This window comes from Uliginosibacterium sangjuense (assembly GCF_059132465.1).
In genome coordinates this window covers 4,180,053-4,236,827 of the sequence record NZ_CP101132.1, presented here as the reverse complement: position 1 = coordinate 4,236,827, position 56,775 = coordinate 4,180,053, and the positions used below count along the sequence as shown (strand labels likewise).

Sequence of the window (56,775 nt, the reverse complement as noted above, 5' to 3'; positions counted from 1 at the left end):
GCCCCTGGGGGTGGCCTCCCTGGCCGCCATGGTCGTGCTGGGCCTGCTGGCCGAGCAGCATGAGCGCCAGGGGGTCGGCCAGTCCTTGACGCGGGCGGCCGCGCGCATGGCGGCGGGACTCGAAGCGAACCTCGCGGAACGCAGTGCCAACGTGGCCTTGCTGGCCAGCTTGCCCTTGGTGCAACAAGGGCAGGACGCGGTCGCCATGCGTCAGACCTTCGACGTGTTGCAGGCCCGGCAGGAGGCGTTTGCCTGGATCGGCCGCCTCGACAACGAGGGCCGGATCCTGGCCGCCAGCGGCGGCCTGCTGCAGGGCCAGTCGGGCGCGCAGCGTCCGATCTTCATCGAGGGCCGCAAGGGGCCCTTCATCGGCGACGTGCATGAGGCCCTGCTGCTGGCCAAGCTGCTGCCGGCCCCCTCGGATGGCGAGCCGCTGCGCTTCATCGACATCGCCCGCCCGGTGTTCCGCCCCGATGGACAGCAGGACGGCGTGCTCGCCACCCACCTGTCGTGGTCCTGGGTACGCAGCCTGTTTGCCCAGATGTTGCAGGACTTCGACCGTGTGCGCGGCATCGAGCTGCTGGTCCTCAGCCGGAGCGATGTGATCCTGGCCGGTCCCGCCGGCAGCGAAGGACACCTGCTGGAGCTCGACGGCTTGTTCAAGCCCTCGGCGGCCAACCTGGCGCGCTGGTCGCAGGCGAGCTGGCGGGATGGCCATGACTACGTGTTCGCCTATGCCGACAGCCTGCCCGACTCCCTTGTCGGCCAGCTCGGCTGGCGCGTGCTGGTGCGCCAGCCGAGCGAACTGGCGCTCGCCTCGGTGCGCCAATTGCGCATGCAGATGGCGGCGCTGGCCCTGCTGCTGACCGCCGGCATTGGCGCCCTGGCCTGGGTACAGGCACGGCGCGTGACCCGCCCGCTGGATGCGATCGCCCGTGCCGCCGAACGCATCGCGCGCGGCGAGGAAGAGGACATTCCGCGCGGGGCCGGGCTGCGCGAGGTCGACAGTCTGGCGGCGTCGCTGCAGCACATGGTCAACACCCTGACCCATCGCGAGCAGGCCCTGGACCGTATGCAAACCCTCGCCCACCGCGACACCCTCACCGGGCTGCATAACCGGCGCGCGCTGGAGCTGCACATGAGCCTTGAAGCGGAGCGCGCGGCGCGCAGCGGCGAGTGCTTCGCCGTCCTGGCGCTGGACCTGGATGGGTTCAAGCCGGTCAATGACGAGTACGGCCATGCTACGGGCGATGCCTTGCTGCGGGAGGTGGCCCAGCGCCTGGAGGACGTGGTGCGGGCCAGCGAGATGCTGGCGCGGGTGGGGGGAGACGAATTCGTGATCCTGCTGTGCGGGCCGCTGGCGCGCCTGCAGGGCGACGCCCAGGCCGTGGCCGGGCGCATCCTGAAATGCTTCGATGTGCCCTTCGCGCCGCTCGGGCATGTCGTCAGCGTGGGCTGCAGCATCGGCATCGCCTTCGGTGCGCAGCCCGCCGACACGCCGCAGAGCCTGCTGCCACGCGCCGACCAGGCGCTCTACTCGGCCAAGCGCCAGGGGCGGGGGCGGATCGCCTGGAGTGCTCAGGACGGGGCGATCGAGGCCTCCACCCGCACGCCCTAGCGCCGTGCCCGCGCCCAGACCAAGGTCGGCGAATGGCGCCGTGCCAGCGCCAGTCCGATCAAGCCTGTTGCCAAGATGAGCAGTGTGCCGGGCAGGGGCACACCGTTGGGCGTGACCTGGCCTTGGCCATTAAGTACAGCGTACTCGCGGCTGGTGAGAGAACCGTTGGTGAAGCTGAAACCCAGGTATGGATCGGCGGCCAGGGTCAGGCTGGGGGTGAAGCTGATGAACAGACCGATGAAGTCGCCCCCGGCGGCGTCTGGGCCGGTGCCGGTGAACTGGGGCCTCACCCACAATAGCTGATAGGGGTTGAGATTGATGGAGTAGCCTCCTGGGGTATAGCCGTCGAGCAGGTAGTTCAGTCCGCTTACGCTGAGACTGCCGCTGACCGGCCCCAGGTTGTCGCTGAAGGTGTAGCTGCCATCGCTGAAGGTGTCGTTGAAGCTGAGCGTGAACGACACGGCGGAACCCAGAGGTATGGCGCTGGCGAGGCCGGAACCAAACATGTAGCTGCCGACCGTGCCGCTGTAGTTCAGGGTCACGGGGGCAGCGTGGGCGAGCGTCGCGCAAGCAGCCACGCACAGCGAGATGAAATGGCGTGCGATGTGAAGCAAAAGGGGGGCGGGTGGGGTACGCATAAAGGCTCCTTTTTGATGTGTGGCGCGCGGGAAGGCGATGTGCGTCATCAAGCCCTTACAGCAAACTCCTTGCCAATCCGCTCAATGCCTTGTGCAGAGCCGAGGCTTGGCCGCCGTGTCATCAGTAGTGGAAACACAGTCGACACTGTCTGGGGTGAGCCTTGATCGACTGAGCTTATGCGTTACCACGCGCAGGCAGCCCCAATGAAAAAGCCCCGCACCAGGCGGGGCTCATCGTGTCGCAGGGGCCGACTCAGCGCCAGCCGGCGCGGTCGTAGATCATCTGGGCACGGGCTGCGCCCTTCGAGGTCTCGCCGATCTTCAGGGTGTCGGCCTTGAAGCTGCCCAGGCGCTCCAGCGCCGGGTTCTTGACCTTCACGCTGGGCACCGTGGGCCACTCGTTGTTGCCGTCGGCGAAGTAGATCTGCGCTTCGTCGGAGGCCAGGTACTCCAGGAACTTGACCGCGGCTTCCTTGTGCGGCGCGTTCTTGAGCATGCCGCCACCGGAGATGTTGATGTGGGTGCCGTGGCCGCCCTGGTCAGGGAACACAATGCCCAGGGCGTCGACCACCTTGCGGTCTTCCAGCTTTTCCGAGCGCATCAGGCGTGCCACGTAGTAGCTATTGGAGAGGGCCACGCCGCACTCGCCGGCAGCCACTGCCTTCAACTGGTCGGTGTCCCCACCCTTGGGGGCACGCGCCAGATTAGCCACGATGCCCTTGGCCCAGGCTTCGGTCTTGGCCTCACCTTCGTGCGCCAGGATCGCCGCGCCCAGCGACAGGTTGTAGGGGTGCATGCCAGAGCGCACGCAGATCTGGCCCTTGAGCTTGGGGTCGGCAAGCTGGGCGTAGCTCAGCACGTCTTCCTTCTTGACCGTGAGCTTGTTGTAGGCGATCACGCGGGCCCGCGTCGAGAAGGCGAACCACTCGCCGGTGCGCAGGTTGGCCGGGATGCGCGCGTCCAGCACCGGCGATTTCACCTCGGCGAACAGGCCCAACTCGTCGGCCTTGGCCAGGCGCGCGGCGTCGACGGTGATGAACACGTCGGCCGGGCTGTTGGCGCCCTCGTTGCGGATGCGCTCCAGCAACTGGTCTTCCTGGCCCTCGATGCGATTGATCTTGATGCCGGTGGCCTTCTCGAAGTTCGCGTACAGCGCGTCGTCGGTCTGGTAGTGGCGCGCGGTGTAGAGGTTCAGCTCCTTGTCGGCGGCGCCGGCCAGGCTGGGCAGGGCGGCGGCGATCAGGGTCAGGAACAGGCTGCGTTTCATGGAGTCACTCCGGCTTTTTGTAAGGGGCGATGGGGCGCATCCTAAAGAGAATTTCCAGCAAATACAAGTCATTCGCATTTGCGGAAACGAGCTCCGCCGGGCCTGTCAGCCGATGCGCCGCTCGGCCTCGCTGGCGCCGGCGCGGATCGGCGCCAGCGGGGGCAGGCCATGGCGTGCCCGCGCCTGGGTGCAGCGCGGATCGGGCTGGCCGTCCGCCTGCCAGGCGCCGAACTCGCGACAGGGGCTGGGGCGTTGCGGGTAGATGCGGCAGCCCACTTCCTGCCCGAGCTGACCTGCGAGGGCGACACAGCGGGTGGCGACGGGGTGAGTGCCCTGCATTGCGCGGTAGAGGGGATTGATCTGCACCGTGAGGCTTGCCGGGACGGTGCCGCCCGGGGCGTCGTCGGCCTCGCCCCAGTAGAAGGACACGCGGTAGCTGCTGCAGCACGCGCCGCAGCGGATACAGGGGTTGTGTTCGGTCTGGCTCATGCGGAGGAGAAATGATTGTCGGGGCGCCCTTTCAAGCCGCGAGGCCGGCTGCGTAGCCGCTGGCCCAGGCCCATTGGAAGTTGTAGCCGCCCAGCCAGCCGGTCACGTCCATCACTTCACCGATGAAGAACAGGCCGGGATGGGCGCGCGCCATCATGCTCTTCTGGTCCAGCGCGCGGGTGTCGATGCCGCCGCGTGTGACCTCGGCCTTGCGGTAGCCCTCGGAGCCTGAGGGTTTCAGCGTCCACCCGTGCAGTTCGGCGGCCAGCGCGCGCAGGGCCTTGTCGCTGCAATCGGCCAGCGGGCGACCGGCCAGGCCGTGGCGCGTGACCCAGGCATCGGCGAGGCGGCGCGGCAGCCAGTGCGCGAGCTGGGTGGCGACGTGCTGCTTGTTGCCCGGCTTGGCGGTGATCAAGGCCTCATCCGCCCTTAGTTCCGGCAGCAGGTCGATGTTTAGGGCGTCGCCCGGCTGCCAGAAACTGGAGATCTGCAGGATTGCCGGACCCGACAAGCCGCGATGGGTGAACAGCAGGTCTTCGCGGAACTGGCCGTCGTTGCAGCGGATGTCGACCTCCAGTGCGAGACCGGCCAGATCGGCGAAGGGCGCCCAGTCCTCGCCGGCGAAGGTCAAGGGCACCAGGGCCGGACGCGGAGTGACGACAGGGATGTCGAGCTGGCGCGCCAGGCGGTGGCCGAAGTCGCTGGCGCCGATCTTGGGGATGGACAGGCCGCCGCTGGCGATGACCACCGACTGCGCCTGCAGCGGGCCGGCGGCGCTGGGCACCACCCAGGCTTCGCCCTCACGGCGTGGCAGCTCAACGCGGCAGCCCATGCGCCAGTGCACCTGGCCGGCCTCGCACTCGGCCACCAGCATGTCGATGATCTGCTGCGCCGAGTCGTCGCAGAACAGTTGGCCCTTGTGCTTCTCATGCCAGGCGATGCCGTGGCGTTCGACCAGCTTGAGGAAGTCCTGCGGCGTGTAGCGAGCCAGCGCCGAGCGGCAGAAGTGCGGGTTGTCGGACAGGAAATTGGCCGGCCCGGCGCCCAGGTTGGTGAAGTTGCAGCGGCCGCCGCCCGAGATGCGGATCTTCTCGGCCAGCTTGTCGGCATGGTCGAGCAGCAACACGCGGCGGCCACGCTGGCCGGCCGTGGCGGCGCACATCATGCCGGCCGCGCCGGCACCGATGACGATGACATCGTATTGATCCACTGGATGATTCCTGGGGCGAGGGGCGCCTGGGGCGGGCGCGGATTCATTGCGGAGCGCAGTTTACTGGCCACCCGCCGCGAAAGCGAAAATTCCTGCCTCAGTCCTCAGTCCTCAGTCCTCAGTCCTCAGCCGCGGCAACACCAGCTCGAAGCAACTGCCGCCGCCGGCGCGCGCCACACAACGCACCGTGCCGCCGTGCAGGGTGGCGATACGGCGCACCAGGGCAAGGCCGTAGCCGCTGCCTTCGCCGCGTTCGGCGCTGCCGGCCAGGCGGTAGAAGGGCTCGAAAATCCGCTCGCGCTCCTCTTCCGGCACGCCGGGGCCACGATCCAGCACACACAGTCTGAGCTGCGTGTCGCCGAGGCGCTGCACCTCCACCTCTGGCGGGCTGTCCGGCGCGTACCGTCGCGCGTTGTCGAGCAGATTGCGCAGCAGGTGGCGCAGCAGGCGCATATCGCCCTGCACGCAGACGGCTTCGCCACCCGCGCTGGCACCGACGCGGCTGGCCTCCTCCGCCGCCAGCCCGAGCAGGTCGACCGGGCCGAGGTTCAGGCGCGGCGCATCGTCGGCCAGGCGGCTGGCCAGCAGCAGGTCGCCGATCAGCGCATCCAGCTCGGCGATGTCGCGTGCCACCTGGGCGTGCAGATCGGGGCGGTTGTCGCCCAGCAGGTCCAACGCCACGCGGATGCGCGCCAGCGGCGAACGCAGTTCGTGCGAGGCCGCGGCGAGCATGGCGCGCTGGCTGGTCACCATGGCTTCCACGCGCTCCGCCGCTTGATTGAAGCGGATCGCCAGCTCGGCCACCTCGTCGCAGCCGTCGATCTCGGCACGCGCGGACAGCTTGCCTTCGCCCCAGGCCTCGGCCTGGCGTTGCAGGCGTTCGATGCGGCGTGTCAGGCGCCGCGCCACCGGCCAGGCGGCCACCCCGACCAGGAGGGCGAAGCCGGTCAGCCAGAACAGCACCTCGCGCTTGGTGCGCCAGGTGAACTTGATCAGCACGATGCGCCCGTCTGGCAGCGTGAACTCGCGCGCCCAGGGCCCCTGGTGGGTGAGGTCCAGGTCGTCCGGCATGGCCAGGTCGGAGGCGGCGATGCGCTGACCCTGCGGGTCATACACCGCGATGTCGCCCGGCACGATGTGGTCGATCTGTTTGAGGTTGCGTTCAAGCTGCGCAATGCTGTCGCTGGGCGGCAGCAGGCGCGCCAACAGCTCGGTCAGCTCGGCCTGGGTCTGGGCGTTGGCGACGTTGCGGCTCATGCCGATGGTCGACTCGCTGTCGAAGCGCGCATTGACGAAATGGCCGACCAGGGAGAAGACGCCGCCGAGCACCACGAAGACCAGCAGCATGATGGCGACCAAGCCGAAGTAGATCTGCTTGTACAGCCGGTTGTGCACGAGTGCGCGGCGCTGGCGGTGCGCTTCATGCCATTCGCGGTGGCGCGTCTGCCAGTCGCAGCGCGGGTTGTTGCCGGCCCGGGCGTCGGCGCGCGCAGACCACTCTTGTTTCCAGCGCGACCACGGGCTCATGCGGTGTCGTCCTGGCGCTGCGAGAAGACGTAGCCGGCACCGCGCACGGTGACGATACGCCGGGGCTCCCGTGGGTCGTCCTCGATGGCGGCGCGGATGCGCGAGATGTGCACGTCGATCGAGCGGTCGAAAGCCTCCAGCGCGTCGCCGCGCGCCAGCTCCAGCAGCGCGTCGCGGCTCAGCACGCGGCCGGCATGCGTGGCCAGCGCCCACAGCAGGGCGAACTGGTGCGCGGTCAGCTCGCAAGGGCGGCCATCCAGACGCGCCTCCAGCGCGCCCTTGTCGACTTCGAGGCGGCCGAAGCGCAGGACCGGCAAGGTCTGCGCCACGCCGCCGCCTTGCGCACGCCGCAGCAGGGCGCGCAGGCGCGCCAGCAGCTCGCGCGGGCTGAAGGGCTTGGGCAGGTAGTCGTCGGCGCCCAGCTCCAGGCCCACCACGCGGTCCACTTCTTCACCGCGCGCGGTCAGCATGATGATCGGCAGGGCGCTGCGTTCGCGCAGGCGGCGGCACAGCTCGAAACCGTCGCCGTCGGGCAGCATCGCGTCGAGGATCAGGGCGTCGTAGCTTGTGTCGCGCAGCAGGCGCTCGCCTTCGGTCAGCGTGTGGGCAGCTCCGAGCACCAGGCCGCGCGTGCCCAGGTATTCAGCCAGCATGCGTGTGAGCGGCTGGTCATCGTCGATCATCAACAGGCGTTCGGCCATCGTGTTTCCGCGTTCAGGTCCCCGGCGGATGCTCGGCCACGATGCGGCCGTCGGCATACATCAGCAGTGCGCTGTCGCGGCCGTGGCCGTCGCAGCGCGGGCACAGGGCCACGATCTGCAGCAGCTCGGCGGGCCACTCGGTGGCGCGCTGCAGGCGCCGCGTCTGGCCGCAGCAAGGGCAGCGCAGGTGGAGCAGGGGCAGTGCCCACGATACCGCATCCGCGCCCGTCGGCGCATACAGGGTGGGCTCAGCCATGCTGCGGCATCCAGCGGGACAGCAGTTCGCGGCGCTGGGCCGGGCTCAGTTGCTCGCCCAGCTTGAGCAGGGCGCTGACGAGCTTGCGCGAGGCTTCGTCAGCGCGTGTGATGCTGGCCGCGCGCAGGGACTCCAGCAGGATCGGATCGACCCGGTCGGCGCTGAGTGCGTCCACCAGCGACTGGCGCGCCGCGTAGTGCGCAGCCAGCAGGGGCTGCAGCTCGTCGGCGGTGCTCACGATGGTGTCCTGCGCCGCCGCACGGTGATCGGCCGGCATCGCGAACTGGTCCAGCGTGCGCTCGGCGATCCTTTCGGCACGCGCATGGAAGCGTGCCGGGTCGCGCAGGGCGGCCGCACTGCAGTCGAAACCTTCGCCGGCCCAGGCCTTCCAGGCGAAGAAGCCGGCCACGCCCAGCACGGCCAGCAAGGCCAGTGCCTTGCCTGTGCGGCGTGGCTTGCAGCCGTGTCCGTGCCGGCAGCCACCGGGCCTGCCTTGTGGGCTCTCGTTGTCCGCCGGGGTGGCCGGCGCGGGGGTGCTGTCCTCGCTCATGCTGCGCTCCTGCAGGGATGCCGGGATTGGCAGCCTGCATCGTGGCGGGCGCGGCTTGCGGGTGTTTCTCTGGAATGTAAAGAAGAATGAAGCGGCGGGCGAGGTGCCCTTCAGGCCGGCAGATCGGCGAGGTCGGGCCAGGTGTCGGTGGGCAAGCGCACCTGCTTTTCGAGGAAAACCAGGCGCAGCTCGTCCGTCAGGGCCTGGCTGCGCGCGACCACGTAGCCGTGACGTTCGTACAGGCGCAGGTTGTGCGTGCTGCGGCTGCCGGTGAACAGCTCGAAGCGCCGCACCTGGCGGCAGGCCAGCTCGATCGAGCGCAGCAGTTGCGAGCCGATGCCCTGGTGCTGGAAGGCCGGGTGCACGATCAGCCGCCCGATGGCGCAGGTGTCGCCTTCAAGGCGGCCACGCACCGAGCCCACGATGCGTTCGCCCGACACGGCCTTGAGCACCACGCTGCGCGCGAACTCGCTGCGCAGGCCTTCGAGCGTCTGGGTCAGCGGGGCCAGCGTCCAGTCGTTGTAGACGCGGGCCTCCGACTGATAGGCGAGCTTCTGCAAGGCCAGGATTTCGGCGGCATCGGACAACTCGGCGCGACTAATGACGGACATGCTGATTCCCGGACGGTAGGCATGCGGCAAGCCTGGAGTAATAGCATTGATCGGAGGGGCGATTCTGTCAGGGATCAAAATGCCCGGTGCGTGCGCCGCAGCAATCGTGTGCAACCGAGCGCGGGCTCTGTGCCATGCTGATGGACGAAGCCGGCTGCCTGTACTCCCGCCGCGGGCGGGAACGAAGTCGCGGCCGTGCAGTCTCCCACCCACATGCCATACCGCAGGAGCCTTACACGATGAACCGTTTGCGCAGCTTGTCACTCGCCGCTTTGCTGGGCAGCTCGATGCTGGGCCTGGCGCCCGCAGCGCAGGCCCAGACGATGGAGGTCGTCAGCCGCCCACGCCAGCCCTACATTGAGCTGTCCGCCCAGGCCAGCCGCACCGTCGCCAACGATCTGGCGCGTGCCACCGCCTATGTGGAGATGAGCGAACCCAATGCCGCCGAGCTGGCGCGCAAGGTCAACGCCCGCGTCGCCGAGGCGCTGGCCATTGCTAAGTCGTATGCCGCCGTTAAGGTGCGCAGCGGCAGCAGCTTCACCTACCCGATCTATGCCAAGAACAACCGCACGGTCGAGAGCTGGCGCATGCGTAGCGAGATCGTGCTGGAGTCGCGCGACATTCCGGCTCTGTCCGAGCTGGCTGGCAAGCTGCAGGGCCAGGTCGCGCTAAGCCAGTTGAGCGTGGATGTGGCGCCCGAGACCGTGCGGCGCGCCGAGGACGAGGCCATGGTCGACGCGATCCGCGCTTTCGAGGCCCGCGCTGCGGTGGCCGCCAAGGCGATGGGCAAGCGTTACCGCATCGCCTACCTCAATGTCGGTGGCGTGGATGCGCGCCCGATGCCGATGATGAAAGCCGCGCGCGCCGCTCCGATGGCCATGGAGGCCGCGCCGCTGCCGGTGGAGGCCGGCGAGAGCCAGGTGAATGTGACTGTCAGTGGAGCGGTCGAGCTGCTTGACTGAGCAAAGTACCTGCGTGGCGGCGGGTAATAGTGGCGTAACGCGCGGTGCCTACAGTCGGCGTCTTTTACTTGGGCCGACCCCACGCCATGAAACTATTTCCCGCCTCACGCTTCGTCTGCGCCGTGGTGACGACATCCTTGCTGCTCGTCGCCTGTGGCGGCGATGACGACAACACGAGCAGCGCGACCTCGCAAACCGGTGCCAACCCCAGTCAGGCGGCCATACCTTACACGGTGTCGGCGGTCAGTTTCGATCTGGAAACCGACAACATGCCGGAAGCGAGCGGCGACGTCGATGACCCCGCGATCTGGGTCCATCCCGGCGACCGCAGTCGCAGCCTCGTGGTGGCGGCGGTGAAGGACGGCGGGCTGCGCGTCTACGATCTGTTGGGCAAGCCGGTACAGACCATCCTGGCCGACAAGCTGGTGCACGATCTGTCCGGCAAGAGCCGCTTCAACAACGTCGACATCGTCTACGGCTTCAAGCTGCAGGATGGCAGCAGCGTGGACCTCGCGGTGGCGACCGATCGCGGGCAGGACTTGCTGCGCGTCTGGAAGATTGATCCCAGCAGTCTCACGCAGCCGCTCGTCGACGTCACTTCTGCGACACCGTTGCGTCTCTTCCCGACCGTACCCAAGGTGGGGAGCGAGAAGGACGCGAGCAAGGACGCGACGATTGCCGTGTCGAAGCAGAACACCGGCTACGGCATCGCGCACTGGAGCGATCGCGCGACCGGCAAGCACTACGTCCTGGTGAACCAGCGCAAGCAGGCGCGGGTGATGCAGTTCGAACTCGTCGCCGAGGCCGGCGGCACGGTCAACGTGGCGGCGGTGAGCGGGCGTGACTGGCGCTTTGCCTACACCTGGCGCGGGCAGGATCTGCGCGAGGAGAGCGACGACGATGCGACGCGTGACTGGAGTCCGCAGTTCGAGGGCATGGTGGTCGACCAGCGCAATGGCATCGCCTACGCCGGGCAGGAAGACGTAGGTATCTGGCGCATCGACCTCAAAACCGGGCAGGCCGATGCGGCGCCGTTCTATGAAACGCGTGGCAGCGGTCGCGACAGTTACACCGCACCGGCGACGGTCAGCGCGCCAGCGGCGGTGATCAAGCACAGCTTCTTCAATCCGGACAGCAAGATTTCGCGTGACCTCGAAGGCCTGACCATCTACTACGGACCGAACGGCACGGGCTACCTGATCGTCTCCAGTCAGGGAGGGGCGCATGGTTCCGATGCAACCGTGGTCGATGCGCCGTATGACGACAGCTTCGTCGTCTTCAAGCTGAATGGCGCGGCGACGCCCGCCCTGAGCAGCGGATTCCGCATCAGCCAGGGACTATATGGGCAGCAGGATGGCGTGCAGGAATGCGATGGCGCCGAAGCGCTCGCGCTGCAACTGCCGGGCTATCCCTATGGGGTGTTCGTGAGCCAGGATGGCTACAACGATGATCTCGACAAGCTCAGCGACAGCACCCACCAGACCAACCTGAAGTTCACCAGTTGGGAACGCATTGCGCGCGCGCTGGGGCTGGAGATGTACACCAACTTCGATCCGCGGCAGCTCTGATCCGAGTCTGGTACGGTTTGTCGTCTGACCAAAAGCACAACCCCGGCTTCAGCCGGGGTTGTGCTGCACAGACCAATCATCCTCGATCAGGGTTTCGGATTGCTGGTACTCCAGGTGGCGAAGGTACTCAGTGTGGCTTGTGCCGTGCTGTTGTACTGCGCATAGCCGGTGAGGCGCTCGGACGACACCGAGGCGGTGGAGCCGAAGATCAGGCCGTACACGCTGCTCGCGCTGCCATGGCGGTCGGCGAAATCGCCAAACAGCATGCGGGCGCGGGCGCCCAGCGTCGAAGCGGCTGGGTCATAGACGCCCAGATCATAGAAGCGCGCCCAGGCGTTCTTCGTGCTGCTGTCGGACAGTACGCCATTGCTCCAGCTCTTGCCCGTGATCTGCGATGCCTTGAAGAAGTCGGCTGCCGCGTGGACGGCGGTACGGGTGGCGGCATCCGGATTGGGCAATGACATCAGGAAGTTGACGATCTTGGCGCTCTCCTGCGAGGTCAGCGAGGCCATTTCGTAGGCACGCGCGGAGGTCGGCAGACCCGTCAGCACGTCATGCTGTTGTCCCCACACCGTGCGCTTGCCATTGACGACGACCTGATGGTCGAGCAGCCAGGTGATTCCCCGGCCGGCAGCGGTCGCGGCCTTGTTGCGCAGCGTGGTGTCGATGAAGGCGAAGTCACTGTTGGCGCTGGTACCGATCTCGCGCAGCAGCTTGATCAGGTTCAGCATCGCGTCATCGTTGAGGGTGACCGCGTCGTGGTAGGCGCTACCCGAGACCGGATAGTTCTGCGGCCAGCCATAGTTCGGGTACTGCGCGTTGAGGATGGCGTTCAGGCCCTTCACGATCGACGCCTGGAAGCTTGCGCGGTCGGTGCTTTGTGCGGCTTGCACCTTGGCCAGATAACGGATCTCGGTCACTGTGGCGCCATTGTCGAAGGTACCGACGTAGTTCCAGTTCGTGCTGCCTGATCCGTTCGGATCGATGTTGGCACCGATCCAGGATTGACCACGCGCACGCACGGTCCCGGTACGGGCCATGTTCTTGCCCCAGGCCCCCGAGGGCACCTGGAAACTGACGATCTCGCGTGCAATCGCCAGTGCGGTGCTGGAGGCGTAGTAGGACGCGCTCTCGGCCAGAGGCATCGTGTCCGGGCCCTTGGAGTCCGAGCCGCGAGCGGCTGGCACCGATGACAGTCCATTGCGTTCGGCCTTCAGCGCGGCCTTGTCGGCGTTGCGTGCCGCATTCGAGTTGCTCAGATAGGTCGTGAATGCACTCTTCAGCGCACCCGCTTCGGCATCGATGCGAGCCTGTGTCAGTGGCTTGGCTTGTACGTTCTGACGGAGATAGTCCGTGCAACTGGTGACGCAGGCACCATCATTGCCGCCACTGGAACTGCTGGATGAGGAACTGGACGAGGAACTGCTGCTGGAACTCGAGGACGATGAGCTGCTGCTCGACGATGAGGATGAGCTCGATGAGGAACTGGACGAGCTGCTGCTGGAAGAGCTCGTGCCGGTCGGGATCGAACATTCATTCACGCCACCGGCGATCTTGCCGCCGAAGGTGGCCTCGTTGCAGACGAAACTGCCGCTCAACACTTTGTAGATGAACTGGTCAGCGCGTCCGAAGGCGACATTCGTCGAGGCGGCCACGCTGCATGTTGCCCCCTCTTTGCAGATAGTCACATAGCCGCTGGGCCGGTTGGCGGCATGTGCGCCGCCCGCGACTGCGAGCAGGAGCATGCCGGTCCAGATGTTCTGGTAACGCATAGAGTGTCTCCAAGTCTGGGTGCGGAGGCTGCCAGATCGTGGAAAGACCGCCGGAACCCTGTTTTATGTGTGATCTGGTGGGGACGACATATATACGGGCGCGCTGTGGCTGATCGCATGTTGCGCATGCGATGGCTGTTCGCCAGCGCGCGGTTTCACGCCGCTCCATCCGGTTCAAGTGCGCGCCCATGCCTCGTCGGTGCAGGACAACGAACTTGCACCAGGATGTTAGTTCGATCGGCGAAGAATGCTAGCGACTATGTCTCACCGTCTGACAACTGGTGTGGTTGGGCGTGGAGAAGGGGGATCAGGCCGCCGTGCAGCAAGCTTTTCCAGTCGCCGAGCCGCAGAGGCCTCAGTCTGGCGGCGTACCATCGCGCGGCCATAGCAGCCACAGCCGCCCTTGCTGGCGCATGCGGCCGGCTTGCGCGCCGGCCTCGGCGCCGAAGCCCCAGAAGAAGTCGGCCCGCACGCGGCCACGGATCGCCCCGCCGGTGTCCTGCGCCATCACGAGGCGCTGGATCGGCTTGCCGTCGGGCATGGCGAAGCTGATGAAGACCGGTGCGCCGAGCGGAATGGTCCGGGTGTCGATGGCGATCGCGCGGCCGGCGGCCAGCGGCACGCCCAGCGAGCCCTTGGGCCCCTCGCCGGTGGTGGCCTCCTCGCGGAAGAACACATAGCTCGGGTTGGCGTTGAGCAGTTCCGACAGGCGCTGCGGATTGGCCCGCGCCCAGGCCTGGATGCCTTGCATGCTGGCCTGTTCCAGCTTGATCTCGCCGCGGTCGATCAGGTAACGCCCGATCGACTTGTAGGGGTGGCCGTTCTGGTCGGCATAGGCCAGGCGCACGCGCGTGCCGTCCGACAGCTCGGCCTGGCCCGAGCCCTGTACCTGCATGAAGAACAGCTCGATGGGGTCGGCCGCCCAGGCCAGCACCTTGGCCGGGAAGCGCTCGCCCTGCGCCTCGATCTGCGCGCGCGACCAGTAGGGCAGGACCTTGCGCCCGTCGAGGCGGCCGCGCAGGCGCATCGTCTTGGTTTCCGGATAGACCTCGCCGAGGTCCAGGTTCAGCATGTCCTCCGGCACGCCATGGATCGGCGTCGCAAAGCGCGCGCTCTTCCAGCGGCTGGCGCGGATCAGCGGCTCGTAGTAGCCGGTGATCAGCCCTTCCTCGCTGGCGTTCTCATTGACCACCCGCCAAGGCTGCAACTGCGTCTCCATGAACGCGCGGATCTCGCGCGTCGCGGGCTTGCTGCCCAGCGCACGCGCGGCCTCGCAGACCGGGCCCCAGGCCGCCACCATCGCGGGCTGGCGGATCGCCGCGCAACTGGCCAGCAGGCCGGGCCAGGCGGCGGCCAGCTCATCCTTCTCCCAGCCGGGCAGCAGGCTCCAGTCGGCGGCGATGAAGGCGGGGGCCGGCGGGGTGTCGGGCGCCTTGGCAGGCTCGGTGGGCGGGCACTGCGGGGCCGGCGCCACCGGTGGGCACAGCAGTGGCGGGCTGGTGGGGGCCACCGGCTCGGGCGGCGTGGGCGGGGTGGCGCAGGCGGCGAGCAGGGCGGTCAGGAGTGTTGGCAGGAGTGTTGGCAGGTGAGTGGCCAGGAGGGCGCTGAGGCGTGACTTCATCGGGGCGTCGGGCAAGGCATGGTCGGCTGGAGTGCGCGACTATACTAGCCTCCCTGTCTTCCTCCCGAGCATGTCCCATGTGGCTGATCTTCCTTGAGGCCGGCATTGCGCTGTGCCTGTTGCTGCTGATCGTGTGGTCGACCTGGCCCAAGCAGAAGAAACCGATCCCCCTGCGCCATCCGCCCGAGGCCGCCAAGCAGGACAAGACCGCCCCACAAGACCCGGAGCAAGAGCATGAGCAGCGCTGATCTCGAACGATTCCTGCAACGTGCCGAACACCTGATGGCGCGCTTCGAGGCGAGCCTGCCGCCGGCGCCGCCCGCACCCGACTGGAGTGCCCTGGCCCATCGCTGGCGCACCCACCAGGGGCGTGGCTGGCTGGAGGCCTTGCATGGCCTGCAGCCGATCCGCCTGGCGGACCTGCAGGACATCGACAGTCAGAAAGAACGCGTGGATGCCAACACGCGCCAGTTCGTCGCCGGGCGCAGCGCCAACAACGTGCTGCTGACCGGCGCGCGCGGCACCGGCAAGAGTTCGCTGGTACGCGCGGTGCTGACCGAGTATGCCGATCAGGGGCTGCGCGTGATCGAGGTCGACAAGACCGATCTGGTCGATTTGCCACACATCGTCGACCTGATCCGGGCGCGCCCGGAGCGCTTCATCCTGTTCTGCGACGACCTGTCCTTCGAGGACGGCGAGCCCGGCTACAAGGCGCTCAAGAGCGTGCTCGATGGCAGCTTCGCGGCGGTCCCGGCGAATGTGCTGATCTATGCCACCAGCAATCGTCGCCACCTGATGCCGGAGTACTTTTCAGAGAACCTGCAGACGACGCATGGCGATGGCGAGCTGCATCCGGGCGAGGCGGTGGAAGAGAAAGTTTCGCTGTCTGACCGCTTTGGCCTGTGGGTCAGTTTCTACAGCTTCAACCAGGAGGAATACCTGCAGATCGCACGCCACTGGTTGGAGCAGTTCGGTGTCGACTGCAGCGAGTGGGCGCCGATCCGCCAGGAGGCGCTGCAGTGGTCGCTGATGCGCGCCTCGCGCAGTGGCCGCGTGGCCTGGCAGTTCGCCCGTGACTACGCGGGGCGCTTCACTGCCGACTGAAGAAGTCCCAGGCCATCTCGGTGGCCTTGAAGGGGCTGGTCGAGGCCTGGCCGCCGCGCGGCTTGACGCCACCGGGCCATGAGTGCCCCCCGGTTTCGCTGACGCACAGGCGCACTTCCGCGCCGTCACGGCAGCCGCTGTAGGCCTCGCAGTAAGCGCCGGGCAGGTCCAGCACGCGGCGTGGCGTGGGCTGGCAGGCGTTGAGCCCGACCCACTTGGCGATGCTCGCCGGCACCGAGACGAAATCCGCCACCTGGGGTGAGTCACGTCCGCTGCCGCCGTTGAACAGGACCATCTGGTCGTCGCGCGCGTGGATGTGCAGCACGGATACCCCGCGCCCCGGCGCGCACTGGCGCGTGTTGTCGGTGCCCGCCACGGCGGCGATGGCGCGGAATGTCTCCGGCATCTCGCAGGCCAGGCGGTAGGCCATCATCGCGCCGTTCGACATGCCATCGGCAAAGATGCGGCTGCGGTCGATATTGAGCTGGCCTTGCACATGCTGGATCAGTGCGCGCACGAAGCCGACGTCATCGCTCTGCCGGTCACGCGCGGCGGCACAGCAATTGCCCGCGTTCCAGGTGGCCAGCCGCCCGCCGGGGAGGCGGCTGTAGCCGTTGGGGAACACGGCGATGAAGCCGGCCGCCTCCGCCTGGCTGATGTGGCCGTAGTAGCGGTCTTCCGCCTGGATGCGCATCGTGCCGCCCCCGCCGTGGAAGGACAGCACCAGGGGCGTCGGGCGGGTGGGCGAATAGCTGCGCGGCACGTGCACGATGAACTGGCGTGTCTGGCCCGCGTGCTGCAGGCTCAGCGTGTGGCTGCCGGGCTGGGCCAGCGGGGCGGAGTGGGCGGCGCTGCTCGACAGCAGGGCCCATAGGGCGAGGACGTGGAGAACGAGGGGCATGGATGGCTTCCCGGCAGGGCGACGCGCCTAATGTGCGATGTCGTCCTGGCGCCGGGCAAGCCCTTGTCATGAAGGCTTACATTTGCGCGGCGCTTGAAACAAAACAGGCGGGGCGCCCGATGACGCCCCGCCTGTCTGACCTGCACGAGGCAGGTGGAACCGGTATGCCGGCTTACTTCTTCTTCTTGGTCTTGGAAGCGGCAACCTTGGCCTTGAAACCGGCACCGGCGGAGAAGCGCGGCACGGTGCTGGCCGGGATCTTGATCTTTTCGCCCGTCTTCGGGTTCTTGCCTTCGCGGGCGGCGCGCGCGGCTGCCTTGAAGGTACCGAAACCGACCAGGGTCACCTGGTCGCCAGAGGCCACAGCCTCTTCAATGGTGGCGATGGTGGCTTCCAGAACGTCGGCCACGGAGGTCTTGGTTTGTTCGGTCTTGGCGGCAATCGCGGAGATCAGATCGGATTTGTTCATGTGTGGTTCCTCGTGTCGATGAATCGGCTTCGTGCCGAAACCGCAGTATAGGGGCAGGTTTGCGTGCTTGTGTGCGCCTGCAGGCCGATATCTTCTATTTTTCCTGGCCCAGCGGCCAGCCGGATCAAAAAAAAGCCCCCGCGGCGCCTGCAGCAGGGGCTTTCCCGGATTGGCCGGATGCTTCTTTACAGCTTGCCGACACCCGCGCCGGCAGTCACCTTGGCCTTGACGGCCGTGGCTGCATCCAGCGTGTAGGTGTAGACCGAGGAGGGTTGCCAGTACTTGGTGCCGGCCGTCTTCTCGTTGACGATCGCTTGGCCGCTGTAGGTGGCGAAGCCTGCCCCGGCATAGACGTCGGTGACCACGCCGTTGAACAGGTTGCCATTGTCGTAGAAGGTCGTCACGCAGTCGGTGTTGGCCCAGGGCTTGCTGGCCACGGTCGTGCACTTGGTGTAGTTGCTGGTCGAGCTCGACGCCCCGGCGAGGTGGGTGGCTGCGGGCTGGGTATCGTTGGAGGGGCTGGCCAAGAGGTCAACCACGTTGTTCTCCACGTACAGCTTGCTGGCCGTACCGGCGGTCCAGGCCACCATCCAGCCATAGTCCGGTCCGCTGCCGTCGGCATTGCTCAACTGGCCGCTGAAGTAGTTGTTGTAGACATGGATGCGGCCGAAGCGGGCGCGCGGCTGGCGTTGCTTGTTGTTCTCGTAGTAGTTGTGATGGATCGTCACGCCGTAGGCCAGGGGGCTTTCCACCAGGCTGGCCGAGTCGGTGCCGCCGATGAGGCCGGTCTTGTCGTGCTCCTTGTAGTGGTTGTACGACAGGGTCACGTAGTGCGAGCCCAGGTTCACGTCGATCAGGCCGTCATGGTGCTGGATCTTCTGCTCCGGCAACTGGGCGTTGCCGCCGAAGTCCCAGGTCGGCACCGGCGGATACTTCTTGTCGGTGTTTGTGCCATCGGACAGGGTGACGTGGTCGATCCACACATGGGTCGCGCCGGTCACCGAGATCAGGTCGTAGTTCGAGTTCCAGCGACCACCCACGCACTTGGTCGGCGCGCTGGTGGCGCAACCATTGGCCGCCGGCGTGGCGCTCACGCTGGGGAAGCTGTCGGTCGGGTCCCAGGCCGGCCAGTAGTCGAAGGAATCCTCAAACGCGATGTTGCGGATCACGATGTTGTCGGCGCCGGTGGGCAGGGCCAGGTTGCCGCGCACGATCTTGGCGGTGCTGCCCAGGCCGATGAGCGAGGTGTTGGAACCCACGCTGATGCGCACGATCTTGCCCTGATTGCCGGAGGCGCAACTGCGTGCGACTTCCAGCGGGCCGCTCAATGCGGGCGGCTTGTTGCTGACCAGGGTGGTATTCCACACATTAGGGGCATAGGCGGCCTTGTAGGCGGTCCAGAACGCGCTGGCCGTGGTGATGCTGGCATACGCGCCCGAATTGGCGGCCTGCAGCGTGGCGAGGCAGTTGTTGCGGGCGAGGTACTGGTCTTCCGTGATCGCCGTGTTGCTGGCATCGACGTTGAGGTCGACGGTACCGTTGATGTAGATGATCTTCTTCGTCTTGTCGGCGCCCGCCGCGCTGGTGAAGCTGCCATCGGCGGCGATCACCGCATCGGGGTACAGGGCCTGGATCAATTGGCTGCGGTTGCTCACCGTATAGGTGTGCGCGGCATCGGCGCCGTCGCCACCCGTGGTGCCGGTGCCTCCCAGGTTGTTGGTGCCAGTCGCGGCCCAGCCGTCCGCGCCCAGCGAGGACACGGATTTGCCGCCGCTGCTGGACGAGGAGGAAGAAGAGGTGGACGCAACGGTGTCGTCGTTGCCACTGCCGCCGCAGGCGGTGAGGATGCCGGCCACGGTCAGTGCAGCCAGCAGGGATAGGTTATGAGCTTTCATGCTTGTCTCCGGAGTACAGGTGCCGGCTTCACCCAGCGGTGGCCGGCGAGGCTGCAATGTAGTCCCGTTGCAGGGCGTTTCGGCGCCCGAAGTGGGCTGCCGTCATGCGCACGGACTGTGCACTCCGAGTGCACGATCAACCGGGTCAAGGTGAGAGACAAGGCGCGAAAATGCTTTTTTGCGGGGGCTGAGTCGCTTGCTGCAGTGGGTTTGTTATCGCTAACATTAAATTCTGCAAAATCATGTCAATGGCAAACCGCTCGCGCTAGCGTGCACCGCGTTCGTTGCCACAAGCATTTCCTGCCAACTGGCGTGAGCTTGTATCGTCGGCAGGCATTGCGTGGCGCGGAATTCGATTCGCATAACAAGGCAGGAGACAGCAATGAAGAAGGTGTTTGGTGTGGGGCGCCCCCTGGCGCTCCTCGGGTGTGCCGTACTCGCGGCATGTGGCGGTAGCGGCAACGACGACACCCCGGCGACGCCTGCCAGCGTAGCCGACAGTGCGCCCTGTGCGGCCAGCGTGGCCGTGGCACAAGGGACCAGTACAGCGCCGGGAGGCCTGTGTGTGCCGACCCTGGCCTATGACGACAGCAGCATCTCGCTGGTGTGGCAAAAGCCGGCCAGCTATGCCGACGTAGTGGATTACCGCGTCTTCCAGGACGGCAAGCTGCTCGGCCTGGCAAGCGCCAACAACACGGCGAACTCCCCGGCCAAGCCCTACATCGATCAGTTCTACAAGGACGATACGGCCGGCTTCCACGTCAAGCTGCAGTTCCACAACTTCCTGGTCAAAGGCCTGGTGCCCGGTACCCAGTACCGCTTCACCGTGCGTGCCGTGATGAAGGATGGCAGCGAGTCGGCCGACAGCAATGTCGTCCTGCAGACCACCGCGCCGGGCTTCGCCAAGGTCGTCGATGTGTCGACCAAGACCACCGTGGGCGACATCACCGACGCCACCGCGATCAGCGCCAACACGGCGGCGATCCAGCAGGCCATCGACGACTGCGCGGCCGGCTCCACCTCGGCCTATGGCTGCAAGGTGTTGTTCCCGAGCGGCAAGATCATTGTGACCGGGGCGCTCTTTCTCAAGAGCAACATGACGCTGGAGATCGCCGAGGGCGGCACGCTCAAGGGCTCGCCTTATACGGCTGACTACCCGCTCAGCAAGGGTTACCAGCTCTACAGCTACGAGACCAACGTCACCGACGATCGCCGTCCGCCTTCGCTGCTGAACCTGCTCAACCCGAAGCACATGAACGGCACGCGCGCCGAGCGCACCGGTTACGACGAGACGCGCGGTGTATTTACCAACGTGCGCGTGGTCGGCAAGGGCCTGCTCGACTGCAATGGCTGGAACCGCCTGGCGAGCGATGTGATCGACGAGAGCGGGACCAGCCTGCCGCAGTACGCGGCGGGGAGTGGCGGCACGATTGCCGGTTTTGCCACCGGCATCCTGGCCAAGAGTCAGATGGAGGCGGCCCTGGCCGAGTACGGCATCAGCAGTGCCAACGAGGCGGCCAAGAAGAGCGACATCAGCAATCTCTACAGCAACCGCCGCTCCAGCGTCACCACCTTCCGGGGCGTCAAGAACATGTACTTCGGCGGGCTCACCATCCGCAATCCGGCTTATCACGGCGTCATGTTCATCGAATCCGACAACGTGGTGTTCGCCAATACGGTCAACCAGACCTTCGACGTCAACAATGGCGACGGCGTGGAGTTCGGCAACACCAATGGCGGCTGGGTGTACAACAACTTCTTCGACACCGGCGATGACAACGTGAACTTCGCTGCCGGCCAGGGCAAGGACTACGAGACGGCAGTGCCCTCGGCCAACGTGTGGGTGTTCAACAACTACATGCGTGAAGGGCATGGCGTGCTGGCCCTGGGCAGCCATACCGGCGCCTGGATCCAGGACATCCTGGCCGAGGACAACGTGGCCTACCTCACCGACAACGGCCTGCGCATGAAGAGCACGCCGGCCACCGGGGGCGGCGCGCGGCGCATCACCTTCCGCGACAACGCGATGCGCAGTGTCGGTGCGCGCACCGTGGTCAGCACCGCGGGCGGCAAGAGCTTCACCGACGGTGGCGGCAATGGCAACGCCTTCATCTTCACTCTGAGCTACAGCGCCGGTTCCAACGTGTTCCCCAACGCCAGCGCATCGGCGCAGTTCCGCGACATCCTGGTCAAGAACGTGACGCTCGACAACGTCGACGCCACCAAGGGCGGCGTGTCGATCCAGGTGGATGCCTATGCCGGGACCGACACCACCCTGGGCTACCCGGAGACCTTCCATGAGAACCTCGTGTTCGACACGGTGAAGATCAAGGACGCCAAGGCGACCAGCATCTCGCGCCTCAAGGGCAGCACCTTCAAGGACGTCACGGTGACGGTCGGTGGCGCGACGCCGGCCACCACGTGGTGGGTCTTCAAGGACAGCAATCCGGGCAACAGCTACACCAAGGTGTCCCCCGTGCCAGCCAACTGAGCGTCGGGCCGGACCGGAAAACGCCGCCTGCGGGCGGCGTTTTTCTTGTGCCCTGCCACAATGGAGAAGGGCCCGGCGGGGCCGCGTATCATCGCGCGCAGACAAAGCGGCCGCGCGGACGGCCGGCACAGGAGCGAGGAGGGGTGATGGCACGTTGGGGGCACAGCGTCTCGGTGAAGGATGTGGCGCGCGCGGCAGGGGTGTCGACCCAGACGGTGTCGCGCGTGGTCAACCAGTCCTCGGCCGTGGCGCCAGAGACGCGCCAGCGTGTCGAAGAGGCCATCGCCCGTCTCGGCTACCGGCGCAACGAACTGGCGCGCAACCTGATCCAGGGGCGCACGCGCACCCTGGGCCTGGTGTTTACCGGGCGCGACCACCTGGGCGGCAGCAACATCAACAGCGGCATCACGGCGGAGGCCGAGGCGCTCGGCTACGCCCTGCTGCTGCGTGAGCGCCATGCCGATGACAACCTGTCGCAGGAAGACTTCCTGCACAAGCTGCTGGAGCGTCGCGTGGATGGCGTGCTGTGGATGCTGTCGGAGACACGCGAGCGCTTCGCGCCCCTGCTGCAACGCCTGATGCACGAGCATGGCGTGCCGGTCGTGGCCCTGGTGCGCTCCAGTTCGGTGGGCGTGCCTTGGTCGGCCTTCGACAACTACGGCGCGGGCCTGCTTGCCACGCGCCACCTGATCGAGCAGGGTCGCCGGCGCATCGGCCACATCGCCGGCCCCGATGCCTCGTGGGATGCCCAGGAGCGGCGGCGTGGCTGGCACGATGCGCTGACGCAAGCCGGACAGCCGGCCGACGAGACCCTGCTGCATGTGGGCACCTGGCAGCCGGCGGCCGGCGAGGCGGGGCTGCATGCACTGCGGGAAAGGGTGGCCGGCCTGGATGCGGTATTCGCCGCCAACGACCGCATGGCGCAAGGCGTGCTGCTCACCGCGCACCGCCTCGGTCTGCGCATCCCGCAAGACCTCGCGGTCGTGGGCGTGGATGACGTGCGGGGTGCCGACTGGCTGCATCCGCCACTGACCACGGTGCGCCAGAACCAGGCCGAAATGGGGCGGCAGGCCGTGCGCATGCTGTCCCGCCTGGTCGAAGCACGCTTTGCCGGAGAAGCGCTGCCGCGCTTGCCCGACTACCTGCACCCGCCCGAGCTGGTGGTGCGTGAGAGCAGTTGAGGCGCGGGCCTACAGTGCCGGCAGGCGACGCCGGCGCCGCCGCCGCAGATAGCGGCCCAGGTGGTAGCGCGCTTCGGTAAGCGCCAGCGCGCCGAACATCAGCAGGGCAAAGCCGATGATGGCCTGTTGCACCCACGGCAGGCGGTACCAGCGCGTAGGCGCCTCGTCGGCGCCCGCCAGGCTGTGGGCGATCGCCAGGGGCTGCGGGTCCGTCGCGGGCGCTGCGGCCATCGGCGCCGACACTCCCAGCGCAGCGAGTTGCTGGCGCTGCAGGCTGACCAGCTCGGTCAGTTGCAGCACCGCCGCTTCAAGCGCACGCAGGCGGCCATCCCTATCTTCCAGTTGGCGTGACTGGCTGGCCAGGCTGTCCTCCAGCATCAACAGGCGTTCCTCCCGGCCTGGCGTCTCGCTGCGGCCGGGCCCGATCTGCAGGCGTGGCGGCTCGCCCGCGGCCGTGACCGGCGGGCGCGCCTCGGTGGGGGGCGGGGCGCTCGGTGGAAGCGGTTTCTCCTGGGCCGGCTCGCTGTCATCCGGCAGGCGCAGCAGCACACCGGCGCGCAGGCGGTGCGGGTCGCCCTGTTCGAAGTGCTGCGGGTTGAGCGCCAGGATCGCCGCCATCTGGCGTGCCACGCTGACGCCGGGCGGCGCACTGCGCTGTGCGATGCTGCCCAGGCTGTCGCCGGGCTGGCTCAGGTAGCTGCCGCCGCGCGACGGCGCGGGGCGGGCTGCAGCGGGCGGGGCCGTCGTCGGGGCCGGTCCCGTTGCGGGGACGGGTGCCGGACTGGCGGGGGGCAGGGCGGGGCCATCCAGCGCATAGCCGCGCACCAGCTCACCACCGGGCCAGCGCAATTCCAGCAGCACGACGGTCTGGCCGGGCGGCATGTCGCTGGTGGATTTCAGCAGGATGCGCCCCTCCTGCCCGCCGGTGCGTTCGAGGGTGGCGCCGATGCTGGCGACGAAGGGCGTGCGCGCATGGCCGGCGCGTGCATACAGCTCGGCCGGCGCGATGCGCACCGACAGTCCGCCCAGTTCTTCGCCGTCACCGTTGACCGGGACCTCGGCGAGCAGGCCGAGGCCGGCCTGCTGGTAGACGCGCAAGGGGCCCACCTCCAGGCCGAACGCGGCCGTCAGCGGGGCGAGCGAGAGCAGGGCAAGCAACAGATGGCGAGCGGGCGTGCGATGAGCCATGGGGGCGTGGCCGGGTTGGCAGAGGCGCATAGCTTACGCTGCACGCCCGGCCCCTGTGGCGGGGGGATTTCCCGCTGCCGTGGACTATTCCCTGCTGGCCGTCCTGGCCTGCGCCTTGCGGCGCTTGCGTTCGGCCCGTCGCTCGCGGCGGCGTTTTTCTTCGATGCGTTCCTGCACCAGGGTGTAGACCAGGGCGCTGAAGCTCAACAGGGCCAGCACCACCACGCCAAGCTGCACGGCGGGCTGGCGGTACCAGGCGCGGGCAGGCGGAGGGCGGCGATCTTCCACCAGTGGGCCGGCGCTGCTGGGCGTCGCGGTCAGCAAGCCTTGCACCTGGGTCAGCTCGGGCTGGGTCGGCTGCGCCAGCGGGGCGGAGGCTGCACCGCCGCGGACGGCGTCGAGCTGCGTCTGCTGCAGGCGGATCAACTGGTTGAGCTGGGTCACCATCTCCTCCAGCTCGCGCAGGCGCTCGTCGCGCTCCGCGAGCATGCGTGCGTTGCTGGCGACCTCTTCCTCCAGCGCCGCGAGGCGGTGTTGCGGCCGGCCGCGCTCGCTGCCCTCGGCGATCGTCAGACGCGCCTTCTCGCGCGGCGCTGCCTCATCGCCCGGTGCATTGCGGATGCGCCCCTTGGCGTGGCGCTCCACGTTCTCGGGTTGGGCCGGGGCGGCCGCGGCGGCACGCGCGATGTCGCTGCGTTGGGCGCTGAGCTGGCGCGACGCCTGGATCAACACTTCCTGGGCGGCCGTCTCGCTGCGCTGGCGCGCCTCTTCGGTGCTGGGCATGCGCAGCGTCGCGCCGGCGCGCAAGCGGTTCGGGTCGCCGCCTGCGAAGTGTTGCGGGTTGAGGCTGTAGATCGCGGCCATGCGCTGCTGCACGCTGGTGCCCGCGATCTCTTCGTTGCGGGCGATGCTGTGCAGGGTATCGCCTTCCTGCGTGAGGTACTGGCCGGCCTCGCTTGCCGCCGCCGCGGGAGCGGCCGCCACCGGCGGCGTGTTGGCGGCAGGTGCGGCGGGCGCCGGTTGCACGGGCGGCTGAGGTGCCGGTGCCTGCGTGACTTGCGGCGCGGGTGCGGCGGCGACCATGGGCAGGTTGGGCGGCGCATCCAGCGCGAAGCGATAGCCGCGCACCAGGCCACCCCCCGGCCAGCGCAGGTCGACCAGCAGTGTCGAGCTGCCCTCCGGCACCGGCTCATTGCTGCGTACCAGGATGACTGCGCGGTCCTGCGCGCGGCGCTCGACCACCAGGTTGAGCCGGCTCGCCAAGCGGGAGAACGGCAACTGCGCGCCGGCGTACAACTCGGCGGCGGCGGCGCGTGCGCTCAGATCACTCAACTCGATGGAGCTGCCGCTGACCCAGATCTCCGCCACCAGCGGTTGGCCGCTGTGGCTGCTCACCTGCAGCGGGCCGACCTCCAGCGCCTGGCCGGCCAGCGGCGCCAGGAGCAGGCCCAGTCGGGCGGCGAGGAGGGAGAGGCGAGGGCTGCGCATGAGCATCCGTCTTTCGGGCTGAACCAAGGGAGCTTACGTCGTCGTTCGCGTGGGCGAACTGCCGACCGTCAGACCGCGCCTCGCGTACGGCAAGCCAGACAAGACCGGCTGCGAAGGCGCTGTTTCTGGTGATTCTAGCGGATCGTGTTTCAGGCGCATGACACGGTGCAGCGTGATCCATCCCGCCCGTGGCCGTTGATCGGAGGTCAAACGTATTACATCGGCAACCAGCTTCGGCGTCTTGCTGCGTCGCATATACATAAGCAGATGGCATACGGGTGACGACAGGTGGCAAAGCACAAACCCGACCCATTTCAGGCAGACATCAGAATCAATGACAGGAGATAGTCGATGAACAAGGTATTACGAACCGCGCTGAGCCTCGCGCTCGGCACGGCGGTACTGGCGCTGGCCTCGCCCGGCGCCCTGGCCTACAGCGTCGATGACGCGGGCAGGCTGCTCGACTCGGCGGGCAAGGAAGTGCGCCTGTCGGGGGTGAACTGGTTTGGCTTCGAGACCACCGAGGCGACGCCGCACGGCTTGTGGAGCGTGAACTGGAAGGACAGCATTGCGCAGATGAAGACCGCCGGCTTCAATGCGGTGCGCCTGCCCTTCTGCCCGCGGACCCTGCAGGGTGTAGCCCCCAACAGCATCAACTACAGCGCCAACCCAGACCTCGCCGGGCTGAACTCGCTGCAGTTGCTCGACAAGATCGTGCAGCATCTGTCGGACCAGGGCTTCTACATCCTGCTCGACCACCATCGGCCGGACTGCAACGCGATCTCGGAGCTGTGGACCACCTCCAGCTACAGCGAGACGCAGTGGATCAATGACCTGAAGTTCGTGGCGAACCGCTACAAGGGCGTCAAGGGTCTCATCGGCATCGACCTCAAGAACGAGCCGCACGGTGCCGCCACCTGGGGTGCCGGCAATGCCGCCACCGACTGGAACAGCGCTGCCGAGCGCGCCGCTGCCGCCGTGTTGGCGAGTGCGCCCGACGTGCTGATCTTCGTCGAGGGCGTGGGCGCGCAGGCGAACAATGCCTGTTCGGATCATCGTGGCTACTTCTGGGGCGAGAACATCACCCCGATCAAGTGCACGCCGCTGAACATTCCGCGCAATCGCCTGGTGCTGTCGCCGCACGTGTATGGGCCGGACGTCTTCAATCAGACCTACTTCTCGGATGCCAGCTTCCCCAGCAACATGCCGGAAATCTGGGACGCGCACTTCGGCTTCGCCGCCAAGCTGAACTACCCGGTCGTGCTGGGCGAGTTCGGTGGCAAGTACGGCAAGGGCGACCCCAAGGACAAGATCTGGCAGGACAAGCTCGTCGACTACCTGATCGAGCGCCGCATGACCAACTTCTTCTACTGGTCGTGGAACCCCAACAGCGGCGACACCGGCGGCGTGCTGCTGGATGACTGGAAGACGCTGGACAGTGGCAAGCTCGCGCTGCTCAAGCGCCTGATGGCGGTCAATGGCTCGACCAGCTCGTCCTCGTCGAGCTCTTCCTCGTCTTCCAGCTCGTCCTCGGGTTCTTCGTCCGGTTCGTCTTCCAGCTCCTCCAGCTCGGGTGGCGCCAGCGCGTCGTCCAGCTCCTCGGGCTCCAGCTCGGGTGGTGTGTCCAGCGGCAACGCGACGGCCAGCTACAAGATCAACAATGATTGGGGCGCCGGCTTCTGCGGCGACATCACGATCAGCAACCCGACCACGGTGTCGATCAATGGCTGGAGTGCACAGCTCACCCTGCTCAACGCCAAGGTCAATCAACTGTGGAATGCCAACTGGATACAGACCGGCGACACGGTGGTGCTGACCCCGGTGGGCTACAACCGCATCCTGTCGGCCAACACATCGCTGGGCTCGATCGGCTTCTGTGCCACGCGCAGCAGCACGAGCGGTTCGTCCAGCTCCTCGTCGTCTTCCTCCTCCAGCTCGTCGTCGAGCAGTTCTTCTTCGTCCTCGTCTTCCAGCTCCAGCAGCAGTTCGTCGAGCAGCAGCTCCTCGTCCAGCGGTGGCGCGGTGGGTGGCTCGTCGAGCAGCTCCTCGTCGTCCAGCGGCGGTGCGGCTTTGCTGCCGGCGGTGCTGACTTCGAAGACCAATAACGACTGGGGGACTGGCTACTGCGCGGATGTGACGGTCAGCAACCCGAACAGTGCGAACCTGAGCTGGACCGGCACGCTGAGCATCAATGGTCAGGTGACGCAGTTGTGGAATGGCACCTGGTCGCAGTCGGGCAACACGGTCACGGTCAAGGGTGCGGGCTGGAACAGCACGCTCGCCGCCAAGGCCAGCACGACCTTCGGCTACTGCGCCAACCGTAGCGGCAGCGGCTCATCGAGCAGCAGCTCCAGCTCGGGTGGCACGACCAGCTCGGGCGGCATGGGTTCGTCCAGCAGCAGTTCCTCCTCGTCGAGCAGTTCTTCGTCCAGCAGCTCGGGCGGCACGACCAGCTCCGGCGGCATGGGCTCCAGCAGCTCCTCGTCGAGCAGCAGCTCGTCCTCCAGCTCGTCGGGCGGCGGCACGTCCTCCGGGAGTGGTGTGACGGCAGGCAACCCGTTCAGTGGCGCGGCGATGTACGTCAATCCGGACTACGCCAATTCCGTGACTGGCTCGGTGAGCAAGTTGTCGGGTGCGGATGCGGTGGCGGCCGCCAAGCTCAAGAGCATTCCGACCGGGGTGTGGATCGACCGTATTGCGGCCATCGACGGTGGTGCGCTGAACGGCGGACGCCTGGGCGTCGAGGGGCATCTGCAAGCCGCGCTGGCACAGCAGCAATCCCTGGGTGGCAAGCCGATGACGATCACCTTCGTGGTCTATGACTTGCCGGATCGTGATTGCGCGGCCTCGGCCTCCAACGGCGAGCTGAAGGCAGCCAACGGTGACATGACTCGCTACAAGAGCCAGTACATTGACCGTCTGGCCACCATCTTCGGGAAGGATGCCTACAAGAGCCTGCGTATCGTGCTGGTGGTCGAGCCTGACTCGCTGCCCAACATGATCACCAACGTGGGCGTGAAGCCCAACTGTACCGCGGTGTCCCAGCGTGGCACTTATGTCGAGGGCGTGCAGTACGCGCTGCGCAAGTTCTCCGACATCAAGAACGTCTACTCGTATCTCGACATCGCCCACTCGGGCTGGCTGGGCTGGGACAACAACCGGACCGCCGCCGTGGCGAAGTATCGCGAGTGGATCGCCGGCGTGAAGAACGGTGACATGTCGGTGGTGCGTGGTTTCGTGACCAACGTGGCCAACTACACCCCGCTGGATGAGCCGAACTTCAATGGCACGGACGACATCGCGCAGCATGCGTTCTACGAGTGGAACCGCGCCGTCGATGAGCAGACCTACATCGACCGCATCCGTGGCGAGTTCCTCGCCGCGGGCTTCCCGAGCAGCATCGGCTTCATGGTCGACACCGGTCGCAATGGCTGGGGGAACAGCACACTGCGCCCGAAGGCCTGGAGCGGTAACGTCTGGACCAGCAAGATCGACCTGCGCGCCCACCGTGGCAACTGGTGTAACGTGCGCAACGCCGGTATCGGCGAACAGCCGCGCGCCACACCCGATGCGTCCCGTCCGTACATGGATGCCTACTTCTGGGTGAAGGGCCCGGGTGAGTCCGACGGTACCAGCGACAGCACGGCCACTACGCCGAATGACGAGGGCAAGCAGTTCGACGTCTTCTGCGGCAGTGGCAATGTCGACGCCCTGCAAGGTGCACCGCACGCTGGCCACTGGTTCCACGACCAGTTCGTGATGCTGGTGCGCAACAGCTACCCCTCGCTGTATGCCGGTGGCAACTCGTCTTCCAGCTCTTCTTCCAGCAGCAGTTCGTCCTCCTCCTCGAGCAGCAGCTCCAGCTCGTCGAGCGGTGGCACGACCTCGTCCAGCTCGTCGAGCTCGGGCGGCAGTTCGTCGAGCAGCAGTTCCAGCTCGGGTGGCGTGGGTTCGTCCTCCAGCAGTTCAGGCGGGACGGGTTCGAGCAGTTCGTCTTCCAGCAGCTCGTCGAGCGGCGGCTCCTCCTCCGGTAGTGGCGTGACCACGGGCAACCCGTTCAGCGGCGCCGGCATGTACGTCAATCCGGACTACGCCCGCTATGTCGATACCTCGATCGCGCAACTGCCGGCCGGCTCGGACGACGCCCTCAAGGCGACCCGCATGAAGAGCCTGCCGACCGGGGTGTGGATCGACCGTATCGCGGCCATCGACGGTGGCGCGCTGAATGCCGGTCGTCTGGGCGTGGAGGGTCACCTGCAAGCAGCCCTGGCACAGCAGCAAGCTGGGGGCGGCAAGCCGATGACGATCACCTTCGTGGTCTATGACCTGCCGGATCGTGACTGTGCGGCCTCGGCCTCCAACGGTGAGCTGAAGGCGGCGAATGGTGGCATGACGCGCTACAAGAGCGAGTACATCGACCGCCTCTACTCGATCTTCGCCAAGGAAGCCTACAAGAGCCTGCGCATCGTGCTGGTCATTGAGCCGGATTCGCTGCCCAACATGATCACCAACGTGGGCGTCAAGCCGAACTGTACCGTCGTCTCGCAGAACGGGACCTATGTGGAAGGCGTGCAATATGCCATCCGCAAGTTCTCCGACCTGAAGAACGTCTATCAGTACGTCGATATCGCTCACTCGGGTTGGCTGGGTTGGGACAACAACCGCTCGGCTGCGATTGCCAAGTATCGTGAGTGGATCAGCGGCATCAAGGGCGGCGACATGTCGGTCATCCGCGGTTTCGTGACCAACGTGGCCAACTACACCCCGCTCGATGAACCCTGGTTCGACGGTACCGCACAGATCGCGCAGCACGCGTACTACGAGTGGAACTACATGGTCGACGAGCAGAGCTACATCGACAAGCTGCGTAACGAGTTCGTGGCGGCTGGTTTCCCGAGCTCGCTGGGCTTCATGGTCGACACCGGTCGTAACGGCTGGGGCAGCGCTGCACGCCCCACCGGTTGGACGGGTGATGTGTGGTCCAGCAAGATCGACCGCCGTGCCCACCGTGGCAACTGGTGCAACCCGCGCAACGCCGGTGTCGGTGCCCGCCCGGGCGCCAGCCCTGACGCCGCGCGTCCGTATCTGGATGCGTACTTCTGGGTCAAGGGTCCGGGTGAGTCAGACGGCACCAGCGACAGCAGCGCCACCTCGCCGAATGACGAAGGCAAGCAGTTCGACGTCTTCTGCGGCAGCGGCAATGTCGACGCCCTGCAAGGCGCACCGCACGCCGGTCACTGGTTCCACGACCAGTTCATGATGCTGATCCGCAACGCCTCGCCGGCGCTGTAAGCAGACTAGGTAGTCAGCAAGAAGAAGGGGGAGGCGACTTGGTCGCCTCCCCCTTCTTTCCTTCCTCAGGCGCGGCGAATGCCTTGCCTGCGGGTTTCTTAGATCACACCGGCGCCATGCGCCTGCTGATCGGCCCAGTAGGAGGAGCGCACCATGGGGCCGCAGGCGGCGTTCTTGAAGCCCATCTTGTAGGCCTCGGTCTCGAACATCTTGAAGGTGTCCGGGTGGACGTAGCGCAGCACCGGCAGGTGACCGCCCGAGGGCTGCAGGTACTGGCCGATGGTGAGCATGTCGACGTTGTGCGCGCGCAGGTCGCGCATGACTTCGAGGATCTCTTCGTCGGTCTCGCCCAGGCCCAGCATCAGGCCACTCTTGGTCGGCACATTGGGGTGCATGGCCTTGAAGTCCTTGAGCAGTTGCAGCGAGTAGGCGTAGTCGGAGCCGGGGCGGGCGGCCTTGTAGAGGCGCGGCACCGTTTCCAGGTTGTGGTTCATCACGTCGGGCGGCGCGTCGTTGAAGATTTTCAGCGCGATCTCGGCGCGCCCGCGGAAGTCCGGCACCAGCACTTCGATCTGGGTCTGCGGGCTGGCGGCGCGGGTCTCGCGGATGCAGTCGACGAAGTGCTGGGCGCCACCGTCGCGCAGGTCGTCGCGGTCCACCGAGGTGATGACAACGTACTTGAGGCGCATGGCGGCGATGGTCTTGGCGAGGTCGCGCGGCTCGTCCGGGTTGAGCGGGTCGGGACGGCCGTGGCCGACGTCGCAGAAGGGGCAACGGCGGGTGCAGATGTCGCCCATGATCATGAAGGTGGCCGTGCCCTTGCCGAAGCATTCGTGGATGTTGGGGCAGGAGGCTTCCTCGCACACGGTGTGCAGCTTGTGGTCGCGCAGCGTGTCCTTGATCTCGTTGAAGCGCGCGGTCTCCTCGGCGGTGCCGAGCTTGATGCGGATCCACTCCGGCTTGCGCAGCTTTTCGGCCGGCACGATCTTGATCGGGATGCGCGCCGTCTTGAGTTCGCCGCGTTGCTTCTTGACCTGTTCTTCCATCACACGTTTTCCTGTGTTTGCAGGCAGCCGGCCTGCAGCGGGTAGTGTTCGTCCAGCAGGCGGCCAAGCGCCGTCGCCAGCCTGTCCAGCGCGTCTTCCACGCTGGTGCGCACGCCCAGTTCGCTGAGCTGGGTGGTGCGCAGCCCTTCGTAGCCGCAGGGGTTGATGCGGGTGAAGGGCGCCAGGTCCATGTCCACGTTGAGTGCCAGGCCGTGGTAGCTGCAGCCGCGGCTGATCTTGAGGCCCAGCGCCGCCACCTTGGCGTCATCGACGTAGACGCCCGGGGCGCCCTCGCGCCGTTCGCCGGCGATGCCCCACTGCGCTAGCACGTCGATCAGGGCCTGTTCCATCAGGCGCACCAGCTCGCGTACCTTGAGGTTGCGCCGGGCGAGGTCGATGAGGATGTAGACCGTGGCCTGGCCCGGCCCGTGGTAGGTGATCTGGCCGCCACGGTCGATCTTGACCACAGGCACATCGCTCGCCTGCAGCAGGTGTTCCTCCTTGCCGGCCAGGCCCAGTGTATAGACCGGAGGGTGCTGCAACAACCACAACTCGTCCGGGGTTTCCGGGCCGCGCTCGGCGGTGAAGGCCTGCATCGCGCGCCAGGTGGGCGCGTAGTCGACGAGCCCCAGGTGGCGCAGGTGCAGGCTGCCGGCGCGGGTGCGCATCACAGCACGACCTTGACCATCGGGTGCCCCGACAGCTCGATGTACAGCGCGTCGAGCTGGGCCTTGGAGGTGGCGCGGATGGTGCAGGTCAGGGCCAGGTAGTTGCCGCCGCTGCTGGTGCGCATCTCCATGGTGGCGCCATCGAAGTCCGGCGCATGGCGCAGCACGACCTCCAGCACCGTCTGGGCGAAGCCGTCGTCGCGCTTGCCCATGATCTTGAGCGGGAAGTCGCAGGGGAATTCGAGCAGGGTGTCCTTGGTGTCGTCGCTCATGTCGCTCACTTGAACCACAGGCGGAAGGCGTCCCAGGTACGGCCGAACCAGCCGGCCAGGGGCACTTCCTGCAGCGCGCCGACCGGGAATTCGCCCCAGGTCTGGCCGTCGATCACGAGTTTCAGCGTGCCGACCTTGCTGCCGGCGGGTACCGGCGCGATCAGCGGCTGCTGGCTGTCGAACTGCACTTTCACGGCGGCGGCGCGGTCGCGCGGCACGGCCACGATCAGATCCTTGGCGAAGCCGGCTCCGACCTTGTCGGCCTTGCCCTTCCACACCGGCAGCTCGGCAATGCTCTGCCCGGCGGAGTAGTACTTCACCGTGTCATAGGCGGTGAAGCCGAAGTTCAGCAGCTTGAGCGACTCCTGCGCGCGCACCGAGTCGGAGGGCGTGCCCAGCACCACCGAGATCACGCGGCGCGGGCCGCGTTGGGCAGTGGACACCAGGCACCAGCCGGCGGCGGCGGTGTGGCCGGTCTTCATGCCGTCCACGGTGGGGTCCAGCCACAGCAGGCGGTTGCGGTTGGCCTGCTTGATTTTGTTGTAGGTGTAGTCCTTCTTGGAGTAGATCGGGAAGTGCTCCGGGTAGTCGCGGATGATCGCCGCCGTGAGCACGGCCAGGTCGCGCGGCGTGGTGTAGTGGCCCGGTTCGGTGAGGCCGGCCACGTTCTTGAACGCGGTGTTGGCAAGGCCCAGGCGCTGCGCTTCGCGGTTCATCATGGCGACGAAGTTCTCGACCGTGCCGCCGACCAGCTCGGCCAGTGCCACGCAGGCGTCGTTGCCGGACTGGATGATCATGCCGTGCAGCAGCTCTTCGACGCTGACCGGCACCTTGGGGTCGAGGAACATCACCGATTCCTCGCGCGAGCGGGCCACCTTGTAGACGCGCTCCGAGATCATCACCTTCTGGTTCAGCGAGATGGTGCCGCGCTTGAGCGCGCCGAAAGCCACGTAGGCGGTCATCAGCTTGGTCAGCGAGGCCGGCTCGGAGCGCTGGTCGGCGTTGTGCGAAGCCAGCACCTGCTGGCTGGTGGCGTCGTAGAGCAGCCAGGCCTTGGCATCTAGGGTGGGGGCGACCGGGGCTTGTGCGAAAACGGTGGCGTGCAGGGCCGACAGGCCCAGCAGGGCGGCGAACAGGAGTTTTTTCATTCTGGCTGAGACTTTCAGGGGGCAGACATTATAAGACGCGGACCCGCCGCTGGCTCCGTGAAGCCTGTCGGGCCGGAGCAGGACAGACCGCTGGCGGCGCAGCGGGTTCCCGCTCAATGCCGGGCGTCGAAGAAACCGCTGGCGGTGAGCTGGCGCTCCAGCGCCTGCAGGGCTGGCAGGGCGTGCTGGTTGAGGCCCACGGCAGGCAGGCCGGCGGGCACCTGGGCCTCGCTGAGGTTGATGCGGATCAGCGGGCGCCCCAGTGACTCGGCCACCCAGCGCACGGTCGGGATGTGGGTGCCGGCGCCCAGTTCGATCACCACCGGCGCCTGGACGCTGGCCAGCCAGGCCTCCAGGCGCTGGTGCTGGGCGCGGCTGCGCGACATGATCCAGTCGGCGTCGCCGAACATCAGCACGTTGGGCCGCGCCAGCGCCCCGCAAGCCTCGCAGCGCGGCAAGGGGCCTACCAGGCGGCAGGCCGCCTCGTCCACCTGTGGCTCGAACTCGTCGGCCGGCCAGATGCTGACGCCGCAGGGCTGGCTGCACTGCAGGTGATGCAGGGAGCCGTGGCATTCGCACACCGTGTCCGGGTCGAAGCCGGCGCGCTGGAACTGGCCGTCCACGTTGCTGGTGAAGACGAAGGCGCCGCGGGCCAGGCGGGCGGCGATGCGCAGCAGGATGGCAAAGCCGGGGTGCGGTGCGGTGGCGCGGTACAGGCGCAGGCGGTGGCCGTAGAAGCCCCAGGCCAGGCGTGGCCAGCGGGCGAAGGCGTCGGGGTTGGCAATGCTCTCGAAGTCGATCTTCGCCTCGCCCAGGGCCGGGTAGGTGCGCCAGAAGCCGTCGGTGCCGCGGAAGGCGGGCAGGCCGGAGTCGACGCCCATGCCCGCGCCGGCGCAGACCAGCAGGCCGTCGGCCCGACCGATCCAGTCGCTTGCTTTCTGCAGCAGGGATTCGCTCATGGTCGGCCCCGTGGCTTGCGGCCATTCGGGCGGTTTACCCGAGTCGTAGCCGGCGCGGTTCAAGTCTAAGCCATGGCCTGTCGATACTGGCGTGAACAATGCAAATCGGGTGGCATGCCCGGTGGCTTCGGCCCCCGCCTGTTGTGCGCCCGCGACAGCACGGACCCTCGGGAAAGCCGGCATGGCCGGATGGTGCGCGAAGAGGCACAGTGCGGGGCCATGCCCGGCCATGGCCGCGGCGTGCCTGTCGGCCCAAGGAGGTGAGACTTGGCATACCAGGACAACGCCGACGAACTCCAGTTCTTGCTGGATGACGACGAGGTCGAGCAGGGCGCCTCCCCAGGCCAGCCCTGGGCTTGGCGCGTGCTGATCGTCGATGACGATCCCGACGTGCACACCACCACCACCTTTGCCCTGCGCGGCATGCGCATCCACGGCCGCGACCTGCAGTTCCTGCACGCCTATTCGGCGCGCGAGGCCTGCGCCCTGTTCGACATCATGCGCGACATCGCCGTGGTGCTGCTCGATGTGGTGATGGAGGAGGAGGATGCCGGCCTCAAGCTGGTGGCCACCATCCGCCAGCACTACCGCATGCTCGACACCCGCATCGTGCTGCGTACCGGCCAGCCGGGCTACGCGCCGGAGCTGGAGGCGATCCGCGACTACGACATCAACGACTACAAGACCAAGTCCGAGCTCACCCGCAACAAGCTGTTCACCACGCTGACCACGGCGATCCGCTCCTACGACCAGATCCGCACCATCGACGCCAGCCGACGCGGGCTGGACATGGTGGTGCATGCCAGCGGCGAGCTGCTCGCCCTGACCGGCATGCGCAACTTCGCGGCCGGCGTCATCACCCAGCTCTCGGCCCTGCTGGGTGTCTCGCCGGAGGGCCTGATCTGCGCCCAGCGCAACCCCGACAGCGACGGCGACGGTGACGGCGACTGCATGGTGATCGCCGCGGCCGGCCGCTACGCCGACTTCATCAACCAGCCCCTGGCGCGCCTGGACCAGGCGCACATCCGCGACTGCCTGCGGCGTAGCCTGGCCAGCGGCCGCCATCTCTACGAAGCACACGGGACCTGCCTGTTCTTCGGCGCGCGCGACCGCCAGCACATGGCGGCCTACCTCGATACCCAGGCGCCGGTGGAGCCGGACATGCAGCGCCTGCTGGCCCTGTTCTGCTCCAACATTGCGATCGGGCTGGACAACACCCTGTTGTTCTCGCAACTGCACCAGCAGGCCTTCTGCGATCCCCTGACCGGCCTGCCCAACCGCCTCGACCTGACCCAGGGCCTCAACGAGCGCCTGGCCGCGCCGGACCGCATGCGCCACTCCCTGGTGCTGATCGACGTGGACAACTTCGCCGACACCAATGACGCGCTGGGCCACGAGTTCGGCGACCAGTTGCTGCGCGCGGTTGCCCAGCGCCTGCGCGAGCGCCTGGCCGAGGGCTGCCTGCTCGCCCGCGTGTCGGGCGACACCTTCGGCGTGCTGGGCCTGATCGAGCGCCTTTTGCCCAATGTCCTGTCCGGCATCTTCCGCGAACCCTTCCTCGTCGACGGGCAGGAACTGATGGTGTCGGTGACCATGGGCATCGCCCACCTCTCGGACACCGACGGCAACGGCGCCGACGCCCTGAAGGATGCCGGCCTTGCCCTGCGCCGCGCCAAGCAGCATGCGCGCGGCGAGTACAGCTTCTTCTCGCGCGACATGGCGGTCGCCATCCGCGAACGCGCGCGCCTGCTGCAGGCCTTGCGCGTGGCGCTGGAGCGGCAGCACATGTTCCTCATGTACCAACCCCTGATGTCGCTCCACGACAGCCGCGTGATCGGCCTGGAGGCCCTGCTGCGCTGGCGCGGCGAAGAGGGCGCGCTGATCGAGCCGGCGCGCTTCATCCCCATCGCCGAGCACTCCGGCATGATCGTGGGCATCGGCGAATGGGTCACCCGCATGGCCTGCTTCCAGCAGGCCGAGCTGGCCCGCCAGGGCTTCGGCGAGCTGCGCATGTCGATCAACGTATCGGTGGCGCAGTTCCGCCACCCGCGCTTCCTGACCGGGCTGCGGGCGGCGCTGGAAGACAGCGGCGCCCAGCCCGAATGCATCGAGCTGGAGATCACCGAATCGGTGGCGATGGAGGAGACCGACTTCATGCACCGCATCATCGGTGGTGTGCGCGCTTTGGGGGTGGGCATTGCGGTCGATGATTTCGGCACCGGCTTCTCCTCGCTCGCCTACCTGCAGCGCCTGCACATCGACCGCCTCAAGATCGACCGCGCCTTCGTCGCCGAGATCGCCAATGACGAACGCACGCGCCGCATTCCGGAACTGATCATCCAGCTTGGCCATCGCCTCGGCCTCAAGGTCCTGGCCGAGGGGGTGGAGACCGCGGCCCAGGCCGACACGCTGCGCGGGCTGGGCTGCGACGAAGGCCAGGGCTGGCACTGGGCACGCCCGATGGAGCCGCCGGCCCTGGTCGAATGGCTGCGCAATCCCCCGCGGCGCGACTGATTGCGGCGCCCCGGTGCTTGCTGCCACACTCCCGCCATGACCACGCCCCAAGACTCGCAGAAGAAGTCCGCGCTGGGAGGGATGACCGTCAAGCGGGCGGTCATCCTGGCCGTGTTGCTGGGCGTGCTGCTGCCCGCGCTGCTGGGCGGCGCCTACCTGACCCGCGTGCTGTTCCAGGACCGCCTCAAGCGCGAGATCCAGTACAGCCTCAATCACCAGACCGGGCTGATCGCGCTGGGCGTGCGCGAGAGTCTGTGGGCGCTGGACATCGAGACCGCCAACACCCTCGTCGACGCCATCATGCGCGACCCCTCCCTGGTCTTCGTCCAGGTGCAGGATCTCAACCACGGCGCCTTCGTCGAGCGCGAACTGGCCGAGCGCCGCGTCGGCAAGACCTACACCGCCGAGCAGGACGTGCTGTATCGCAACGAGCGCATCGGCCGCGTCCGCCTTGAACTCTCCGACGCCTCGCTGCGCGGCCAGCTTGGCCAGCAGGTCAGCCTGTTCATCACCATGCTCGCGCTGCAGGTCCTGGGCAGCGTTCTGCTGATCCTGATCGTTCTCCACCGCCGCCTCGGGCGACCTCTGCACCACCTGGCCGGCGAGGTGCGGCGCCTCGCGCGCGGGGAGCTGGAAGTCCCGATCCTGCCCCAGCGCAGCGACGAGATCGGCGAGGTCGAGACCCAGCTCGAAACCACGCGGCAGACCCTGCAGGGCTCGCTGCGCAGCCTCGAGCACAAGAACCAGGCGCTGGAGGTCGACCTGCGCGAGCGCCTGCGGGTGGAGGCCGCCTTGCGCGACCGCGAGCAGCGCCTGCGTGCGCTGGTCGAGCAGAGCCCCATCGCGGTGATCGAGTTCGACCTCGGCTGGCACGTGCTGGACTGGAACGACGCCGCGCGCCGCACCTTCGGCCTGCGCCGCGAGGAGGCCCTGGGCTGCCACCTCTCCCTCCTGTTCCCCGACGGCAAGGTGGACTTCCTTGCCGACGTGCAGCAGATCGGCACCGGCGGGCTCAGCCGCCGCTGCCGCAACGAGCGCAAGGACGGCGAACAGATCACCTGCCAGTGGCACCTGAGCCTGATCCGCGATGCCGGCGGCATTCCCCTGCGCAGCGTGTGCCTGGTCGAAGACGTCACCGAGCGCCAGCGCAGCGAGGAAGAGATCCGCCGCCTGGCCGCCGTGGTGCGCCTCACCACCAACCTCGTCGTGCTGACCGACGCCACCGGCCGGGCGGTGTGGGCCAACGATGCCTTCCGGCGCGGCGCCTCGTTCGGCGAGGACGAACTGCGCGGCCTGCCGATCCTCCGTCTGCTGGGCATTGACCAGCCCGGCGACAGCGCGGCCCGCCTGCTGACCGCGGTGCAGACCGGCGAGACCTTGAGCGGCCTGGAGCTGGCCTGTCGCCGCCGCACTGGCGAGCGTTATGACACCGTGGTCGAAGTGCAGGCCTTGCGCGGCGCCGACGGCAACCTGCTGCAATCCATCGTGGTGCTGACCGACATCACCGAGCGACGGCGCGTCAACGAGGCCTTGCGCAGCCTCGCGCGGATTGGCGGTGGGCATGAACCCGCCACCTTCCTGCAGCAACTGCTGGCCGCCATCGGGCGCGGTGCGCGCGCGAGCTGCGCCTACATCGCCGAGCATCGGCGCGGCGGCAGCGAGACCGAGGTGCTGGCGAGCTGGCGCGGCGAGATGGTCAGCACCTATACCGCTCATGGCGGCAAAGCCGGTTCGCTGGCCGAGCTGGTGGAGGCCCAGGGGGGCGTGGTAGTGGCGCAGGATGCTGCTGCCCAGCTCGACACCGCGCGTCCGCTGGTGGCCTACGAAGCGGTGGAGGCGGTCGTGGCGGTGCCGCTGTACGACGGCGCCGACTGCCTCATCGGCCATCTTGCGCTGACCTGGCACGACGACGCCCAGGGGCGCATCGAAGAGGCACAATCGCTGGCCGAGCTGGCCGCCGCACGGGCCGGTGCCGAGCTGGCCCGCCTGAAGGCGCAGGATGAGTTGCGCAACTCGGAGCAGAAGTTCTCCTCCATCTTCCAGCACTCGCCGATCCCGCTGGTCCTGATGCGCCTGGCGGACCGCAGCTACCTCGACGTCAACCCGGCCGCGCTCGACGTGTTCCGCTTCTCGCGCGAGCAGATACTGGGGCGTACCATCGAGGAGCTCCAGCTCTACGAGGATATCGAGGACCAGCGTCGCCTGCGTGAGCTGCTCGACTGGGATGGTTATGTCGACGGGGCCGACGTGCGCCTGCGCGCGGCCGATGGCAGCACGCTGGACTGCCAGGTCTACGTGCGGCGCGTCATGACCAACGAGCCCTGCGTGCTGATCGCCACCGTGGACGTCACCGAGCAGCGCGCCGCGCAGCGCCAGGTCGAACAGTTCAACGCCACCCTGGAGCAGCGCGTGGTGGAGCGCACGCGCCAACTGGAGGCGGCCAACGCCGAGCTGGCTACCGCGCTGGCGCAGTTGCAACTGACCCAGGACGAACTGGTGCGCACCGAGAAGCTGGCCGCCCTGGGCGCCCTGGTGGCCGGCGTGGCGCACGAGCTGAACACGCCGATCGGCAACAGCGTGATGGTGGCCAGCACCCTGCGCGACCAGAACAAGGGCTTCCGTCGCCAGATGGAGGCCGGGCTCAAGCGCAGCGACCTCGATCGCTTCATCGTCGAGAGCGAATCGGCGGCCGACATCATGCTGCGCAACCTGCATCGCGCGGCCGATCTGATCCAGAGCTTCAAGCAGGTGGCGGTCGACCAGACCAGCTCGCAGCGCCGCGAGTTCGACCTGGCCGAGGTGGCGCGCGAAATCGTGCTGACGCTCAATCCGGCGATCCGCAAGACGCCTTACAAGGTGGACCTGGAGATCGCGCCCGACATCCTGATGGACAGCTTCCCCGGACCCCTGGGCCAGGTCCTCACCAACCTCATCAACAACGCGCTGCTGCATGCCTTCGAGGGGCGCAGCGAGGGGCGCGTGCTGATCAGCGGGATGCTGCAGGGCGACGAAGTGGTCCTGCGTTGTCGCGATGACGGCGTGGGCATCCCCACGGCCAACCTGCGCCGCATCTTCGACCCCTTCTTCACCACCCGCATGGGGCGCGAGGGCACGGGGCTGGGGCTCAACATCGTGCACAACATCGTGACCGCGGTGCTGGGCGGCGACATCCGCGTCGACAGCGAGCTTGGCGCCGGTGCCTGCTTCACGCTGACCCTGCCGCGGGTCGCGCCCGACAAGGTCAAGGAGCCGTCGAGCTGAGGCCGGCGCGCGCCTCCGGCCGCTCCAGCCAGCGCTGCAGGATGCGGTACACGGCCACGTCCAGCCGGCGCTCGGGACGCTGCTCGCGCAGCGCGTGCAACTCTTCCTCGCTGCGCGCACTGCCCAGGTGGCACCAGTGCTCGAAGCGGTGCACCACACTCAGCTCGCCATGCGTCTCGCGGATCTCGATCGCGCCAGCGAAGGGCCAGGTGTGCTGCTTGAGCGAGGCCAGCGCGGTGGCCATGCGGGCGTCATGCTGGTCCGTCGTTTCACGGCCGGCGCACACGCCCTTGCAACCGCCCATGCTGGCGCCCATGCAGATGCCCCCGCCGAAGGACAGGCCGATGCGCTCCGAGCACAGCTTGTGCGGCCGGGCCAGCGCGGCCAGCGCGGCCTTGGCCTCGCGTTCGCCGCGGAAGCAGCCGTAAGCCTGCTCCCAGGTCGCGGGGTCGCTGTCGGCCAGGTTCTGCAGGCGCAGCACGGGCGCCTTGAGGGCCTGCGGCAGCCACATCCAGGCCCAGGCCTGTTCATCCTTGAGGCGCCAGTTGTGCAGCCGCTGCAGGCGCAGCTCCTGCAGTTGCGCATCCAGCTCGCCGGCCGCCGGCAGGCTCTCCACGTCCTTCACCTGGGCGGCCAGGCGCTTGGTCTTGGTGTCGTTGCGCTGGCCGGTGAACATGCCCAGCAACTGGGCGCGCAGATTGCGTGTGCGGCCCAGTTCCAGCACCTGGCCGGCCGCGCCATACAGCACGTAGGCGCCCGGGCCTTCGGTCATTGCCTCCAGGTCGCCGGTGGGCAGGCGCGGTGTGCGCGTGGTGGAGCCGGCGCGCTGCCAGGCACGGGTCAGCGCCTCGCTGTCATGCGCGCGGCGGGCGTCCTGCAGGAAGCGCCACACGATCTGCGCATCGTCCAGCGCGCGGTGGCGCGCGTCGATGGCGTAGCCGCCACGCTCGATCAGCGCGTCCAGGCCGTGGCGCGGGAACTGCGGGTTCAGCGCGCGCGACAGCTTGACGGTGCACAGCACCGGCGCATCCCAGGTCTGGCCAAGGCGCTCGAAGGCGCTGCGCAGGAAGCCATAGTCGAAGCGCGCGTTGTGCGCCACGAACAAGGCATCGGCCAGGCGTGCGCGCACCTCGTCGGCCAGGTCGGCGAAGCTGGGGGCGCCGGCCACCATCTCATCGGTGATGCCGATCAGTTCCTGGATGCGCTCGGGGATGGGGCGCTGCGGGTTGACCAGGCTGCTCCACTGCGCGACCAACTGCTCGCCCTCGGTGATCAGGATGGCGATCTCGGTGATGCTGTCGCGGTTGGGGTCGGCGCCGGTGGTTTCCAGGTCGACGATGGCAAGGCGGGGGAATTCCATGGGCGGAAGCATACGGATAAAGCAGGACTGAGTAACGAGGACTGAGTGCCGAGTGTACGTTTCCGCCGGCACAGCCGGCGCATGCTGATCCTCAGTCCTCAGTCCTCAGTCCTCAGTCCTCAGTCCTCAGTCCTCAGTCCTCAGTCCTCAGTCCTCAGTCCTCAGTCCTCAGTCCTTGGCGAAATTCATGATCGCCCCCGCCAGGTGCTCCAGGGGCAGCACGCGGCCCACCGCGCCCAGCGCCACCGCCTCCTTGGGCATGCCGTACACCACGCAACTGGCTTCGTCCTGGGCCAGCGTGCTGGCGCCGGCCTGGCGCATCTCCAGCAAGCCGCGTGCGCCGTCGTCGCCCATGCCGGTCATGATGATGCCCAGCGCGTTGCGCCCGGCAGCCTGCGCGGCAGAGCGGAACAGCACGTCCACCGAAGGGCGGTGGCGGTTGACCGGCGGTCCGTCATGGATGCTCACCCGGTACTGCGTGCCCTGGCGTTGCAGCAGCAGGTGGCGGCCCCCGGGGGCGATCAGCACGCGGCCCGGCATCAGGGTGTCGCCGTCGCTGGCCTCGTACACGTCGAGCGCGCTCTGCGCCTTGAGGCGGGCGGCGAAGGCGCCGGTGAAGGCGGCGGGCATGTGCTGCACCACCGCGATGCCCGGCGCATCGGCAGGCAGGGCCTTGAGGATGCGCGCCAGCGCCTCGGTGCCGCCGGTGGAAGTGCCGATGACCACGACCGGCGCGGTGGCGGGCACCGCCGCGCCGTCCGGTGGGGGCAGGATGGCGTCGGCGCTCAGGCGCGGCTGGCCGTGCAGGATGCGCGCGCCGAGCGGGCGGCCGGGCTGCGCTGCCAGGGCGCTCTTGACCGCGGCGACCAGCTCGGCGGCGGTATGTTCGAGGGCCGCCGCATCATTGCCGGCGGCGCGGGCGATCACCGCGCTGGCACCGGCCGACATGAGCTGCATGGGGGTGGCCTGGCTGCGGTCCTCCGGCGCGAAGTACAGCACCATGGGGGTGGGTTGCTCGCGCATGAGCTGGCGCAGGAAATGCAGGCCATCCATGCGCGGCAGGGCCAGCGCGCTGACCACCACATCGGGCGAGGCGCGGCGCAGCTTGTCGAGGGCGAACAGCGGGTCGACCGCGGTGGCGACGACCTGGAGGGCGGGATCGCGTTCGAGCAGCACGGCCAGGTCGCGCCGCATCACCGCCGAGCCGTCGACGAGGAGGACGCGGATGCGCTGCGCCACGTTCACAGCACGCGGTCCACGTGGCGTAACCAGACCTCACCGCTGCCGATATCGAAGATCACGCTGCGATGGCCATTGCCACCCAGGTGTTCGGCGGCGAGCTGGAAGCCATGGTTGCGGACCAGCTCGCGCGCATACAGCTCGTTGCGCAGGGCCACGTCGAAGGCATCGGGCTGGGCGGGGGCCGTGCCCTGCGCCGGCTCGAACATGCGACCGCCACCGAACAGCTTGGCCTGGTACTCGTCGGGCCGGGTGCCGCTGGCGCGCAGCTCGGCGAGGAACAGCGCCATCGCCTCCTCGCCGTAATGGCCGTCGAGCGTGCCGGGGCGGCCGGGCGGACGCGCCGGCAGCACGAAGTGGCACATGCCGCCGATGCGCCGCTCGGGATGCCACAGGGTGATGGCGACGCAGGAGCCGAGCAGGGTGCGCAGGCGCAGTTCGGCGCCGCCGAAGTGGAAGTCGCCGGGCTTGAGGACGATCTCGACCGCGCTCGTGCGCAGTTTCTTCATGTCAGCTTGCGATAGATGGTGGGGCGGACGGCCTGGAGCCGTTCGTGCAGGCCTTGCAGCGATTCGGAGTGACCCACGATCAGCCAGCCGCCTGGCTGCAGGCGCTGTGTCAGGCGGGCCACGACTTCGCGCTTGGTGGCCTGATCGAAATAGATCATGACATTGCGCAGGAAGATCACGTCGAACAGGCCGACATCCGGCAGGGGCTGGTTGAGGTTCACCTGACGGAAGCTTAGGCGGGCGCGCAGCGGCGCGTCGATCAGGAAATATCCCTGTTGTGAGCCCACGCCCTTGAGGCAGTAGCGCCGCAGCAGCTCGGGCGGAATCTCCGGCAGGCGGGCGTCGGGGTAGCGCGCGGCCTGGGCGGTGGCCAGCATGCGCCGGCTCAGATCGCTCGCCAGCACTTCCCAGGGCGCCTGCTCGCCCAGGCAGTCGGCCAGCACCATGGCGATGGTGTAGGGCTCTTCACCGCTGGAGCAGGCGGCGCTCCACACGCGCAGCGGGTTCGCGCCGCGCGGGCGGGCATGGACGAACTGGCGCAGGGCGTCGAAATGCGCCGGCTCGCGGAAGAAGTGCGTCTCGTTGGTGGTGAGCAGGTCGATCGCGTGCTGGGTCTCCTCCGGCTGGGCGCCGCTGGTGACCAGGCGGATGTAGCTGGTGTAGTCGGCGCAGCCGGTGGCGGCGAGGCGGCGGGCGAGGCGGCCGGTGACCAGCGGGCGTTTCTGCTCGCCGATGCTGATGCCGGCCACGCGGTACATGAACTCGCGGATGCGGTGGAATGCGTGCTCGTCCAGTGGGGGCGAACTGGTGGGCAAATGACTCATGGTGTGTGTCAGGGGCTCATGCCGTTGCCTGCACCAGGCGGCTCATGTCGTCGACCGACAGCACGGTGTCGAGTTGCAGCAGGATCACGAAACCATCGGTACGGCGCGCCATGCCGCGGATGAAGTCGGGCCGCAGGCGGGCGCCGAAGCTGGGCGGCGGTTCGATGTCGGTGGGCGCGATGTCGACAACCTCGCACACCGCGTCGACCATCACGCCGATCACCGCGGTCTCGTCCTCCTCGCCCGGCAGCTCCACGATCACCACGCAACTGCGCCGCGTGATCTCGGTGTGGCCACGGCCGAAGCGCGCCAGCAGGTCGATGACCGGCACCACCGCGCCGCGCAGGTTGATGATGCCGCGCACGAAGCCCGGCATCATCGGCACCTCGGTGAGGCTGTGGAACTCGATGATCTCCTTGATGTGCAGGATGTCGAGCGCGAACTGTTCGCCGCCCAGGGCGAAGATCAGGTACTGGGCGGCGCCGGCCGGTGCGGCGGCCTTGCCGGGTGTGCTGAGCGTCAGGGTGTTCATGGCCTGCCCTCAGAAGCGCACGTACTCGGCTTCGTTCACCGGCTTGTCGGCGTGCCTGCCGCGCGCGGCGGCCTTGCGCGCGCGCGCCACAGGCGCGGCGGCCTGCGCGCGGCCGCCTTCGACCTGGAAGAAGCCCATCAGCGCCTGCAACTGCTGCGCCTGGTTGCTCATCTCCTCGGAGGTGGCGGACAGCTCCTCGGAGGAGGATGCGTTCTGCTGTGTGGTCTGGTTGAGCTGGCCCATGGCGGCGTTGATCTGGGCCGCGCCGTGCGCCTGTTCCTGCGAGGCGGCGGTGATCTCCTGCACCAGGTCGGCAGTCTTGCGGATCGACGGCACGATCTCGCCGAGCAGGCCGCCGGCGCGTTCGGCCAGGCCGACGCTGGAGCCGGCGACCTCGCCGATCTCGCGCGCCGCAATCTGGCTGCGCTCGGCCAGCTTGCGCACTTCGGCGGCGACCACCGCGAAGCCCTTGCCGTGCTCGCCGGCCCGCGCGGCCTCGATGGCCGCGTTGAGTGCCAGCAGATTGGTCTGGTAGGCGATGTCGTCGATGATGCCGATCTTCTGCGCGATCTGCTTCATCGCCTGCACCGTGTCGGCCACCGCCTTGCCACCGGCTTCGGCGTCGTTGGCGGCTTTGGTCGCGATGCCGTCGGTGGTGGTGGCGTTGTCGGTGTTCTGCGCGATGGAGGCCGACATCTGCTCGACCGAGGCGCTGGTCTCCTCGACGCTGGCGGCCTGCTCGCTGGCGGCTTGCGACAGGGACTGCGAGGTGGCGCTGACTTCCTCCGAGGCGGAGGCGAGGCTGTCGGCGGCGGCGCGCACTTCCTGGATGATCTGCGCCAGCTTGGCCACGGTGTTGTTGACGGCCGATTTGAGCGCATCGAAGGTGCCGGCGTAGTCACGCTGCATGGCCACCGTGAGGTCGCCGCCTTCGAGCTTGCCCAGCACTTCGCGCAGCTCGGCCACCGGGGTGGCGATGGCGTCCATCACCCCGTTGAGCGCTTCGATGAGCTGGCGGAACTGGCCGCGATGCACGTTGGCGTCGCCGCGCTTGTCCAGCTCGCCGCTTTGCACGGCGTCGGCCAGCATGCGGGTGTCGGAGATCAGCAGGTTCAGCGGTGTGACGATGGCATCCAGGGTGGCGTTCACCCCTTCCACGATGCGCCGGTAGTCGCCCTGGTGGCGGCTGGCGTCGGCGCGCGTGTCCAGGCGCAGGTCCACCGCGGCCTCGACCAGCATGTTGGCGTCGGTGATCAGAGCGCGCACGCTGGCCTGCAGGCTGCGCATGCTGTCGACCAGTTGGCCGACTTCATCGCGCGAGTCGTGGTTCAGTGTGAAGTCCATGTCGCCCTGGGCCATGCGGGTGGCTGCGGCCACCACCTCGGCGACCGGGCGGGTGATGCTGCGCGTGGTGAACCAGGCGGTCAGGCCGGCCGCCAGGGTCGCCAGGGCGGCCAGTGTGGCGATCAGGATCATCGCGCCATGGGAGGCTTGTTCGCTGGCCTCTCCAGACGCCTTCATCATCCCGGCCTGGTAGTCGGCAAATGCGTCCAGTGCCTTGAAGTAGGCATCCTGTGCCAGGTGCATATCGCCCATCAGCAGGCTGGTGGCTTCGTCGCGCTTGTTGGTGTTGATGAGCTCAACCAGGCGGCCGAGGTGGGTGCGATACACAGCGCGACTGTCCTGCATCGCCTTCAATAGGGCGCGGCCCTTGTCGGACTGGACCGTCTTGTCGAGCTGCTCCATGCGCTCGCTGATGGTGCGCGAGACTTCCGGGATGCGTGCCATCTCGGCCTTGGCGCGTTCGGGGTCGCGCGTCAGCACGGCGTCGCGCGTTGCCAGGGCGGCAAGGTTGAGCTGGTTGGCGATGTCGCCAGCCGATACCGTCTTCGGATAGCGGTCATGGACCAAACCGTCGACCTGCTCGTTGATGAAGCTGATGCGCGTGTAGCCCACCCCCGCCAGCACCAGCAGCAGCGCGACCACGAGGCCGAAGCCCAATGCCAGGCGCGTACCGATTTTCAGATTGTTCAACATGACAGCCCTCACTTCATTGATTGGTGTGTGCGACGGTTGTGGCGTACTCCAGCGCGCGCGTTTCCGTCTCGCTGCAGTGCTGGACAAGGGCAGGCACGTCGAGGATCAAGGCGACCTCGCCGCTGCCCAGGATGGTGGAACCGGAAATGCCGCGCAGGCTGGCGAACAGGCGCGACAGCGGCTTGATGACGGTCTGGAACTCGCCCAGCAGGTCGTCGACGACGAGGCCGGCGCGTTGCGTGCCGTACTGCACGACCACGATGTTCTCGCGTGCGGGCGCTGCGGCCTGCAGGCCGAACAGTTCGCGCAGGCGCAGGAAAGGCAGCACCTCGTCGCGCAGGTTGACGTAGTTGCGGCCGTGCGATTGCAGGCGCTCGGCCTCGCCCAGCTCGATGCATTCGACCACCAGCTCCAGCGGGATCACGTACTGCGCGCCTTCCACGCCGACCAGGAAGCCGTCGATGATGGCCAGGGTCAGCGGCAGGCGCAGCGTGAAGCGGGTGCCCGTGCCGGGCTGGCTGGCCACCGTCACACTGCCGCGCAAGGCCTCGATGTTGCGGCGGACCACGTCCATGCCCACGCCGCGGCCGGACAGGTCGGTCACCTTCTCGGCGGTGGAGAAGCCGGCGGCGAAGATGAACTGGAACACCTCCTCGTCGGTGAACTCCTTGCCTGCCGGCGCCAGGCCCTGGGCCACCGCCTTGGCGAGGATGCGTTCGCGCTGGAGGCCGCCCCCGTCGTCGGCGATCTCGATCACGCAACTGCCCGACTCGTGGCGCGCCGCCAGGGTGATCGTGCCCTGCGCCGGCTTGCCGGCGGCCACGCGGGCGGCCGGTGCCTCGATGCCGTGATCCATCGCGTTGCGCACCAGGTGGGTCAGCGGGTCGACCAGCTTCTCGACCATGGACTTGTCCAGCTCGTTCTCGCCGCCCTCGATGGCCAGCGTGATGTCCTTGCCCAGTTCGTGGCTGGTGTCGCGCACCAGGCGGTTGAAGCGGCCGAAGGTTTCAGCGATCGGCACCATGCGCAGTTGCAGCGCCTCGTCACGGATCTGTTCGACCAGGCCGGCGCTCATCTGGGCCGCTTCCTGCAATAGCGCGTCGGCGCTGCGCTGGGCGCGCAGGCTTACCCCGGCGCCGGCCACCACCAGCTCGCCGATCAGGTTGATCAGGCGATCCAGCTTGTCGGCGCGCACGCGGATGAAGCGGTTTTCCTGGGACTGGCGCTCACGCATCTTCTGCTGTTTCTCGAGCGCGGCATTGAGCACCGGTACCTGCACCGAATGCTGCTCCAGCAGCACCTCGCCCAGCGGCTGTGGCTGCTGGCGGGCGGCGCATTCATGCTGGCGCTGCAGGCCCTCGGCCAGCTCGTGTTCGGTCAGGCAGCCACAGCGCACGAGGATCTCGCCCAGGCGCAGCGGGTCTTCGGGCAAGGCCTCGATGAGCTTGATGTAGGCCTCGGCGCGGCTGTTGGGCGGCAGGATGTGCAGGCTGCAGTCGTCCGCCACGAAGCTGAAGGCATCGGCGATGGTCTGGCGCTCGGCGGGGCTGTCGAGCTCGATCTCGAAGCCGAGGTAGCAGCTCTCCGCGTCCATCTCATCGCCATCCGGCATGGCGTCGAACAAGGTGTGCACCGACACCAGGCGGCCCAGGCCGCCGAGGTAGCGCAGGATCGCCAGCGGGTCCATGCCGTTGCGCAGCACGTCGGGGCCGAAGCGCACCGAGAGGTGCCAGTTGTCACTGCCGCCCTCGCCGCTGCCGGGCAGGCTTTCGGCTGCGGGCGAGGGGGGAGGGATGGCCGGGGCGAGCGCGGCGGCCGGCGGCGGCAGGTAGTGCGCCAGGCGTTCGAGCAGGGTCTCGCCCAGCGAGCCATTGGCGGCCAGCACATGGGCATCGGGCTCGGCTTGCTGCGCCTCGCTCAGCAACAGGCCGATATGGTCGCCACAGCGCAACAGCAACGCGATCAGCTCGGGGTCGATAGCCAGCTTGCCGCTGCGCAGGCGCTCCAGCACGCCCTCCACGACGTGGGTGAAGGCGACAATGCGCTTGAGCTCGAACATGCCGGCCGAGCCCTTGATGGTGTGGGCGGCACGGAACAGCGCGTTGATCGTCTCGGCGTCGCCGGGCGTGCTCTCCAACTGGAGCAGGGCGTCCTCCATCGAGACCAGGAGTTCCTGCGCCTCGGCGAAGTAGGCCGCGCGGGCGCCGGCATAAGGGTCGGATGCCATGCTCATGCGGGGCCTCGCGTGTCTTCCAGGATGAGAGGGTCGCCGAAGTAGCCGGCCAGCCCCAGCAGGTCGATGGCGGCCTGGCTAGCATGGCTGTGCGCCACCAGCGCCAGGTGGTGGCCGCGCCGCAGCGCTTCGCGCTTGGCCAGCAGCAGAAGCTGTACGCCGGCGCAGTCGAGTGCGCTGACCCCGGCCAGGTTGATCTCGGTGCGGGGGTGTTCGGCGATGGCGGCGAGCAGGCGCGGCTTGAACTCGGCCGCGTGGTAGATGCCCAGTTCGTCTTCGATGCGGATATGACAGGCGCCGTCGCGCGCAGAGATGTCCAGCATGGCCGGTCTCCTCAACAGCGCGGCGCCGGGGCGTGCCGCTGGCGGCGCCCCTGGGCCATGGAATGCGTGGATGTGCGGTCGAACCCGGACATGCTGCTCACCTCTTGTGAAGGTCCTTGCCGCGCAGTGCCGGCCGGTGGGCCGCAGGCTGCGCGCGCCGCGCGTGGGCGGCTTGAGGCGGGGTATCGGCGGGTTCGTGACGAAATTAACGGAAGCAATGCACGCAGCGCTTTCCGATTGACACGCCTCAACCGGGTGTCATGTGGCACCTGCCCGCAAGGGCAGGGTGGTTTGCCTGATCCGCGTGTGCGCTGCGGGTCTGCGGGGGAGGCTGGAACAGGGCGTGGGGCGCGGGCGGCTGTGCCCTATCAGGCCGCTTGCCAGGGCGCGGTGGCGAACACGTGGCGTGCGCTGTCGCGGCGCCAGGAGGCTTCGTCACGGCTGACGGTGAGCCACCAGGACTGGGTGGCCTGGTCCGGCTTCGCACTGGCGAAGGCATTGGGGGCCAGCAGGGTGGCGCACCAGCCGGCCTGCGGGTCGCGCACAGACTGCGAGCGGATCACCGCGATGCCCGCCGCGCGCGCGCTGCGCGCCAGGGCCTGGGTGGCGGTGTAGTCGCGCGGATCGCTCCAGCGCGCCGCGTCGCGGTCCAGCGGGGGTTGCTGCAGATCTATGCTGGCATCGGTGGCGACCGCGCAGCGGAAGGCGGTGTGCGGCGTCGGCCCCAGTTGCTGCAGTGCCGGGCTGTCGAGGAGGAAGCGCCAGCGCCAGTAGCCCAGCTCGGCGCAGGCGGTGCGCACACATTCCGCGCCGTAGAAGACGCCGGGGTCGATGGCGGCGCGGAAGCGCGAGCCGGCCGGGTAGGGCGGATAGCGGAAGGGGCTGGCGAGCAGGTAGTCGAGGCCCAGGGTAGCGGCCGGTTGCGGCGGCTTGCCTTGCTCGATGAGGATTTCCAGCAGGTCCTGCTCGGCCGCGCTGTCGGTCAGCTTCATGGTGCTGGCCACGTGCTGCGCCTCCACCATGCGCCATACCGGGGCTTCGAAGGGGCGCGCGGCGGCGCGCAGATCGTCGGCGCTCCAGGGCATCGCTCAGATGCGTGCGCGCGAGGCGTCGAGGTATTGCAGCACGCGCACCAGGCCCTCGGTGTGCTGGATCAGTTCGATCGGCTTGCCGGCCAGCGCCAGGTTGTCGCCATGGAGCCAGGCGCGTGCGGCTTCCTGCGTGCCGACGATGGAGTCGAGCGAGCGGAACAGGCGCAGCAGCAGGAGGGCGAATTCCCAGGCCTTGCTGTCGGGCGTGAGCTGGAAGCTGCCGGCCACCAGGCGCGACACGCTGGCCGGGCTCAGGCCCAGGATGCGCGCCAGGCGCGTCTGCGTCAGGCCCAGTTGCTCGGCGGCGCGGGCGGTGGCTTTCGACAGCACCACCGCCGCCTCGGGCTGGGCGGCGGCGGAGAGGGAGTAGTGGGCACGGCCACTGTCTTCGGCTTGCACGCGGAGCTCCTGGGTTATCTGTTCCTATGGAAATAATCTAGCACATGTTTTTCTTCCGCAACAGGAGAGGCGGGGTCGGCCGTGACTGGCGGGCAGCGTTCGGCTTCGCCGAACAGCCAGTGACGGAAGCGTTGTGCCATCGGCGAGGGCGACACCCCGCCCGGGGTCACGAACCAGTAGGCGCGGCTGGTCAGCACGGTGATCGGCGAGATCTGCTGCAGGCGGCCGGCGTCGATGTCGAGCTGGCACAGGCTGCGCCGCGTGAGCGCCACGCCGTGGTGGTCGAGGGCGGCCTGCAGGACCAGGGCTGAATCATTGAACAGCAGGCCGCCCTGGGGCTCCGAACCGAGGTGCCCGGCGGCCTGGAACCAGCTCTGCCAGCTCTCGCCATCGGAACGCAGCAGGGGCAGGCGCTGCAGTTGTTCGGGCGACAGGGGCAGGCGATAACCCGGCAGCACGCGGTTCAGCAGGTCCGGGCTGGCGACCGCCAGCAACTCGTCGCGCATCAACAGCGTGGCGTCGTGGCCCGGGTACTGGCCGAAGCCGAAACGGATCGCGATGTCGATGCCGTCGCGCGCGAAGTTCAGGACCGACTCGGTCGACACCACGTTGAGTTCGACTTCCGGCGCGGCGGCGAGGAAGCCGCCGATGCGCGGCGCCAGCCAGCGCGCCGCGAACGAGGGCATGGTCGTGACGGTCAGGCGGTTCGGGTTGCTGCGCTGGCGCAGCATGGCGACGGCCTGGCTCAGGTCGCACAGGGCGGCGTTGACGCGCTCGGCTAGCTCCAGCCCGGCCAGGGTCAGGCGCACGCCGCGCCCTTCGCGGTGGAACAGGGCGAAGCCCAGTTGGTCTTCCAGGCCGCGCATCTGGTGGCTGACCGCGCTGTGCGTCACATGCAGTTCCTGTGCCGCGGCGGCGAAGCTGCCAAGGCGGGCGGCGGATTCGAACACGCGCAGCATGCCCAAGGGGGGGAGTTTTCCGGGGGCTTCCATTGTTGAATTCAACTCACGTTTTGTAGAGATTTGATCGTTTGAACTATAGCGCCAAGCTACCCAGAATTCGATTCAAGCGGTCCGCGACATGCAGGTTGCGGCGAATGGGTGGATTGGACGGCGGGGGTGTGAAATGAGAGCGGAATTCATGAGTGAGCGCGTGGAACTGTCGGGCGATACCTTGCTGGTGCGCAGCGGGCTGGCAGGGCATACCCTGCTGTGCAGCACTGGGCGGGTCTGGCTCACCGAAGAGGGGCTGGCCGAGGATGTGGTGCTGCAGGCGGGCGATCACTACCGCGTCCGCGGGGCCGGCAAGCTGCTGCTGGAGGCGGCCGGGCACGCCAGCCTGCACCTGTTCGCGCCACGCGTGGTCGAGGCCGGCGTCGCGCAGGTGGCCTGAAGCCGGGCTCGCCTTCACCCCGGCTTCATGCGCCTGGGGTACCCTCTGCGCGGTCCTGAAATCCTGAGCGCGCAGCCGCATGCCCTTCCTGCTCCCCCTGTTCGTCTTCCTGGCCGGCGCCCTGAGCGTGCTGGCCTATGCACCCTTCGACCAATTCTGGCTGGCTCCGCTGAGCTGGGGCTTGCTGTACGCGGTTCTGCGGCACCCTGTCACCGGCCTGCGCGGCGGTTTCCTGTACGGCTTCCTGTGGGGGCTGGGGGCCTTGTTCGCCGGTCTGTGCTGGCTGATCGTGGCGCTGCATGTCTATGGCGGCATGTCGGCGCCGCTGGCGACCGTGCTGATCCTCCTGTTCTGTGCGGCGCTGGCGCTGTACCCAACCCTGCTGTCGGGCCTGTTCGTCTGGCTGCGGAGCCGCCACTGGGGGGCCAACGCCCTGCTCGCCGCTGCCTGCTGGCTGGCCGCCGAGCTGCTGCGCGGCCAGCTCTTCCCGAGCTTTCCCTGGCTCGCCATCGGCTATACCCAGACGCCGCCCAGTCCGCTGGCTGGCTGGGCGCCCATTCTCGGGGTGTATGGCGTGGGTTTCCTGTTGGTGCTGGTCACCGCCCTGCTGGTGGAGGCCTGGCTGAGCCCCGCCGCGCGCCGCCGCGCCTTGCTGCTGGCCGCGCTGCCACTGGCGGCGGGCGGCGGCCTGCGCCTGGTGAGCTGGACGCAGCCGGTGGGTGAGCCGCTGCAGATCGCGCTGATCCAGACCAATGTGGCGCAGGACCAGAAATGGCGCCCCGAGCGCGTGGTGGAGTGGCTGCAGCTCAACCTCGACATGCTGCGGCGCTACCCGGCGCGCGTGATGGTGCTGCCCGAGACCACGCTGCCGATGCTGGAGCGCCAGTTGCCGGTCGGCTATATGGATGCGCTGGAGGCGCAGGTGCGCGCCCAGGGCAGCGATGCCATCGTGGGCGTGTTCACCTCCGATGCGCAGGACCGCGTCTACAACAGCGTGGTCACGCGCGGGGTGAGCCCGCGCCAGCAGTACAGCAAGGACCATCTGGTGCCCTTCGGTGAATTCGCACCCTATGGCTTCGGCTGGTTCTACAAGCTCGCCAGCATCCCGATGGCGGACCAGACCCCCGGCGGCAAGCGGCAGCCCCCGCTGGCGCTGGCCGGGCAGAAGATCGCCATGAACATCTGCTACGAGGATGTGTTCGGCGAGGAACTGCTGCGCGTGCTGCCCGAGGCCACCTTGATGCTCAACGTGTCCAACCTGGCCTGGTACGGCGATTCGCACGCCCAGCCGCAGCACCTGCAGATGTCGCGCATGCGCGCCTTGGAGACCGGCCGGCCGCAACTGCGCGCCACCAATACCGGCATGACCGCGATCGTCCAGCCCGACGGCGCGGTGTCGCACGTGCTGCCGCCCTTCGAGGCCGGCGCCATCGTCGCCGAGGTGCGCGGCTACCAGGGCCTGACGCCCTTCGCACGCCTGTCCGACTGGCCGGTCAAGCTGCTTTGCCTGGGCCTGCTGGGCTGGGGCATGCTGCGCCGCAAGAGTTGCCGCGCCTGACCGCAGGCCCCCCGGACGGGTCCGTCCATCATGGGCAGCCCCGCGCCGGTCATTACTAATATTTGCGTTTCTGATGCTTATCTAGAATCAAGCCACATCATTCCCGACAGAGGAAACATAGGATGAGGCCCATCAGAACAATACCGGCCGTGCTGGCGCTGCTCGTGCTCGCCGCCTGCGGCGGGGGAGGCGGCGATTCTTCGACCGGCGGCAGCAGCACCGCCAGCGGCGGTGCCAGCAGCAGCGGCGGCGTCCAGCCAGCCAGTTGCACCTTCACTCCGGCCACCGAGCCGGTGATCGCCACCAGTGGCAGCCATCCCAGCCCACAGGCGGCGGCGCGCTTCCTCAACCAGGCCAGCTTCGGCGCCACTGATGCGTCCGTCGCCGCGCTCACCGCCGGCAGCTACGAGAGTTGGCTGGCGGCCCAGTTTGCCCTGCCACAACGCACCCACCTGTCCTGCGTGGACATGGAGGTGGCGGTGCAGACGGCGGCCGGCAAGTCGGTCGACCAGAGCCACTTCCTGCAGAGCTGGTGGGGCCAGTCCCTGGCCGGGCAGGACCAGTTGCGCCAGCGCGTGGCCTTCGCCCTGTCGCAGATCTTCGTGATCTCGTTCGATGGCAACCTGTCGGACAACATCCGCGGTGTCGCTTCCTACTACGACATGCTGGGCCGTAACGCCTTCGGCAACTACCGCACGCTGCTCGAGGACGTGTCGCTGCACCCCTCGATGGGCCTCTACCTGTCGCACCTGCGCAATCAGAAGGAAGACAACAAGGGCCGCGTGCCGGACGAAAACTATGCGCGCGAGGTCATGCAGTTGTTCTCCATCGGTCTCTACGAGCTCAACAACGACGGCACGCTGAAGACCTCCGGCGGGCAGCCGATCGAGACCTACACCAATGCCGACGTGTCGGGTCTGGCCCGGGTGTTCACCGGCTATAGCTGGGGCGGGCCGGACACCAGCGACAACCGCTTCTATGACAACAGCAATGTGCGCGATCCGAACAGCCGCGTGATCCCGATGCAGGGCTATCCGAAGTATCACTCGATCTCGGAGAAGAAGTTCCTCACCGCGACCATCCCGGCACAGAGCGCCGCCACCGCCGGCAGCATGGCCAGCGACCTCAAGATTGCGCTGGACACCTTGTTCAACCACCCCAACGTAGGGCCCTTCATCGGCAAGCAGATGATCCAGCGCCTGACGACCAGCAACCCTTCCACGGCTTATGTCAGCCGGGTGACGAACGCTTTCAACACGGGTAGCGCCTACGGTTTCGGCAGCGGTCAGCGCGGCGACATGAAGGCCGTGGTGGCCGCCGTGCTGCTCGACCCCGAGGCCCGCCCGGCCAGCCCCGCCGCCGCTGACGGCAAGCTGCGCGAACCGGTGTTGCGCCTGGCCAATTGGGCGCGTGCCTTCGGCGCCAGCTCGGCCTCCGGTTCGTACAAGGTGGGCAACACCGACAGCAGCACCTCCTCGCTGGGCCAGACGCCGATGCGCTCGGCCTCGGTGTTCAATTTCTATCGCCCCGGTTACGTGCCGCCCAACACCAATGTCGCCACGGCAGGGCTGGTGTCGCCGGAAATGCAGATCACCCACGAGACCACCGTGGCGGGCTACATCAACTTCATGCAGAGCACGGTGCAGAGCGGTATCGGTACCTCGGTCAACAACGTACGCGACCTGCGCAGCCTGTACCCGACCGAGATGGCGCTGGCCAACAACAGCGACCAGTTGCTCGACCGCCTGAACCTGCTGCTGATGGCCGGCAACATGAAGGCCTCCACGCGCAGCTCGATCAAGACCGCGGTGGATGCCATCACCATTTCCACGACCAATGCCAGTGCCGCCGAGACTGCGCGCCGCCAGCGTGCGCAGCTCGCCGTGTTCCTGGCCATGGTCGCTCCCGAATACCTTGTGCAGAAGTGAGGCGCGACATGACGACATCCACTCCGCTCGCCCGCCGCGAATTCCTCAAGCGCCTCGCTGCGCTGTCCTCCTTCGGTACCGCCGCGCCGTTTGCGCTCAACCTCGCCGGCATCGGCGCGGCCAGTGCGCAGAGCGTCAGTGACTACCGCGCCATCGTGTGCCTGTTCATGTTCGGCGGGAACGACCACTTCAACATGGTCATGCCCTACGACAGCACCCAGCATGCCGAGTACGTCGCCGCGCGTGGCGGCGCGCAGAGCGCCGGCGGCATCGCCTACGACCGTGCCATGCTGACCGCCACCCGTTTCTCGCCCACCACGGCCCAGCCGAATGGCGCCGAGTTCGCCTTCTGCCCCAGCATGGCGGCGCTGCACAGCCTGTACCAGAACAAGAAGCTCGCCGTGCTGGCCAACATCGGCCCCTTGATCACCCCGACCAACCGCGACCAGTACCGCGCGGGCAGCGTCCCGTTGCCGCCCAAGCTGTTCTCCCATAACGACCAGCAGTCGGTGTGGCAGGCCTACGCGTCCGAAGGCGTCAAGCAGGGCTGGGGTGGACGCATGGGCGACCTGCTGGCGAGTCAGAACACCAGCAGCATCTTCACCGCCATTTCCGCCTCGGGCAACACGGTGTTCCTGGCCGGCAACAGCATCTTCCAGTACCAGGTCGGCACCGGCGGCGCG

Annotated in this window: 46 protein-coding genes (2 of these 46 running past the window's edge); 14 read left to right on the top strand and 32 right to left on the bottom strand. The window is 67.7% G+C overall.

Annotation, left to right across the window (positions count from 1 at the left end):
• Positions 1 to 1,618: the 3' portion of a sensor domain-containing diguanylate cyclase gene (locus NMB43_RS19605; protein WP_494349859.1), read on the top strand. The gene continues 68 nt to the left of window position 1, outside the view; the window shows 1,618 of its 1,686 coding nt (coding positions 69–1,686); the start codon falls outside the window, past its left edge; its stop codon occupies positions 1,616 to 1,618.
• Here NMB43_RS19605 and NMB43_RS19600 read toward each other — a convergent pair.
• The 9 genes from NMB43_RS19600 to NMB43_RS19560 form a co-directional block, all read right to left on the bottom strand.
• Positions 1,615 to 2,256 (bottom strand): hypothetical protein, encoded by a 642-nt coding sequence (locus NMB43_RS19600; RefSeq protein ID WP_494349858.1) that lies wholly within the window; start codon positions 2,254 to 2,256, stop codon positions 1,615 to 1,617. The two genes, NMB43_RS19605 and NMB43_RS19600, sit on opposite strands and share 4 nt — an antisense overlap.
• A 253-nt stretch (positions 2,257 to 2,509) precedes the next feature.
• Complete coding sequence (locus NMB43_RS19595; protein ID WP_494349857.1) at positions 2,510 to 3,523, bottom strand: extracellular solute-binding protein; 1,014 nt, start codon at positions 3,521 to 3,523, stop codon at positions 2,510 to 2,512.
• A 105-nt stretch (positions 3,524 to 3,628) separates the two neighbouring features.
• Positions 3,629 to 4,012, bottom strand: coding sequence for a YkgJ family cysteine cluster protein (locus tag NMB43_RS19590; RefSeq protein WP_494349856.1), 384 nt, complete (start codon positions 4,010 to 4,012; stop codon positions 3,629 to 3,631).
• Between the two features lie 31 nt (positions 4,013 to 4,043).
• Positions 4,044 to 5,222 (bottom strand): BaiN/RdsA family NAD(P)/FAD-dependent oxidoreductase, encoded by a 1,179-nt coding sequence (locus tag NMB43_RS19585; protein WP_494349855.1) that lies wholly within the window; start codon positions 5,220 to 5,222, stop codon positions 4,044 to 4,046.
• 111 nt (positions 5,223 to 5,333) lie between these two features.
• Positions 5,334 to 6,749, bottom strand: a complete 1,416-nt coding sequence (locus tag NMB43_RS19580) for a sensor histidine kinase (RefSeq protein WP_494349854.1) — start codon at positions 6,747 to 6,749, stop codon at positions 5,334 to 5,336.
• Positions 6,746 to 7,450, bottom strand: a complete 705-nt coding sequence (locus tag NMB43_RS19575) for a response regulator (protein WP_494349853.1) — start codon at positions 7,448 to 7,450, stop codon at positions 6,746 to 6,748. The genes NMB43_RS19580 and NMB43_RS19575 overlap by 4 nt, the downstream gene beginning before the upstream one ends.
• 13 nt (positions 7,451 to 7,463) lie before the next feature.
• Positions 7,464 to 7,706, bottom strand: coding sequence for a hypothetical protein (locus tag NMB43_RS19570; RefSeq protein WP_494349852.1), 243 nt, complete (start codon positions 7,704 to 7,706; stop codon positions 7,464 to 7,466).
• Positions 7,699 to 8,256 (bottom strand): hypothetical protein, encoded by a 558-nt coding sequence (locus tag NMB43_RS19565; RefSeq protein WP_494349851.1) that lies wholly within the window; start codon positions 8,254 to 8,256, stop codon positions 7,699 to 7,701. The genes NMB43_RS19570 and NMB43_RS19565 overlap by 8 nt, the downstream gene beginning before the upstream one ends.
• 110 nt (positions 8,257 to 8,366) lie before the next feature.
• Positions 8,367 to 8,867, bottom strand: a complete 501-nt coding sequence (locus tag NMB43_RS19560) for a GNAT family N-acetyltransferase (protein WP_494349850.1) — start codon at positions 8,865 to 8,867, stop codon at positions 8,367 to 8,369.
• A 239-nt stretch (positions 8,868 to 9,106) separates the two neighbouring features.
• Here NMB43_RS19560 and NMB43_RS19555 point away from each other — a divergent pair, with 239 nt between their 5' ends.
• Positions 9,107 to 9,829, top strand: coding sequence for an SIMPL domain-containing protein (locus tag NMB43_RS19555; RefSeq protein ID WP_494349849.1), 723 nt, complete (start codon positions 9,107 to 9,109; stop codon positions 9,827 to 9,829).
• 86 nt (positions 9,830 to 9,915) lie between these two features.
• Positions 9,916 to 11,397, top strand: a complete 1,482-nt coding sequence (locus NMB43_RS19550) for a phytase (protein ID WP_494349848.1) — start codon at positions 9,916 to 9,918, stop codon at positions 11,395 to 11,397.
• A gap of 86 nt (positions 11,398 to 11,483) precedes the next feature.
• Here NMB43_RS19550 and pelA read toward each other — a convergent pair whose 3' ends face one another.
• Both pelA and mltA read right to left on the bottom strand, forming a co-directional pair.
• Positions 11,484 to 13,169, bottom strand: coding sequence for a pectate lyase (gene pelA, locus NMB43_RS19545; RefSeq protein WP_494349847.1), 1,686 nt, complete (start codon positions 13,167 to 13,169; stop codon positions 11,484 to 11,486).
• Positions 13,170 to 13,524: 355 nt separating this feature from the next.
• Entirely contained in the window at positions 13,525 to 14,790 is a 1,266-nt protein-coding gene (gene mltA, locus NMB43_RS19540; RefSeq protein WP_494349846.1) for a murein transglycosylase A, read from the bottom strand.
• 77 nt (positions 14,791 to 14,867) lie between these two features.
• Here mltA and NMB43_RS19535 point away from each other — a divergent pair, with 77 nt between their 5' ends.
• Together NMB43_RS19535 and NMB43_RS19530 are read left to right on the top strand one after the other, a co-directional pair.
• Positions 14,868 to 15,038, top strand: a complete 171-nt coding sequence (locus NMB43_RS19535) for a hypothetical protein (RefSeq protein WP_494349845.1) — start codon at positions 14,868 to 14,870, stop codon at positions 15,036 to 15,038.
• Positions 15,025 to 15,894, top strand: a complete 870-nt coding sequence (locus NMB43_RS19530; RefSeq protein WP_494349844.1) for an ATP-binding protein — start codon at positions 15,025 to 15,027, stop codon at positions 15,892 to 15,894. Before NMB43_RS19535 ends, NMB43_RS19530 begins: the two co-directional genes overlap by 14 nt.
• Here the strand turns inward: NMB43_RS19530 and NMB43_RS19525 are convergent.
• The 3 genes from NMB43_RS19525 to NMB43_RS19515 form a co-directional block, all read right to left on the bottom strand.
• The gene (locus NMB43_RS19525) at positions 15,881 to 16,795 is read right to left on the bottom strand and encodes an extracellular catalytic domain type 1 short-chain-length polyhydroxyalkanoate depolymerase (protein WP_494349843.1); all 915 of its coding nucleotides are present in this window, start codon (positions 16,793 to 16,795) and stop codon (positions 15,881 to 15,883) included. The genes NMB43_RS19530 and NMB43_RS19525 overlap by 14 nt on opposite strands.
• Positions 16,796 to 16,967: 172 nt before the next feature.
• The gene (locus tag NMB43_RS19520) at positions 16,968 to 17,264 is read right to left on the bottom strand and encodes an HU family DNA-binding protein (RefSeq protein WP_494349842.1); all 297 of its coding nucleotides are present in this window, start codon (positions 17,262 to 17,264) and stop codon (positions 16,968 to 16,970) included.
• A gap of 185 nt (positions 17,265 to 17,449) precedes the next feature.
• Positions 17,450 to 19,159, bottom strand: a complete 1,710-nt coding sequence (locus tag NMB43_RS19515; protein ID WP_494349841.1) for a pectate lyase family protein — start codon at positions 19,157 to 19,159, stop codon at positions 17,450 to 17,452.
• Between the two features lie 382 nt (positions 19,160 to 19,541).
• Between NMB43_RS19515 and NMB43_RS19510 the strand changes: the two genes are divergently transcribed.
• The gene (locus tag NMB43_RS19510) at positions 19,542 to 21,650 is read left to right on the top strand and encodes a glycosyl hydrolase family 28 protein (RefSeq protein WP_494349840.1); all 2,109 of its coding nucleotides are present in this window, start codon (positions 19,542 to 19,544) and stop codon (positions 21,648 to 21,650) included.
• A gap of 146 nt (positions 21,651 to 21,796) precedes the next feature.
• Positions 21,797 to 22,831, top strand: a complete 1,035-nt coding sequence (locus NMB43_RS19505) for a LacI family DNA-binding transcriptional regulator (RefSeq protein WP_494349839.1) — start codon at positions 21,797 to 21,799, stop codon at positions 22,829 to 22,831.
• A 9-nt stretch (positions 22,832 to 22,840) separates the two neighbouring features.
• Here the strand turns inward: NMB43_RS19505 and NMB43_RS19500 are convergent, their stop codons facing one another.
• The gene (locus NMB43_RS19500) at positions 22,841 to 24,019 is read right to left on the bottom strand and encodes a type IV pilus assembly protein FimV (RefSeq protein ID WP_494349838.1); all 1,179 of its coding nucleotides are present in this window, start codon (positions 24,017 to 24,019) and stop codon (positions 22,841 to 22,843) included.
• Between the two features lie 84 nt (positions 24,020 to 24,103).
• The gene (locus NMB43_RS19495) at positions 24,104 to 25,507 is read right to left on the bottom strand and encodes a type IV pilus assembly protein FimV (protein WP_494349837.1); all 1,404 of its coding nucleotides are present in this window, start codon (positions 25,505 to 25,507) and stop codon (positions 24,104 to 24,106) included.
• Positions 25,508 to 25,858: 351 nt separating this feature from the next.
• On the opposite strand from NMB43_RS19495, the gene NMB43_RS19490 reads away from it, so the two are divergent.
• Positions 25,859 to 30,799 (top strand): glycoside hydrolase family 6 protein, encoded by a 4,941-nt coding sequence (locus NMB43_RS19490; RefSeq protein ID WP_494349836.1) that lies wholly within the window; start codon positions 25,859 to 25,861, stop codon positions 30,797 to 30,799.
• A gap of 98 nt (positions 30,800 to 30,897) precedes the next feature.
• Here NMB43_RS19490 and lipA read toward each other — a convergent pair whose 3' ends face one another.
• The 5 genes from lipA to NMB43_RS19465 all read right to left on the bottom strand — a co-directional run bounded on the left by lipA (position 30,898) and on the right by NMB43_RS19465 (position 34,892).
• Entirely contained in the window at positions 30,898 to 31,845 is a 948-nt protein-coding gene (lipA, locus tag NMB43_RS19485) for a lipoyl synthase (RefSeq protein WP_494349835.1), read from the bottom strand.
• The gene (lipB, locus tag NMB43_RS19480) at positions 31,845 to 32,513 is read right to left on the bottom strand and encodes a lipoyl(octanoyl) transferase LipB (protein ID WP_494349834.1); all 669 of its coding nucleotides are present in this window, start codon (positions 32,511 to 32,513) and stop codon (positions 31,845 to 31,847) included. Before lipB ends, lipA begins: the two co-directional genes overlap by 1 nt.
• Positions 32,513 to 32,785: a YbeD family protein gene (locus tag NMB43_RS19475; RefSeq protein ID WP_494349833.1), complete on the bottom strand. Its 273-nt coding sequence runs from the start codon at positions 32,783 to 32,785 to the stop codon at positions 32,513 to 32,515. Before NMB43_RS19475 ends, lipB begins: the two co-directional genes overlap by 1 nt.
• A gap of 5 nt (positions 32,786 to 32,790) precedes the next feature.
• Positions 32,791 to 33,933, bottom strand: a complete 1,143-nt coding sequence (locus NMB43_RS19470; protein ID WP_494349832.1) for a D-alanyl-D-alanine carboxypeptidase family protein — start codon at positions 33,931 to 33,933, stop codon at positions 32,791 to 32,793.
• A 113-nt stretch (positions 33,934 to 34,046) separates the two neighbouring features.
• On the bottom strand, positions 34,047 to 34,892 hold the full coding sequence (locus tag NMB43_RS19465) for an SIR2 family NAD-dependent protein deacylase (protein WP_494349831.1): 846 nt from the start codon (positions 34,890 to 34,892) through the stop codon (positions 34,047 to 34,049).
• A gap of 267 nt (positions 34,893 to 35,159) precedes the next feature.
• Between NMB43_RS19465 and NMB43_RS19460 the strand changes: the two genes are divergently transcribed.
• Positions 35,160 to 37,406, top strand: a complete 2,247-nt coding sequence (locus tag NMB43_RS19460; RefSeq protein ID WP_494349830.1) for an EAL domain-containing response regulator — start codon at positions 35,160 to 35,162, stop codon at positions 37,404 to 37,406.
• 36 nt (positions 37,407 to 37,442) lie between these two features.
• Complete coding sequence (locus NMB43_RS19455) at positions 37,443 to 40,667, top strand: PAS domain-containing sensor histidine kinase (RefSeq protein ID WP_494349829.1); 3,225 nt, start codon at positions 37,443 to 37,445, stop codon at positions 40,665 to 40,667.
• Here NMB43_RS19455 and NMB43_RS19450 read toward each other — a convergent pair.
• The 11 genes from NMB43_RS19450 to gcvA all read right to left on the bottom strand — a co-directional run bounded on the left by NMB43_RS19450 (position 40,648) and on the right by gcvA (position 52,206).
• Positions 40,648 to 42,027 carry an exonuclease domain-containing protein gene (locus NMB43_RS19450; protein ID WP_494349828.1) on the bottom strand — a complete coding sequence of 460 codons (1,380 nt, stop codon included), beginning with the start codon at positions 42,025 to 42,027 and terminating at the stop codon, positions 40,648 to 40,650. The genes NMB43_RS19455 and NMB43_RS19450 overlap by 20 nt on opposite strands.
• Positions 42,028 to 42,195: 168 nt before the next feature.
• Positions 42,196 to 43,272 (bottom strand): protein-glutamate methylesterase/protein-glutamine glutaminase, encoded by a 1,077-nt coding sequence (locus tag NMB43_RS19445; RefSeq protein ID WP_494349827.1) that lies wholly within the window; start codon positions 43,270 to 43,272, stop codon positions 42,196 to 42,198.
• Positions 43,269 to 43,775 (bottom strand): chemotaxis protein CheD, encoded by a 507-nt coding sequence (locus NMB43_RS19440; protein WP_494349826.1) that lies wholly within the window; start codon positions 43,773 to 43,775, stop codon positions 43,269 to 43,271. Before NMB43_RS19440 ends, NMB43_RS19445 begins: the two co-directional genes overlap by 4 nt.
• On the bottom strand, positions 43,772 to 44,599 hold the full coding sequence (locus NMB43_RS19435; RefSeq protein ID WP_494349825.1) for a CheR family methyltransferase: 828 nt from the start codon (positions 44,597 to 44,599) through the stop codon (positions 43,772 to 43,774). The genes NMB43_RS19440 and NMB43_RS19435 overlap by 4 nt, the downstream gene beginning before the upstream one ends.
• 16 nt (positions 44,600 to 44,615) lie before the next feature.
• Complete coding sequence (locus NMB43_RS19430; RefSeq protein WP_494349824.1) at positions 44,616 to 45,131, bottom strand: chemotaxis protein CheW; 516 nt, start codon at positions 45,129 to 45,131, stop codon at positions 44,616 to 44,618.
• A 9-nt stretch (positions 45,132 to 45,140) separates the two neighbouring features.
• On the bottom strand, positions 45,141 to 47,168 hold the full coding sequence (locus NMB43_RS19425) for a methyl-accepting chemotaxis protein (protein ID WP_494349823.1): 2,028 nt from the start codon (positions 47,166 to 47,168) through the stop codon (positions 45,141 to 45,143).
• Between the two features lie 13 nt (positions 47,169 to 47,181).
• Positions 47,182 to 49,401, bottom strand: a complete 2,220-nt coding sequence (locus NMB43_RS19420) for a chemotaxis protein CheA (protein ID WP_494349822.1) — start codon at positions 49,399 to 49,401, stop codon at positions 47,182 to 47,184.
• A complete protein-coding gene (locus tag NMB43_RS19415; protein ID WP_494349821.1) occupies positions 49,398 to 49,724 on the bottom strand; it encodes an STAS domain-containing protein in 327 nt (108 codons plus the stop codon). The genes NMB43_RS19420 and NMB43_RS19415 overlap by 4 nt, the downstream gene beginning before the upstream one ends.
• A gap of 368 nt (positions 49,725 to 50,092) precedes the next feature.
• Positions 50,093 to 50,809: an RES family NAD+ phosphorylase gene (locus tag NMB43_RS19410; RefSeq protein ID WP_494349820.1), complete on the bottom strand. Its 717-nt coding sequence runs from the start codon at positions 50,807 to 50,809 to the stop codon at positions 50,093 to 50,095.
• A 3-nt stretch (positions 50,810 to 50,812) separates the two neighbouring features.
• Positions 50,813 to 51,214 carry an MbcA/ParS/Xre antitoxin family protein gene (locus tag NMB43_RS19405; RefSeq protein ID WP_494349819.1) on the bottom strand — a complete coding sequence of 134 codons (402 nt, stop codon included), beginning with the start codon at positions 51,212 to 51,214 and terminating at the stop codon, positions 50,813 to 50,815.
• 14 nt (positions 51,215 to 51,228) lie between these two features.
• The gene (gene gcvA, locus NMB43_RS19400; protein ID WP_494349818.1) at positions 51,229 to 52,206 is read right to left on the bottom strand and encodes a transcriptional regulator GcvA; all 978 of its coding nucleotides are present in this window, start codon (positions 52,204 to 52,206) and stop codon (positions 51,229 to 51,231) included.
• A 148-nt stretch (positions 52,207 to 52,354) separates the two neighbouring features.
• On the opposite strand from gcvA, the gene NMB43_RS19395 reads away from it, so the two are divergent.
• The 4 genes from NMB43_RS19395 to NMB43_RS19380 form a co-directional block, all read left to right on the top strand.
• Positions 52,355 to 52,606, top strand: coding sequence for a DUF2917 domain-containing protein (locus NMB43_RS19395; protein WP_494349817.1), 252 nt, complete (start codon positions 52,355 to 52,357; stop codon positions 52,604 to 52,606).
• Between the two features lie 79 nt (positions 52,607 to 52,685).
• Positions 52,686 to 54,164: an apolipoprotein N-acyltransferase gene (gene lnt, locus NMB43_RS19390; protein ID WP_494349816.1), complete on the top strand. Its 1,479-nt coding sequence runs from the start codon at positions 52,686 to 52,688 to the stop codon at positions 54,162 to 54,164.
• Positions 54,165 to 54,286: 122 nt separating this feature from the next.
• Complete coding sequence (locus NMB43_RS19385; protein WP_494349815.1) at positions 54,287 to 56,092, top strand: DUF1800 domain-containing protein; 1,806 nt, start codon at positions 54,287 to 54,289, stop codon at positions 56,090 to 56,092.
• Positions 56,093 to 56,100: 8 nt separating this feature from the next.
• Positions 56,101 to 56,775 carry the 5' end (the start) of a DUF1501 domain-containing protein gene (locus tag NMB43_RS19380; protein ID WP_494349814.1) on the top strand. The gene runs 795 nt beyond the window's last position, so 675 of the gene's 1,470 nt are visible here — the first part of the coding sequence; it begins with the start codon at positions 56,101 to 56,103; its stop codon lies beyond the right edge, outside the window.

What these genes read in the sequence shown, in the direction of transcription:
- NMB43_RS19500 (WP_494349838.1), bottom strand. Translation starts at nt 24,019, where the DNA reads ATGGCTCATCGCACGCCCGCTCGCCATCTGTTGCTTGCCCTGCTCTCG.
- lnt (WP_494349816.1), top strand. Translation starts at nt 52,686, where the DNA reads ATGCCCTTCCTGCTCCCCCTGTTCGTCTTCCTGGCCGGCGCCCTGAGC.
- NMB43_RS19600 (WP_494349858.1), bottom strand. Translation starts at nt 2,256, where the DNA reads ATGCGTACCCCACCCGCCCCCCTTTTGCTTCACATCGCACGCCATTTC.
- lipA (WP_494349835.1), bottom strand. Translation starts at nt 31,845, where the DNA reads ATGGAAGAACAGGTCAAGAAGCAACGCGGCGAACTCAAGACGGCGCGC.
- NMB43_RS19410 (WP_494349820.1), bottom strand. Translation starts at nt 50,809, where the DNA reads ATGCCCTGGAGCGCCGACGATCTGCGCGCCGCCGCGCGCCCCTTCGAA.
- gcvA (WP_494349818.1), bottom strand. Translation starts at nt 52,206, where the DNA reads ATGGAAGCCCCCGGAAAACTCCCCCCCTTGGGCATGCTGCGCGTGTTC.
- NMB43_RS19590 (WP_494349856.1), bottom strand. Translation starts at nt 4,012, where the DNA reads ATGAGCCAGACCGAACACAACCCCTGTATCCGCTGCGGCGCGTGCTGC.
- NMB43_RS19425 (WP_494349823.1), bottom strand. Translation starts at nt 47,168, where the DNA reads ATGTTGAACAATCTGAAAATCGGTACGCGCCTGGCATTGGGCTTCGGC.
- NMB43_RS19555 (WP_494349849.1), top strand. Translation starts at nt 9,107, where the DNA reads ATGAACCGTTTGCGCAGCTTGTCACTCGCCGCTTTGCTGGGCAGCTCG.
- NMB43_RS19525 (WP_494349843.1), bottom strand. Translation starts at nt 16,795, where the DNA reads ATGCCCCTCGTTCTCCACGTCCTCGCCCTATGGGCCCTGCTGTCGAGC.
- NMB43_RS19510 (WP_494349840.1), top strand. Translation starts at nt 19,542, where the DNA reads ATGAAGAAGGTGTTTGGTGTGGGGCGCCCCCTGGCGCTCCTCGGGTGT.
- NMB43_RS19395 (WP_494349817.1), top strand. Translation starts at nt 52,355, where the DNA reads ATGAGTGAGCGCGTGGAACTGTCGGGCGATACCTTGCTGGTGCGCAGC.
- NMB43_RS19580 (WP_494349854.1), bottom strand. Translation starts at nt 6,749, where the DNA reads ATGAGCCCGTGGTCGCGCTGGAAACAAGAGTGGTCTGCGCGCGCCGAC.
- lipB (WP_494349834.1), bottom strand. Translation starts at nt 32,513, where the DNA reads ATGCGCACCCGCGCCGGCAGCCTGCACCTGCGCCACCTGGGGCTCGTC.
- NMB43_RS19420 (WP_494349822.1), bottom strand. Translation starts at nt 49,401, where the DNA reads ATGAGCATGGCATCCGACCCTTATGCCGGCGCCCGCGCGGCCTACTTC.
- mltA (WP_494349846.1), bottom strand. Translation starts at nt 14,790, where the DNA reads ATGAAGTCACGCCTCAGCGCCCTCCTGGCCACTCACCTGCCAACACTC.
- NMB43_RS19435 (WP_494349825.1), bottom strand. Translation starts at nt 44,599, where the DNA reads ATGAGTCATTTGCCCACCAGTTCGCCCCCACTGGACGAGCACGCATTC.
- NMB43_RS19495 (WP_494349837.1), bottom strand. Translation starts at nt 25,507, where the DNA reads ATGCGCAGCCCTCGCCTCTCCCTCCTCGCCGCCCGACTGGGCCTGCTC.
- NMB43_RS19505 (WP_494349839.1), top strand. Translation starts at nt 21,797, where the DNA reads ATGGCACGTTGGGGGCACAGCGTCTCGGTGAAGGATGTGGCGCGCGCG.
- NMB43_RS19550 (WP_494349848.1), top strand. Translation starts at nt 9,916, where the DNA reads ATGAAACTATTTCCCGCCTCACGCTTCGTCTGCGCCGTGGTGACGACA.
- NMB43_RS19515 (WP_494349841.1), bottom strand. Translation starts at nt 19,159, where the DNA reads ATGAAAGCTCATAACCTATCCCTGCTGGCTGCACTGACCGTGGCCGGC.
- NMB43_RS19520 (WP_494349842.1), bottom strand. Translation starts at nt 17,264, where the DNA reads ATGAACAAATCCGATCTGATCTCCGCGATTGCCGCCAAGACCGAACAA.
- NMB43_RS19385 (WP_494349815.1), top strand. Translation starts at nt 54,287, where the DNA reads ATGAGGCCCATCAGAACAATACCGGCCGTGCTGGCGCTGCTCGTGCTC.
- NMB43_RS19490 (WP_494349836.1), top strand. Translation starts at nt 25,859, where the DNA reads ATGAACAAGGTATTACGAACCGCGCTGAGCCTCGCGCTCGGCACGGCG.
- NMB43_RS19430 (WP_494349824.1), bottom strand. Translation starts at nt 45,131, where the DNA reads ATGAACACCCTGACGCTCAGCACACCCGGCAAGGCCGCCGCACCGGCC.
- NMB43_RS19470 (WP_494349832.1), bottom strand. Translation starts at nt 33,933, where the DNA reads ATGAAAAAACTCCTGTTCGCCGCCCTGCTGGGCCTGTCGGCCCTGCAC.
- NMB43_RS19530 (WP_494349844.1), top strand. Translation starts at nt 15,025, where the DNA reads ATGAGCAGCGCTGATCTCGAACGATTCCTGCAACGTGCCGAACACCTG.
- NMB43_RS19415 (WP_494349821.1), bottom strand. Translation starts at nt 49,724, where the DNA reads ATGCTGGACATCTCTGCGCGCGACGGCGCCTGTCATATCCGCATCGAA.
- NMB43_RS19450 (WP_494349828.1), bottom strand. Translation starts at nt 42,027, where the DNA reads ATGGAATTCCCCCGCCTTGCCATCGTCGACCTGGAAACCACCGGCGCC.
- NMB43_RS19465 (WP_494349831.1), bottom strand. Translation starts at nt 34,892, where the DNA reads ATGAGCGAATCCCTGCTGCAGAAAGCAAGCGACTGGATCGGTCGGGCC.
- NMB43_RS19475 (WP_494349833.1), bottom strand. Translation starts at nt 32,785, where the DNA reads ATGAGCGACGACACCAAGGACACCCTGCTCGAATTCCCCTGCGACTTC.
- NMB43_RS19455 (WP_494349829.1), top strand. Translation starts at nt 37,443, where the DNA reads ATGACCACGCCCCAAGACTCGCAGAAGAAGTCCGCGCTGGGAGGGATG.
- NMB43_RS19535 (WP_494349845.1), top strand. Translation starts at nt 14,868, where the DNA reads ATGTGGCTGATCTTCCTTGAGGCCGGCATTGCGCTGTGCCTGTTGCTG.
- NMB43_RS19565 (WP_494349851.1), bottom strand. Translation starts at nt 8,256, where the DNA reads ATGAGCGAGGACAGCACCCCCGCGCCGGCCACCCCGGCGGACAACGAG.
- NMB43_RS19560 (WP_494349850.1), bottom strand. Translation starts at nt 8,867, where the DNA reads ATGTCCGTCATTAGTCGCGCCGAGTTGTCCGATGCCGCCGAAATCCTG.
- NMB43_RS19570 (WP_494349852.1), bottom strand. Translation starts at nt 7,706, where the DNA reads ATGGCTGAGCCCACCCTGTATGCGCCGACGGGCGCGGATGCGGTATCG.
- pelA (WP_494349847.1), bottom strand. Translation starts at nt 13,169, where the DNA reads ATGCGTTACCAGAACATCTGGACCGGCATGCTCCTGCTCGCAGTCGCG.
- NMB43_RS19575 (WP_494349853.1), bottom strand. Translation starts at nt 7,450, where the DNA reads ATGGCCGAACGCCTGTTGATGATCGACGATGACCAGCCGCTCACACGC.
- NMB43_RS19440 (WP_494349826.1), bottom strand. Translation starts at nt 43,775, where the DNA reads ATGAAGAAACTGCGCACGAGCGCGGTCGAGATCGTCCTCAAGCCCGGC.
- NMB43_RS19595 (WP_494349857.1), bottom strand. Translation starts at nt 3,523, where the DNA reads ATGAAACGCAGCCTGTTCCTGACCCTGATCGCCGCCGCCCTGCCCAGC.